41 protein-coding genes and 1 riboswitch (1 of these 42 running past the window's edge) are annotated in these 57,671 nt (G+C 71.3%); of the genes, 29 read left to right on the top strand and 12 right to left on the bottom strand.

The genetic code is table 11. The annotated features are described in order from the left end of the window. From MXD61_RS03825 to MXD61_RS03875, 11 genes are all read left to right on the top strand, one after another. Positions 1–2,477, top strand: partial view of a type I polyketide synthase gene (locus MXD61_RS03825; protein ID WP_248811474.1) — the 3' end only. Its footprint begins 3,145 nt before the window's first position; 2,477 of the gene's 5,622 nt are visible here — the last part of the coding sequence; the start codon falls outside the window, past its left edge; it ends in the stop codon at positions 2,475–2,477. A gap of 261 nt (positions 2,478–2,738) precedes the next feature. Then, a complete protein-coding gene (locus tag MXD61_RS03830; RefSeq protein WP_248811475.1) occupies positions 2,739–3,647 on the top strand; it encodes an ABC transporter ATP-binding protein in 909 nt (302 codons plus the stop codon). Between the two features lie 76 nt (positions 3,648–3,723). After that, positions 3,724–4,590 (top strand): ABC transporter permease subunit, encoded by an 867-nt coding sequence (locus MXD61_RS03835; protein WP_248811476.1) that lies wholly within the window; start codon positions 3,724–3,726, stop codon positions 4,588–4,590. A 97-nt stretch (positions 4,591–4,687) separates the two neighbouring features. After that, the gene (locus tag MXD61_RS03840; RefSeq protein WP_248811477.1) at positions 4,688–6,139 is read left to right on the top strand and encodes a sensor histidine kinase; all 1,452 of its coding nucleotides are present in this window, start codon (positions 4,688–4,690) and stop codon (positions 6,137–6,139) included. Positions 6,140–6,223: 84 nt separating this feature from the next. Further along, on the top strand, positions 6,224–7,015 hold the full coding sequence (locus MXD61_RS03845; protein ID WP_308222673.1) for a response regulator transcription factor: 792 nt from the start codon (positions 6,224–6,226) through the stop codon (positions 7,013–7,015). A 157-nt stretch (positions 7,016–7,172) separates the two neighbouring features. Continuing rightward, positions 7,173–8,180 (top strand): hypothetical protein, encoded by a 1,008-nt coding sequence (locus MXD61_RS03850; RefSeq protein WP_248811478.1) that lies wholly within the window; start codon positions 7,173–7,175, stop codon positions 8,178–8,180. Between the two features lie 8 nt (positions 8,181–8,188). Then, positions 8,189–8,920 carry a hypothetical protein gene (locus MXD61_RS03855; RefSeq protein WP_248811479.1) on the top strand — a complete coding sequence of 244 codons (732 nt, stop codon included), beginning with the start codon at positions 8,189–8,191 and terminating at the stop codon, positions 8,918–8,920. A gap of 5 nt (positions 8,921–8,925) precedes the next feature. Further along, entirely contained in the window at positions 8,926–9,867 is a 942-nt protein-coding gene (locus MXD61_RS03860; protein ID WP_248811530.1) for an inositol monophosphatase family protein, read from the top strand. After that, positions 9,864–15,815, top strand: a complete 5,952-nt coding sequence (locus MXD61_RS03865; RefSeq protein ID WP_248811480.1) for a TIR domain-containing protein — start codon at positions 9,864–9,866, stop codon at positions 15,813–15,815. The genes MXD61_RS03860 and MXD61_RS03865 overlap by 4 nt, the downstream gene beginning before the upstream one ends. 185 nt (positions 15,816–16,000) lie before the next feature. After that, positions 16,001–17,164, top strand: coding sequence for an SLC13 family permease (locus MXD61_RS03870; RefSeq protein ID WP_248811481.1), 1,164 nt, complete (start codon positions 16,001–16,003; stop codon positions 17,162–17,164). 14 nt (positions 17,165–17,178) lie between these two features. Further along, on the top strand, positions 17,179–17,958 hold the full coding sequence (locus MXD61_RS03875) for a 2'-5' RNA ligase family protein (protein ID WP_248811482.1): 780 nt from the start codon (positions 17,179–17,181) through the stop codon (positions 17,956–17,958). Positions 17,959–18,037: 79 nt separating this feature from the next. Here the strand turns inward: MXD61_RS03875 and MXD61_RS03880 are convergent, their stop codons facing one another. Next, positions 18,038–19,240 (bottom strand): EAL domain-containing protein, encoded by a 1,203-nt coding sequence (locus tag MXD61_RS03880; protein WP_248811483.1) that lies wholly within the window; start codon positions 19,238–19,240, stop codon positions 18,038–18,040. Positions 19,241–19,442: 202 nt separating this feature from the next. Here MXD61_RS03880 and MXD61_RS03885 point away from each other — a divergent pair, with 202 nt between their 5' ends. Next, on the top strand, positions 19,443–20,267 hold the full coding sequence (locus MXD61_RS03885; protein WP_248811531.1) for an SDR family oxidoreductase: 825 nt from the start codon (positions 19,443–19,445) through the stop codon (positions 20,265–20,267). A gap of 41 nt (positions 20,268–20,308) precedes the next feature. On the opposite strand, the gene MXD61_RS03890 is transcribed toward MXD61_RS03885, so the two are convergent. Continuing rightward, positions 20,309–21,166 (bottom strand): class I SAM-dependent methyltransferase, encoded by an 858-nt coding sequence (locus MXD61_RS03890; RefSeq protein ID WP_248811484.1) that lies wholly within the window; start codon positions 21,164–21,166, stop codon positions 20,309–20,311. Between the two features lie 477 nt (positions 21,167–21,643). On the opposite strand from MXD61_RS03890, the gene MXD61_RS03895 reads away from it, so the two are divergent. Further along, positions 21,644–22,201 carry a hypothetical protein gene (locus MXD61_RS03895; RefSeq protein ID WP_248811485.1) on the top strand — a complete coding sequence of 186 codons (558 nt, stop codon included), beginning with the start codon at positions 21,644–21,646 and terminating at the stop codon, positions 22,199–22,201. 177 nt (positions 22,202–22,378) lie between these two features. Here the strand turns inward: MXD61_RS03895 and MXD61_RS03900 are convergent, their stop codons facing one another. The 3 genes from MXD61_RS03900 to MXD61_RS03910 form a co-directional block, all read right to left on the bottom strand. Further along, the gene (locus MXD61_RS03900; protein WP_163549684.1) at positions 22,379–22,525 is read right to left on the bottom strand and encodes a DUF1059 domain-containing protein; all 147 of its coding nucleotides are present in this window, start codon (positions 22,523–22,525) and stop codon (positions 22,379–22,381) included. A 201-nt stretch (positions 22,526–22,726) separates the two neighbouring features. After that, positions 22,727–23,233, bottom strand: a complete 507-nt coding sequence (locus tag MXD61_RS03905; RefSeq protein WP_248811486.1) for an SsgA family sporulation/cell division regulator — start codon at positions 23,231–23,233, stop codon at positions 22,727–22,729. 83 nt (positions 23,234–23,316) lie between these two features. Next, a complete protein-coding gene (locus MXD61_RS03910; RefSeq protein WP_374628398.1) occupies positions 23,317–24,816 on the bottom strand; it encodes a serine hydrolase domain-containing protein in 1,500 nt (499 codons plus the stop codon). A gap of 936 nt (positions 24,817–25,752) precedes the next feature. Between MXD61_RS03910 and MXD61_RS03915 the strand changes: the two genes are divergently transcribed. From MXD61_RS03915 to MXD61_RS03935, 5 genes are all read left to right on the top strand, one after another. Then, a complete protein-coding gene (locus MXD61_RS03915) occupies positions 25,753–26,217 on the top strand; it encodes a hemerythrin domain-containing protein (RefSeq protein ID WP_248811488.1) in 465 nt (154 codons plus the stop codon). A 260-nt stretch (positions 26,218–26,477) separates the two neighbouring features. Further along, positions 26,478–27,062 (top strand): isopentenyl-diphosphate Delta-isomerase, encoded by a 585-nt coding sequence (gene idi / locus MXD61_RS03920; RefSeq protein WP_248811489.1) that lies wholly within the window; start codon positions 26,478–26,480, stop codon positions 27,060–27,062. 1,695 nt (positions 27,063–28,757) lie between these two features. After that, positions 28,758–30,161: a family 2B encapsulin nanocompartment shell protein gene (locus tag MXD61_RS03925; protein ID WP_248811490.1), complete on the top strand. Its 1,404-nt coding sequence runs from the start codon at positions 28,758–28,760 to the stop codon at positions 30,159–30,161. 100 nt (positions 30,162–30,261) lie between these two features. Further along, positions 30,262–32,496 (top strand): family 2 encapsulin nanocompartment cargo protein terpene cyclase, encoded by a 2,235-nt coding sequence (locus tag MXD61_RS03930; protein WP_248811491.1) that lies wholly within the window; start codon positions 30,262–30,264, stop codon positions 32,494–32,496. Between the two features lie 240 nt (positions 32,497–32,736). Beyond that, positions 32,737–34,956, top strand: coding sequence for a serine/threonine-protein kinase (locus MXD61_RS03935; RefSeq protein WP_248811492.1), 2,220 nt, complete (start codon positions 32,737–32,739; stop codon positions 34,954–34,956). Between the two features lie 57 nt (positions 34,957–35,013). Here the strand turns inward: MXD61_RS03935 and MXD61_RS03940 are convergent, their stop codons facing one another. Then, positions 35,014–36,885, bottom strand: a complete 1,872-nt coding sequence (locus MXD61_RS03940) for an ABC transporter ATP-binding protein (RefSeq protein ID WP_248811493.1) — start codon at positions 36,883–36,885, stop codon at positions 35,014–35,016. A gap of 489 nt (positions 36,886–37,374) precedes the next feature. Here MXD61_RS03940 and MXD61_RS03945 point away from each other — a divergent pair, with 489 nt between their 5' ends. The 3 genes from MXD61_RS03945 (at position 37,375) to MXD61_RS03955 (ending at position 42,028) form a co-directional block, all read left to right on the top strand. Next, complete coding sequence (locus MXD61_RS03945) at positions 37,375–38,742, top strand: lipase (protein ID WP_248811494.1); 1,368 nt, start codon at positions 37,375–37,377, stop codon at positions 38,740–38,742. 585 nt (positions 38,743–39,327) lie between these two features. After that, complete coding sequence (locus tag MXD61_RS03950; RefSeq protein WP_248811495.1) at positions 39,328–40,980, top strand: peptide deformylase; 1,653 nt, start codon at positions 39,328–39,330, stop codon at positions 40,978–40,980. Between the two features lie 490 nt (positions 40,981–41,470). After that, positions 41,471–41,645: riboswitch (cyclic di-AMP (ydaO/yuaA leader) on the top strand. Between the two features lie 2 nt (positions 41,646–41,647). After that, positions 41,648–42,028, top strand: a complete 381-nt coding sequence (locus MXD61_RS03955) for a transglycosylase family protein (RefSeq protein ID WP_248811496.1) — start codon at positions 41,648–41,650, stop codon at positions 42,026–42,028. Between the two features lie 177 nt (positions 42,029–42,205). On the opposite strand, the gene rlmB is transcribed toward MXD61_RS03955, so the two are convergent. Continuing rightward, on the bottom strand, positions 42,206–43,267 hold the full coding sequence (gene rlmB, locus MXD61_RS03960; RefSeq protein ID WP_248811497.1) for a 23S rRNA (guanosine(2251)-2'-O)-methyltransferase RlmB: 1,062 nt from the start codon (positions 43,265–43,267) through the stop codon (positions 42,206–42,208). 757 nt (positions 43,268–44,024) lie between these two features. On the opposite strand from rlmB, the gene MXD61_RS03965 reads away from it, so the two are divergent. From MXD61_RS03965 to MXD61_RS03980, 4 genes are all read left to right on the top strand, one after another. Continuing rightward, entirely contained in the window at positions 44,025–45,143 is a 1,119-nt protein-coding gene (locus MXD61_RS03965; protein ID WP_163549065.1) for a PP2C family serine/threonine-protein phosphatase, read from the top strand. After that, positions 45,143–45,484 carry a hypothetical protein gene (locus MXD61_RS03970; RefSeq protein WP_248811498.1) on the top strand — a complete coding sequence of 114 codons (342 nt, stop codon included), beginning with the start codon at positions 45,143–45,145 and terminating at the stop codon, positions 45,482–45,484. Before MXD61_RS03965 ends, MXD61_RS03970 begins: the two co-directional genes overlap by 1 nt. A 75-nt stretch (positions 45,485–45,559) precedes the next feature. Continuing rightward, a complete protein-coding gene (locus MXD61_RS03975) occupies positions 45,560–47,062 on the top strand; it encodes an FHA domain-containing protein (protein ID WP_248811499.1) in 1,503 nt (500 codons plus the stop codon). A 23-nt stretch (positions 47,063–47,085) separates the two neighbouring features. Next, a complete protein-coding gene (locus tag MXD61_RS03980) occupies positions 47,086–47,256 on the top strand; it encodes a hypothetical protein (RefSeq protein ID WP_248811500.1) in 171 nt (56 codons plus the stop codon). A gap of 38 nt (positions 47,257–47,294) precedes the next feature. Here the strand turns inward: MXD61_RS03980 and cysS are convergent, their stop codons facing one another. The 5 genes from cysS to MXD61_RS04005 all read right to left on the bottom strand — a co-directional run bounded on the left by cysS (position 47,295) and on the right by MXD61_RS04005 (position 51,623). Then, the gene (gene cysS, locus MXD61_RS03985; protein ID WP_248811501.1) at positions 47,295–48,758 is read right to left on the bottom strand and encodes a cysteine--tRNA ligase; all 1,464 of its coding nucleotides are present in this window, start codon (positions 48,756–48,758) and stop codon (positions 47,295–47,297) included. A 58-nt stretch (positions 48,759–48,816) separates the two neighbouring features. Continuing rightward, positions 48,817–49,209, bottom strand: a complete 393-nt coding sequence (locus tag MXD61_RS03990; RefSeq protein WP_163549061.1) for a PPOX class F420-dependent oxidoreductase — start codon at positions 49,207–49,209, stop codon at positions 48,817–48,819. Between the two features lie 149 nt (positions 49,210–49,358). Continuing rightward, positions 49,359–49,931 (bottom strand): 2-C-methyl-D-erythritol 2,4-cyclodiphosphate synthase, encoded by a 573-nt coding sequence (gene ispF, locus MXD61_RS03995; RefSeq protein WP_248811502.1) that lies wholly within the window; start codon positions 49,929–49,931, stop codon positions 49,359–49,361. Further along, positions 49,928–50,689: a 2-C-methyl-D-erythritol 4-phosphate cytidylyltransferase gene (gene ispD, locus MXD61_RS04000; protein ID WP_248811503.1), complete on the bottom strand. Its 762-nt coding sequence runs from the start codon at positions 50,687–50,689 to the stop codon at positions 49,928–49,930. Before ispD ends, ispF begins: the two co-directional genes overlap by 4 nt. Before the next feature lie 451 nt (positions 50,690–51,140). Then, positions 51,141–51,623: a CarD family transcriptional regulator gene (locus MXD61_RS04005; RefSeq protein WP_163549059.1), complete on the bottom strand. Its 483-nt coding sequence runs from the start codon at positions 51,621–51,623 to the stop codon at positions 51,141–51,143. A 957-nt stretch (positions 51,624–52,580) separates the two neighbouring features. Here MXD61_RS04005 and MXD61_RS04010 point away from each other — a divergent pair. The 4 genes from MXD61_RS04010 (at position 52,581) to MXD61_RS04025 (ending at position 57,648) form a co-directional block, all read left to right on the top strand. After that, the gene (locus MXD61_RS04010; protein ID WP_248811504.1) at positions 52,581–53,348 is read left to right on the top strand and encodes a hypothetical protein; all 768 of its coding nucleotides are present in this window, start codon (positions 52,581–52,583) and stop codon (positions 53,346–53,348) included. A gap of 396 nt (positions 53,349–53,744) precedes the next feature. Beyond that, positions 53,745–55,367 carry a DNA repair protein RadA gene (gene radA / locus MXD61_RS04015; protein WP_248811505.1) on the top strand — a complete coding sequence of 541 codons (1,623 nt, stop codon included), beginning with the start codon at positions 53,745–53,747 and terminating at the stop codon, positions 55,365–55,367. A gap of 126 nt (positions 55,368–55,493) precedes the next feature. Beyond that, positions 55,494–56,573, top strand: coding sequence for a DNA integrity scanning diadenylate cyclase DisA (gene disA / locus MXD61_RS04020; protein WP_163549067.1), 1,080 nt, complete (start codon positions 55,494–55,496; stop codon positions 56,571–56,573). Positions 56,574–56,697: 124 nt separating this feature from the next. Continuing rightward, a complete protein-coding gene (locus MXD61_RS04025) occupies positions 56,698–57,648 on the top strand; it encodes an A/G-specific adenine glycosylase (RefSeq protein WP_374628406.1) in 951 nt (316 codons plus the stop codon). Positions 57,649–57,671: the final 23 nt, after the last annotated feature.

Below are 57,671 nucleotides of genomic sequence, written 5' to 3' on the forward strand. Positions count from 1 at the left end.
ACGCCCCCATCCCGGACGGTCTGGCTTCCCTGGACAGCCCGGCTTCCCTGGACGCGCAGGCGCCCGCGGGGGACCCGCTGCCCGCGGACCATGTGATCACCCGGCTGGCCGAGCTCGGCGTGGCGGACATGGGTTATGCCTGGGAGATCACCGAGATCCGGCAGGGGGCCGGCGTGCTGCGGGCCACCGTCACCACGGCCGCGACCGACAGCTGGGCGGCCGTGCTCGACGCCGCGCTGTCCACCGCCTCGGTCATCTTCGACGGCCCACCGGTGCTGCGGATGCCGGCGGCCATCGACCACGTCCGGGTGGTCGGCCCGCCGCCGACCACCGCCCACATCACCGTCCACCTGGATCGCGCCGCTCCCGGCGACAGCACCACCAGCGGCCGCGACGACGCCGGGAGCTCCGATGCCCGCAACACCGTGCACGTCACGGTGCACGGTCAGCCGACCACCACCGACCACGACGCCCACGGCGGCGGGTCGTTCGCCGAGCTTCGCGGGCTGCGCTACGGCGAACTCGACGGCGACGGGAGCGACCGTGCCGCCTCCGACCGGTTCGAGACGACCTGGCGGACGATCACCGCCGCACCGTCAGGCGGCGTCGTGGTCCGACCCGGTGAGCCGTCCGACCCGGCGTCCCCCCTGGCCGGACGGACGATCCTGGTCCTCGGCGACCCGCGGGTGGCACGCGAACTGGCCCCGGTGTGCGCGGCCCACGCCGCCGTCGTCGACGACGACCCGCGGGCCCTGGCCACCGCGACCCATGTCCTGTTCGCCCCACCCACCGCCCCACCCACCACCACCACGGCCACCACGGCCACCACGGCCACCACGGCCACCACGGCCACCGGCGACGTCATCACGACCGCGGCGTCACCGAACGGCACCGGGCAGGAGGCGGCGGCGGTGCCGGACGCGGCGGCGCGCGGCGCGCGGGCGTTCACGGAGCTGGTGCGGCGCATCGCCGAACTCCCGGAGCCGCGGCCGCGGCTGTGGTGCCTGACCAGGGGCGTCCGGGACGCCGTGGACGCGGCCGCCCTCGGTCAGGCTCCGTTGTGGGGGCTCGGTCGGATCGCGGCCACCGAGCATCCCGAGTTCTGGGGTGGTGTGGTCGACGTCCCCGCCGGCCCGCTGGCCGCCGACCGGCTCGTCGACCTGTTCGCGGCCCCACCCGCCGAACCCCTTCTCGCCCTCGACGCGTCCGGCGACGTGCGGGTCCCGCGGCTGGTCACGGCGGCGCCGCGCGGCGCGGAGCCGTTCGTCTGCCGGCCCGACGGCACCTACCTGATCACCGGTGGTCTCGGTGTGCTGGGGCTCGTCCTCGCCGAGCATCTGGCCGCCCGGGGCGCCCGGCGGCTGGTCCTGCTCGGCCGGAGCCCGCTACCGTCCCGTGCGACCTGGACGCCCGACGATCCGCGGGTACGCGCGATCGGCCGGTTGGAGGCCGCCGGGGTGAGTGTCCTGACGGTCGCGGCGGACGTCACCGACCGCACCGGCCTGCGGCGGGCGCTCGACCGGCTGCAACTGCCGCCGATCCGCGGGATCGTGCACGCCGCCGGGGTCGTCCACGGCGATCTGCTGCGTCGCCTCGACGACCGGCACCTCCAGGAGGTGCTCGCCCCGAAGGTGGCCGGCGCGTGGGTGCTGCACGAGCTGTTCCCCCCAGGCAGCCTCGACTTCCTCGTGCTGTTCTCCTCCGCCGGCCCGCTGCTCGGCCTGCCCGGCCAGGGCGCCTACGCCGCCGCCAACACCTTCCTGGATGTCCTGGCCGCCCACCGCCGCACCGCCGAGTCCACATCTGAGCCCGAATCCGAATCCGGACCTGCGGCTGCGGCTGGCGTTGGGACCGGGACCGGCGCTGGGGCTGGAGCTGGGGGCGGAGCCGGCGCGTCGGTGAGTCTGGCCTGGACGAGCTGGCGGGGTCTGGGCATGGCCACCGCGGGTGACACCACCGACCTGGAACTCGCCGCCCGCGGCACCACGTCCATCTCGCCGGACGAGGCGCTGCGCGCGTTCGATCAGACGGTCGGCTCGCCGTCCGCCGCCCCGATGGTCGCCGTCCTCGGGGTGGCGCGCGGGCACACCGGACCACGTCCGGCGCTGCTCGCCGAGGTCGCACCAGCCGAGACGACGGCGCCCCGCGACGTCCCCGACTGGGTCGGCCTGCGCGGCCACGAGCTGACCGACCATCTGCTCGGCATCGTCGGTGGCCGGGTCGCGGCCGTCCTGGGCACCGACGTCAGTGCCCTCGACCCGCACCAGCCACTCACCGAGGCGGGCGTCGACTCGCTGCTGTCGGCGTCCATCCGGATCGCCCTCGAACGCGAGCTCGGCCTCGCCCTGCCCGCGACCCTGCTGTGGAACCACCGCACCGTCCTCGCCCTCACCGCCTACCTGACAACGCTGCTCTCGGACGCGGCGGACACCGAGGTCACGCTGCTGGATCAGGGTGAACTGGTCGCGGGAGCATGATCGCAGCGACCGCGTTGCCCGACCGTCGGTAACCACCACTCGGTCCGGGTCGCCGGGGAGCTTCGTCGGGACGGCGCGACGGAGCTCCCCGGCCGGTGGCCGGATGTGCGACATCCATCCGACCTGGGGCGTACTCCTGAAGGTGGACGGGCCGCCGCGAACCCCGGCGAAGATCAGCCTCGCGGCGGACGGCAGCGGCCCCGAAGATCCCTAACGTTCTCGGTGTCAGCCAACGGCACCTGAGACGGGACCTGAACTCACATGATCGAGGCACGCGGACTGGAGAAGCGGTACGGCGACAAGGTCGCCGTCCACGACCTGAGTTTCACCGCCCGGCCGGGCGTGGTCACCGGCTTCCTCGGCCCGAACGGCGCCGGCAAGTCGACCACGATGCGCATGATCCTCGGCCTGGACCGCCCCACCCGCGGTGAGGTGCTCGTCAACGGCCGCCGCTACCGGGACGCGGCCGCCCCGATGCACGAGGTCGGGGTGATGCTCGAGGCCCGCGCCATCCACACCGGACGCAGCGCCGCCAAGCACCTGCTCGCCCTCGCCCGCACCCACGGCATCGGACGCCGCCGGGTCGACGAGGTGATCGACCTGGTGGGTCTGCGTGAGGTCGCCCGCAAGCGGGCCGGCGGGTTCTCCCTCGGGATGGGCCAGCGGCTGGGCATCGCGTCCGCCCTGCTCGGCGATCCGGCCACGCTCATCCTCGACGAACCGGTCAACGGCCTGGACCCCGACGGCATCCGTTGGATCCGCGACCTGCTGCGCGACCTCGCCGCGCAGGGACGCACCGTCTTCCTGTCGTCCCACCTGATGAGCGAGATGGCGATGACCGCCACCCACCTGGTCGTTGTCGGACGCGGCCGCCTGATCACCGAGACCACCGTGGCCGAGGTCATCGCCAGCGCGTCCCCGCCCGCCGTGCACGTGCGGACCCCCGAGACCTCGGCGCTACGCAGCGTGCTCGGCGGTATCGATGTCACCGTCACCGCCACCTCGGCGGACACCCTTGAGGTGACCGGCCGCACCAGCGAGCAGATCGGCTCCCTCGCCCGCACCGCCGGCATCGTCCTGCACGAACTCACCCCCCGCCAGGTCTCCCTCGAGGACGCCTTCATGGCCCTCACCCGCGACGCCGTCGAATACGCCACCGCCGCCACATGACCGGCCTCGCCACGTGACCGGCCTCGCCACATGACCAGCCTCGCCCACCTCGGCATCCTCGAATCGGAGCACCCGAATGAGCACGCAGACGATCACCGCGGGCACCCCGCACGCCACGTCGCCCTCGTCCCCGTCCTCGCCCTCGTCCCGGCACGCCCGGCCGCATCAGCGCGTCACCCAGCTGCGGGTGCTGCGCTCCGAGTGGACCAAGCTCACCTCGCTGCGTTCGACCGCGTGGACCCTGGCCGCGGCCCTCGTGGTGACCATCCTGCTCGGCGTCGTGCTCGCCAAGGCGACGGCCAGTAACTGGGACCACTACACCGTCGAGGACAAGCGCACCTTCGACGCCACCGCGACCAGCCTCAGCGGCATGTACCTCGCCCAGCTCGCCCTCGGCGTCCTCGGCGTCCTGATGATCTCCGGCGAGTACGCCACCGGGATGATCCGCGCCACCCTGGGGGTGGTACCCCGCCGGCTGCCGGTGCTGTGGGCCAAGGTCGCGGTCTTCGCGGCGGTGAGCTTCACCCTGATGGTGGTCGCCAACCTGATCGCCTTCACCGCGGGCCAGGCCATGCTCGCGCCGCGGCACATCGACGTCGCGCTGTCCGATCCCGGCGTGGTGCGCGCCGTGCTGGGCACCGCGTTCTTCGTCTCGGCGATCGGCGTGCTCGGTCTGACACTGGGCACCCTGCTGCGCAGCACTCCCGCCGCCATCGGCGTGCTGTTCGGCGTGCTGCTCGTGCTCCCCCAGATCGTCGGCGCGCTGCCGCACAACCTCGCCCGGATCAGCGACTACCTTCCGTCCACCTCCGGCGACGCGCTGATGCAGGTCGTCCCCTCGTCCAGCCTGCCCTCCCCCACCCACGGGGTGCTCGTCCTGATCGCCTACCTCGTCGTCACCCTCACCGCCGCCGCCTTCGTCCTTGTCCGCCGGGACGTCTGAGCGCCGGCTCACACGGCACCCCGCGGCGCCGTACCGACGCCGTCCCACCCACATGGCGGTATCGCTTCCCCGGCCAGGAAAGGTCACGATGGCGACCATGACGACGCTCCCGGACACGGCCCCACCGGCCCAGCGGGACCAGCTGGCGGTCATGGACCGGACGGCGCCCGAACCGGCGGAGCCGGGGGTCGTGCTCGGACGGATGCGCCACGGGAGGGCCGGACGCTTCCTGCGGGGCCACCCGACGCTGGTGGACGCGGCCCTCGCCGCCTTCCTCGGCCTGTTCGCCTGGGCGGCGCTGCTCAACACCCTGGCCTGGACGTCGGGTAGCCGGCAGACCGCGACGATCGTGCTCGCCGTGCTGGGCGTGGCACCGCTGATCTGGCGGCGCCGGTATCCGGTCACGGTGTTCGCCGTCTGCGTGGCGGCGGGTCTGCTGCAGCTGCTGGTCGGACATGTGGTCGACCCGGACTTCGGGGTGCCGATCGCGTTCTACACGGTGGCCAGGCTGGGGACGCGCCGGCAGCGTCTGGTCGCGACGATCGTGGTCAGCATCGGTGTCGTGCTCGCCGGGATCGGATGGCGGGAACGCAACCACGCGCCGTTCCTCGCGAACGTGGTGGTGCTGGGGCTCGTCGCCGTCACCGCCGGGGTGCTCGGCCGCAACGCGGGCACCCGGCAGGCCTACCTCGCCACCCTCACCGACCGGGCCGACCGCCTGGAGCGGGAACGTGACCAGCAGGCCCAGATCGCCGCCGCCGCCGAGCGTGCCCGCATCGCCCGCGAGATGCACGACATCGTCGCCCACAACCTGTCCGTGATGATCGCCCTGGCCGACGGCGCCCAGTTCGCCCTGACCGCCGGCACCACAGCCCCCACCGGCACCACAGCCCCCACCGGCACCACAGCCCCCACCGACACCACGACATCCATCGGCACCGGGGCGCCGACCGGGCCGGAAGGGCCGGCGCTGCAGGCGATCGCCCAGGTCTCGCGGACCGGGCGGGAGGCGCTGGCGGAGATGCGCCGGCTGCTCGGCGTCCTGCGCACCGACGGCACCGTCGACGGCACCGCCCCGCAACCCGGCCTCGGCGATCTCGACGCGCTGATCGAACAGGTCCGCGGGGCCGGCCTGCCGGTACGCCTCACCGTCCGCGGCAAGGCGCTCGACCTGCCGGCCGGAGTGCAGCTCACGCTGTACCGCCTGGTCCAGGAGGCGCTGACCAACACCCTGAAACACGCGGGCCCGGGCGCCACCGCCACCGTGGAGCTGGCCTACGACCGGCGCGGCATCTCCGTCGACATCCGCGACACCGGTCAGGGCGGCCCCACGCCCCCCGCAGCGCCAGCCCCCTCACCTTCGGCGCCATCGGTGTCAGGCCCTGCCCCCGGCAGTGGGCAGGGCCTGGTGGGCATGGAGGAACGCGCCGCTGTCTACGGCGGTACCGTGCAGGCCGGTCCGCGGGCGGACGGTGGCTGGCAGGTCCGGGCCCGAATCAACCTCAGCGGGCTGCGGACGGCGGACGGTCGGGCTGCGGACAGTGGGTGATGCCGATGCCATCGGCGGTGGGAGTGTTCAGGAGTGAACGCCGCTGCCCCCTCGCCCTCGCCGGCCTCGGAACCGGGCTCGTCGATACCGGCGACCTCGGTGCTGCTGGTCGATGACCAGTCGCTGTTGCGGATGGGCTTTCGGATGGTGCTCGACTCGCAGCCGGACATCAGCGTGGTCGGCGAGGCCGCGGACGGGGCACAGGCGGTCGAACTCGCCGCACGCCTGCAGCCGGACGTGGTCCTCATGGACGTGCGGATGCCGACGATGAACGGTATCGAGGCGACCAGCGCGATCGTCGCGGCCGGCGGTGCGTCGCGGGTGCTGATCCTCACGACGTTCGACCTGGACGAGTACGCCTTCGCCGGACTGCGGGCCGGGGCCAGCGGCTTCCTGCTCAAGGACGTCCCCCCGGCCGACCTGCTCTCGGCGATCCGGGCGGTCGCCACCGGGGACGCGGTCGTCGCCCCCAGCGTCACCCGGCGTCTCCTCGACGCCTTCGCCCACCGCCTCCCCGCCCCCACCCCAGACCCCGCTGCGCCGCCCGAGACCGCGGCCAGCTCGAAAACCGGGCAGGTCGGGGGGCCACCGGTCGATCCCGGGGCCGGGTCAGCCGCCGACACGTACCGCGGTCGGGCGGCCCACCGGCGGCTGGAGCGGCTCACCGAGCGGGAACGCGACGTGTTGCACGAGGTCTCCGCCGGGCTGTCCAACGCCGAGATCGCGGCCCGTCTGGTGCTCTCGGAGGCAACGGTCAAGACCCACGTCGGGCGAATCCTGGCCAAGCTGGAGCTGCGTGACCGGGTCCAGGCGGTCGTGTTCGCCTATGAGATCGGCCTGGTCCGCCCATCCGACCAGCCACCGGCTCCGCACTGACCGGCTCCTGCCCGACCGGTGCGCTGACGCACCCGACACGGAGTGGTCCCCACTCCCTGGACCACTGATATTCCTATAGCAAAAATGCTCCGAAGCAGAACCAGAAACCGGAAACCGACGGTATTCCTTACCCGGACACAGTGCTAATATCCACTCCATGGCACGCCTCGGGGGCTGGCTCGCGCGACATGCGGAGAGCGTCATCTCGCTTTCCATCGCGCTTGTCGTTGCCCTGCTCAGCCTGGTTGACGTACTCGACGCCGAGCACGTCAACAACGTGATTCTTCTGGTTCTCGCCCTGCTGGCGGGTGGGATTATGCGCGACCGTACCCACCGGGAGTCGGTCGAGCGCGCGCTGATCGAGACCCAGGAGCGACTCGAGGGAGTCCTCGTTCCCCTTGCCGTGCAGGTGGACCGACTCGATGACATGGCAGGAACGGTGGAGCTGGCCCGCATATCCATGAACGAGTCGAGACTGGCCCGGGCTATTTCCGGCGTGGAGGTCACCGAAGCCCTCGCCGAGGCCCGGGCGGACACCCAGGAGTGGATGTTCAAGGGCGGCACCGGCACCTACATCAGGGCTGTCACGCTGCCCGAGTGCGTGGGAGCCGCCCGGCGGGCGCGACGCGGACTGAAGATGACCGTCGAAATCATCGACCCGACCGACCAGAACGTCTGTGAGCGTTATGCCCGCTTTCGCCACGACATGTCACCTGGCCCGGACGGAACCGGCGAGGGATGGACAACCAGGCGCGCCCACAAGGAGGCCTACGCGATGATCCTCGCCGCGGCCTGGTTCGAGCAGCGGTTCAACCTGCTCGACATCGATGTGCGCCTGTCATCGGTGATGACCACGTTCCGCTGGGACCTGTCCTCACACAGCCTGATCATCACCCAGGATGACACAGCCCAGATCAGCACACTCATCCGACGCGGCGGGCGGCAGTACGACAGCTGGAAGACCGAACTGCTCAAGAGCCTGGACCAGGCCCGGCGGGTGCCGATGGAGCTCGTCGACCAGGCGCCGCTCAGCTCCCAGCCCAGTACAGACGAGGCGCGGGCGCTGTTCGACTGTCTCGCCGTGCCCCTGCCCGAGTACTTCTCCGACGACGAGGTCATGGATATCATCCGACGGGCGCTCAACCCACGTAATCCCTATGCGTGAGGGCAGTCGTGGAGGCCGGAAGCACGCCCGCGACGACGTCCGCCGAGGATGTTCGCATCTCGATCACCACAACGGTCGAGAACTACCTCTCCGATCCCGCGCGGCCGGCCGCCGGCTACAGCTCCCTGCCCGCGCTGCGCCATCCACTCGGATTCACCTGTCAACCGCTGCTTCGCGGGCCGGTCGGCGTCTGCGTGCACCTCTGGTCGACTGGGATGGCCGCTTCCCAGCCGACCACCTCTCCGTTTCACTGCCACAGCTGGGATCTGTACAGCCTGGTCCTGGACGGTACGGTGCAGAACCATCATCTTGATCTCGCCGCGGTGGAGACGGGCCCGACATACCGGGTATTCGAGATACACAGTACGAACGACATCGACCAGATCAGGCCCACCTCGGACCTGGTGTCCGTGCGGACGCGTCGGACGTGGGTCAACAGAACTCGCGACATCTATCATCTGCGAGCTGGCGTCTTCCATCACACCGTCGTTCCCGAAGGCGAGGCATGCACGTTGACCGTCGGCTTGGGCCGCTCCCGGGGAACGGACCTTTCCCTGGGACCACCCGGCCTGGGGTCCCAGCAGTGCCGACGCCGCTACTGCGAGCCGGAGGAGAGCAACCGGCTGGCCCGGCAGGCGTCCCGGCATCTGCGGAGGGCCGCGGGCGAGGGCCTGGTAAACCAGCTTTCAACGATCGCCGCCGACGCATTCCTCACCATCATTTCCGAGGAGGAGATGTGAACGACATGGGCCGTCCGCCAGCGCACGCTCCGGGCGGCGCCGGACCGGATCTGCAGCATGCCCGCGCGGTCGCGGTCGAGGCTGCCGAGGTCGCCGGCGCGATGCTGCGCGAACGCACCAACGGTGATCTCGAGATAACGACCAAGGGTTTCGTCGGCGACCTGGCGAGCGTGCTCGACCAGGAGGCGGAACGCATCATCCGCGGGCGGCTGCGCGCGCAGTTCCCCGACCATTGCATCCGCGGCGAGGAGCTCGGCACCTCCGGGCCGGCCAGTCGCTGGGAGTGGGTGGTGGACCCGCTCGACGGCACCAACAACGTCGCGATCGGGATGCCGACCTACGTGGTGGGGATCGCGCTGTGCGTCGACGGCGATCCGACCATCGGCGTGGTGCACGAGCCGCTCACCGAACGCACCTGGTCGGCGCTGCGCGGCGGCGGGATGCACGGACCGCGGGGTGGTCAGGCCCGTCGGGCCCGTCAGTTCCCACCCGCGTGTCCCCCCGCGGCCACCGCGGGCCGAGAGGCAGCCGGCCACGCGGTCGACCCTGGCCTCACGGTCGCCTGGACGCAGGGTCACCGGGTCGGCCGGCGCAACCGCGCGGCGCGGGCGCTGAAGTACGTACTGGATGGCGTGGCACTCCGCGTGCTGCCGTTGTGGGCACCGCTGGTGTCCTGGTCGATGATCGCCCGCGGGGACATCGACGGGTTCCTCGGCTACCAGGCGGAGGACATCGAGCTTCCGGCCGGTTACCTGCTCGCCGTCGAGTCCGGTGTGACCGTGCTGGACCTCGAGGGTCAGCCCTTCGATGCCCGTGCCGGGGCCTTTCCCCGTTCCTTCGTCGCCGCCCGTCCCGAGCATCTCGACGCCCTGATGGGCATCGTCAGGACCGCTGAGCTCCTGGCCGCCGACCTGCCCGACATCCGCATCCCGGATCCGACCCGATGACCGGAACAGCGCCGTCGTTCTTCATCAGCTACTCGCCGCACGACGTGCGTTGGGCGACCTGGATCGCCTGGCAGCTCGAGGATGCCGGCTACCAGACGGTGGTGCAGGCATGGGACTTCGTCCCCGGCACCAACTTCATGGAGTTCATGGATCGGGGAGTCACCGAGGCGCACATCGTCCTCGCGGTCCTGTCCCGGAACTATCTGACGTCCCGATGGGGAAAGCTGGAGTGGCAGACCGCGATGCGGGGCGATCCCAGCGACCCGAGAAGCCGGCTGATGACCGTCCGCACGGATGACACGCCACTCGACGGGTTCCTCGCCGTCGTCACCTTCGTCAACCTCGTCGAGATCCGCGACCCGGATGAGGCCCGCCGCAGCCTGCTCACCGGCGTACGCGAATCGGTGGCCGGCCGGGCCAAGCCCGCCACCCGCCCGCCCTATCCCCTCGAGCAGCACCGACCGGCGCAGGCAGACCAGGCCGCGCCCACCGGCGGCCAGGCACGGCTGCGTCCCCGTACCCCACCGCCGTTTCCGCCGATGGTGCCCCCCCGCCAGCGCGCCGCCGACGCGGTGACCATTCTGCAGCTGCCCGGTCCCCGCTTCGGCCGGTCCGTTTCACCACAGTCCCGTCGCGGCGACGGCACCAACGACGAGCTCGATGCCGAGGTGGCCCGGCTTCGGGACCGTGTCTGGGGGCAGCTGGCGGCGATCGACCGGGCCGACGGGCCGGCCGCGGACCTGCTCGTCATCGCCGGCGACCTCACCGAGACCGGCACCCGCCGCGAGTTCGACGCCGCGCTGACGTTCATCAGCGACCTACGGGCGATGCTCAACCTCGAGCCTCGGCGCATAGCACTGGTGCCGGGGCGCCACGATGTCTGTCGGGCGGCCTGCGCCGCGTACTTCGCGACCTGCGAGGCGGACGACACCGATCCACGCCGACCGTACTGGCCGAAATGGCGTCATTACAGTCGGATGGTCAGCGAGTTCTACCAGGAGCTGGACGGCACAATCTTCGACCCGGCCCAGCCGTGGCATCTGGTAAGCATCCCGGACCTGCGGGTCGTCCTGGCCGGCATCAACACAACGATCGCCCAGAGCCATCGGGACACCGACGACCATGGTCTGGTCGGCGCCGAGCAGGCCGCGTCGTTGGCTCACCGGCTCGCCCTGTTCGAGCAGGACGGCTGGCTGCGCGTCGGGGTGGCACACCACGCACTGGCCGCACCGTCCATCGACCGCACGGATGCGATCCGGGACACCCAGGTGCTGCGGGAGCGCCTCGGCGGCCGGCTGAACCTGCTCATCACCGGTCGCGGCACCCTCGCGCCCGGACGTGCCCCTCTTGTCGTCACCCCACCACCCCCTGATGGCTTCCAGCTCCTGCAACTACGCCCGGATGGCCTGCGTCGCTGGCGCTCCCCCGGTGACGGTGGCGACCCGGCATCCTGGCAGCAGCACTCGTGGGCCCGGGCAGGTGCGACGTTCACCGCGGCCGCGCCGCGCCCGACCGGCGAAAACGGCCTGCCCCCCATCGACCGTCACGACGACTCCGACCCCCAGGATCGCGGCCGCGACGATCCACGGGTGGCGGCCGCACCCGATCCCCACCAGGAACTACTCGACCAGATCGCCGAGGTCTGCCAGGTCACCGACCCGCGGTCCCGGATTCGCCGGGTCGGCGGGGAGGTACCGCACCTGATCGTCACCCGCCAGCGCGACGGGATGACCTCGGTGCTCCGAATCGGTGCGCGGGCGGGTGAGCCGACCCGGGCCGACCTGGACCGTTTCGCCTCCGTCGTGCGGGCCTTGGACCTCGACGGCGGCGCCGAACTGATCTCGTCGGGCACGCCACCGGAGGCGCTGCGGCTCGAGGCTCGCGGCCGGGGTATCCGGCTGCGCAGCTTCCTGGAGTTCCAGGGCCTGCTTGACCTGCGCGCGTTCGTGGCCGGGCAGACCACCGATATCGCCGCCGACAGACGTTACCCACCGTCGTTGTACGTTCCGCAACGCTTCCGCGAACTGGTCGGCGCCGTCCGGACCTTAAGGGAGGGCCTGAGCGACGAGCTGATGCGTCTCGTGGCCGAGGAGGAGGGTCGTTTCGTCCTGGTGCTTGGCGACTTCGGTCGGGGCAAGACCTTCGCACTGCGTGAGATCGCCCGGCGCATTCCGGCGGAGCTGCCGCATCTGATCCCGATCCTGATCGAGCTGCGTGCCCTCGACAAGGCGCACTCGGTCGACGGGCTGGTAGCCGCGCACCTGGCCAACCACGGGCAGAGCCTCGCTGACCTGCGCGCCTTTCACTACATGCTGCGCGAGGGCCGGCTCGTGCTGCTCTTCGACGGCTTCGACGAGCTGGCGAGCCGAGTCACCTACGAACGCGCCACCGAGCATCTCACCGCAATCCTCGAAGCCACAGAGGGCAACGCCAAGGTGATCGTCGCGAGCCGGACCAGTCACTTCCGCAGCGATGAGCAGGTCCTCACCGGGCTCGGCCAGCGTGTCGGCCTGCTACCACGGCGCCGGGTACTGGTCATCGAGGACTTCGGCTCCGCTCAGATCCACAGCTACCTGCGTAATCGCTACGACGACGAGGCCACGGCCACCGAGCGGCTGCAAATGATCAATGGCGTCCGGGACCTGATCGGGCTGAGCCGTAACCCCCGCATGCTGAGCTTCATCGCGGGCCTGCCCGCCGAACGGCTGCGGCGGGTCGCGGCTGCCCACGACACGGTCAGCGCCGCCCAGTTGTACCGGGAGATCCTCGACACCTGGCTGGCCTTCGAGGTGAACCGCACCCAGGGCGTCGCTGGTTCCCCGCCTGGGCTGAGCCTCGAGGACATGTGGACAGCGGTGACCACGCTCGCGCAGCGGCTGTGGACCGCCGACGAGGATCGGCTGCGCCTGGCCGATCTGCGTGAGGTCGGCCGGACACTGGCCGGAATGACCGAGGAACGTCCATCACCCGCCCAGAGCGAGCACGCGATCGGCGCGGGCAGCCTGCTGGTCCGTTCGGAGGACGGGCTGTTCGGCTTCATTCACGCGTCAGTGGCCGAATGGCTGGTCGCCCATCGGATTGCCGACCTGCTACAGACCGAACCGACGCAGGCCACCGCGTTACTCACCCGACGAGTTCTCTCTGCACTCACCGTGGAGTTCCTGTGTGACCTCACCGATCCGCGGGCCCTGCGGGACTGGACGGCAGCGGTCCTCGACAGCCCAGACGCGGCGGAGACGTCCCGGGCGAACGCCGTGAAGATCAACATTCGGATGCGGACCCCGGTCCGCGGGGATCTGCGCGGCGCGGTACTGCGCGGGGAGGACCTGTCCCACCGCGAGATGCGCGATGTCGACCTCACCGGCGCCGACCTGGCCGACGCACGCCTCGTCGGCGCCGACCTGACCGGTGCGGTCCTACGCGACGCCACCCTCGCCGGGGCCTGCCTGGACGGAGCGAAGCTGCGTGACGCGGACCTGTCCGGCGCCGATCTCACCGGTGCCCGCATGCTCGGCGCGGACCTGCGCGACGTCCGCTTCGCCACCAGCCGCTGGCGACGCGCTCTTGTGATCAACTCCGGGGCGTCGGCGGCGCTCGCGGCGGCCGCCCGGGCCGGCGGTGCCGCCGTGATGCCCGGCGGGGTCGTCGAGTTCGGGCTCGCCTCGCCCGCGGTCAGCGTCAACTTCGGTTTCGAGACCGGGCGGATCCCCTCCCCCGTCCGGTTCAGCCCGGACGGCTCGATCATGGTGATAGCCGGCGAGGACGGCGGTGCGCTGGTCTGCGACCCCGACGGTCGGCCGCTGCGCACGCTGCAGGGCCATCGCGGCCGCGTGCACGCGGTCGCCGTGACCGTCAATCACATCGTGACAGCGTCCGTCGACCGTGTCGTGCGGCTGTGGTCCGCGCTGACCGGCGAGCCGGTGGGTGAACTGCACGGCCACCAGGGCTGGATCTGGCCGATGTCGCCCAGCCCGGACGGCCGGCTGCTCGCCACCGGTGACCGGGCCGGTGACCTTCGGATCTGGGAGCTCGCGTCGGGCCGGCTGCGACACACCCTTCCCGGCCACGGCGAACGGGTCTGGACCGCCGCGTTCCACCCCCATCAGCCGCTGCTCGCCACCGGCGACAGCTCCGGCACCGTTCGACTGTGGAACATCGGCGGTGGGGACGAGGGGAGCGCCGAGGTCGAGGCGGACACCGGGCACGGGGCGCTGGTGTGGGCCCGCGGCGGTCATACCGGGAACCTCTTCCGCCTGGTGTTCCATCCCGACGGCACCCAGCTCGCGACCGCCGACGAAGCCGGCGACATCCGGTTGTGGGACACCGCGACCGGAGAGCTGGACCAGGAGCTGACCGGCCACGACTACCCCGTATACACAGTCGACTATCACCCGGACGGCGCCGAGCTCGCCAGCGGCGACACCGGCGGTGTGGTCTGGGTGTGGAGCCTGCCCTCCGGTCAGGGAAGGATCATCGCCCGGCACACCGGTGCCGTCTACCGGGTCGGGTTCAGCCCGGACGGCACCATGCTGAGTTCCGGTGACAGCGACGGCGTGCTGCGCTTGACCAGCACCGCGACCGACACCCGGCTGCACACGCTGGCCGCGCATCGCGGTTCGGTCTGGCCGGCGGTGTTCCATCCGGACAGCCAGCGGCTGGTCAGCGCCAGCAACGACGGGACGGCCCGGATCTGGCAGACCCGCACCGGCACCTGCCTGGCGACGGTGACCGGCCACGGCCGGCGGCTCACCGCCGTCCGGTTCAGCGCTGACGGGCGGCTGCTCGCCGTCTGCGGCAACGACGGCCTCGTCCGCCTGTGGGATCCGCGCACCGGTCGCCGTCTCGGCCAGCTCGGCGGGATCTCCGATCGGATGATCTCTGCCACCTTCAGCCCCGTTGACGGACGCATCGTCGGCAGCAGCAACGCCGGCACGGTGCACGTCTGGAACCTGCAGCCTGTTGTCGCGACGCTACCGAACGGCGTGGCGAACCCGTACGACACCGGCCCGCACGATGTGGATCGGCCGCGCGACCAGGCGCCGGGCGCCGACATCGGCGCGGCCACGATCGGCAGCTACGAACGCGAACTGCGGATCGAGACCGAGCACGTGTGGGCGGAGGCCCTCGACCCGGCCGGCGAGATCCTCGCGACCGCCAACGACGACGACTCGGTGCAGCTGTGGTTCCGTACGACAGGACGGCAACTGCTCGGCATTCCCGATCACAGAGGCCGCGTCCGTTCTCTGGACTTCAGCCCGGACCGACGCCTGATCGCTACCGGTTGCGATGACCGACTGGTGCGGCTGTGGCGGCTCACCGACGACAGCCTCCCCGGTCTGGACGGTGCGCCGTTGATGCTCGAGGGCCATACCGACCGGGTGTACGCGGTCCGGTTCAGCGGGGATGGTCGGCTGCTGGCCAGCGCGAGCAACGACGGAACCGCCCGGATCTGGGAAGTCGCCACCGGTACCTGTCACCATGTGCTGCGCGCAGGTCCGGGCCGATTGTGGACAGCGGCGTTCAGCCCAGACGGCCGGTTTCTCGCCACCGCCGGCGACGACCTGGTAATCCGGTTGTGGGATCCGACCACGGGTAGCCAGATCGCCACGCTTGAGGGCCACACCCGCCGAATCTGGTCGATCGACATCACCCGGGACGGCCACCTGCTGGCCAGCTGCGGTGACGACGGCACCACCCGCCTGTGGGACGTCCGCACCATCACGGGCGGGTCCGGGCCAGGCGAAGGCGGCGAGGTCCGCGGACCGACCCTGACGCTGGTCGGAGTCCCCACGGGTTGGGCCGCCCTCGCCCCCGACGGGCGGTACAAGGTCGCCGGGGACATGGCCGGGCAGATCTGGCAGGTCATCGGCATGTCACGGTTCGAGATCGGCGAGCTGGACGGACACCTGGACGATGTCCGTCGGCTCGCCCCGGACGAGCCGTTCTGACCTCCTGGAACGGACCGCGTCCCCGCGCGCACGTCTCGGTACCGCGGACACCGGGTGCGAGTTCAGACACAGGCCATCAGCACGGGCGCAGGTTGCCCGTCCGAAGCACAGCGGAGACCCGTGGAATCCACGCGGATGCACCGACCGCGCAGCGTTCGTGACTCTAGGGTTGAGGCGTGGCGATAGTGCAGGTCGGTCTGCTGGTGGTCGCCGTCTTCGGGGTGTTTGTACCTCGTGTTCCCAACTGGCTGATACCGTGCCTGGCGGCCGGCGCCCTGCTCGCATCCGGCAGCATCAGCCTCAACGACAGCTGGGACGCGGTCCGGCCGCTGGTCGCACCGCTGGCGTTCCTCCTGCTCGCCGTCCCGCTCGCGCTGATGCTGGACCGGGTCGGTTTCTTCGCCGCGGCCGCGGCTGCCATGGACCGTGGTCGCGACCCACGCCTGGGCCTGTGGATCCTCGCTGCCACGGTGACCACCTTCCTGAACCTCGACGCCTCGGTGGTGCTGCTCACTCCGCTCTACATAAGACTCGCCCGAAGAAATGGGCTTGACGCCAGACTTCTTGCTTTTCAGCCAGTCCTGCTGGCCTGCCTGGCATCCAGTGCGCTGCCCATCTCGAACCTGACCAATCTCATCGCCGCAGACTCCCGAGATCTCGGCATCGCCGACTTCCTGGTACATCTCGGTCCGGCATCCCTGGCGGCGGTCATCGTGGGCTGGTTCGGCTACCGTCGTCTGCCCGCGGCCACGGCCGGCGTACCGCCGGTCCGTGAACCCGTCAACCACCGGGCCCTCTACCAGGGGCTCCCTGTCGTCATCTTTGTCGTACTCGGTTTCACCGTCGGTGACGCACTCGGTGTCAAGGCATGGATCATCGCTCTGATCGCCGACGTCGTACTGCTGGCCATGACTCGCGACCTGCGCGTGGGGGACATTCCCTGGGGTGCGGCCGGGCTTGCCGCCGGCCTCGGCCTGGTTGCCGCGGCCGCCGCGCCGCACCTGGGAATCGACAACATTCTCGGCACGCAGAACTGGCCTGGCCAGCTGCAGACCGCGGGATTTGCTATCGTAGCTGCGGACACCATCAACAATCTGCCCGCCCTGCTCGTCAGCATGCCTGCACTGCACCCTGGTTCGGACCACATCTGGCCGCTGCTCTTCGGAGTGAACTTCGGCCCGGTGTTTGTGCTGCACGGTGCACTTGCCGGTCTACTGTGGCGTGATACTGCGGCCCGTCTGGAGGTGCAGGTCAGTGCCTGGGAATACACCAGGACCGGTGCCCGAGTGGGAATTCCCGCGCTGCTCGTCGGTCTGGCCATCGTCGTGGTGACGGGCGTTCTGTCGTGATGGTTCCACACCGGATGCTCCAGGGTTCGGGGCCCGGCAGCCAGCGCCCAGAGCGCGACCGGCCAGAGCCCGGCACCGTTGGCTGCCAGTCCTCCGGAAGCCAGATCCTCGATGTCGTGTTCCTTCCGCCGCCGTCGCTCGCCGAACGGGTGGTACGGGAGAGCCGGGCGCTGGCCGCACAGATGCGCCACGCGGGTAACCCCTCCCACTTCGTCCTGGCCGGTTCGGCACCGGGCGGCGGCACCGGGGTCTGCGCGCCGCACGTCTCACTGTTCATGCTCACGGCCGACCCGGCGGACCTGCCCGCCGTCCTGCGCGCGCTGCGCGCGGTGGCAGCCGCCAGCGCACCGGTACCCGCAGTCGGCCGGGCCTACACGCACAATCCCCATGGAGCCCCGGAACTCCACTTCGCCGGCTCGCCAGCCTGGACGGCCCTGCAGCGCCGGGTCGTCGCGGCGTTCGAGCCGTTGCGGCGGGGTCGCCAGCGCACCGTCGACCCCGCTGGCGTTCCGCTTGCCACCGTGCTCGCCGATGACAACGCCGCGACATCCGCCCGACGTCGCCAGCTGCTGACCTACGGCTATGACGAGATCACCGACGACCTGGACGACCGGTTCCGCCCGCACATCACCCTTGCCTGGCCCGAACGGGACTCCCCGGCCATACCGCTTGATTCCCTCCAGCCGGCCACGGATGTGCAGGCCACGTTCGACCACCTCGCCGTGCACAGCATGAGCGCCTGGGGCACCTGTACCGTCTCGCACGGCACGGCACGTCTAACCGGTCCGCGATAGCCCGAGGGCGTCCCGCACAACCTGATCCTCAGCTGTGAACGTGACCAGTTCGGCCCGAGCCCCACAGCCCCACAGATGACTACTCGGCGCTGATGGTCGCGAACGCCGTGTCCGGCTGCTGCGTGAGGCCGGTCAGGTCGGCGCGCGGGCTGCCGAGCAGGAAACCCTGGCCGTAGCCGATGGAGGCGCCGATCACGGCCTCGAGATCAGCGGGGGCCTCGATGCCCTCGGCGATCACGTCGCTGCCCAGGCCGTCGGCGATACGTGACATTCCGGCGGCGACGGCGGCGTGGGCGGGGCTGACGGCCATGTCCCGCACGATGAACCGGTCGAGCTTGATGATGTCGGGGCGCAGGCACAACAGGACGCCCAGCCCCGCGTACCCGGTGCCCACGTCGTCCAGGGCGATCCGCACACCGTGCGAACGCAGGCGTTCGACCACGGCGAACAGGTCGTCATCGTCGTCGGCGATGTACTCGCGCTCGGTGAGCTCCAGGATGAGCTGCTCCGGGCGTCCGGTGCGCAGGAAACGGTCGGCGAGCTGGTTGGTGACGACGGAGGGGGACGCGTTCACCGCGAGGCGGATGTCGGGTGGGAGCCGCGGGAGCATCGCGAGCGCCCGGTCGACCGCGGTCAGTTCCAGTTCGGCGCCAAGGCCCACCTGCGCCGCGTCGGCGAACACCTCCTCGGGGACGGCGTACGTGCGGAAGCGGGACAGCGCCTCGACCGCGATCGTCCGGCCGGTCCGCAGGTCGATGATCGGCTGGAAGTGCATGTGGGGCGAGCCTTCCTCCATGACGGCCTGGATGCGGCGCCAGATCCGGCTACGGGACTCCCACATGCGATGCAGATCGGTCACGTAGCCGGTGAGCAGGCCGGCGAGCAGGTTCAGCAGTCGCAGTTCCCGATCGCCCAGCGATGGCTGCGGCTGCCGGCTCAGGCAACCCACCAGGCCGTAGGTCCGGCCGTCCGCGTCCAGGACGGGGGTCGCGGCGTAGGCCCGAACCGCGAGCTCGCGGACGGGGGCCAGCGACACGGTCCGCGGATCGCTCCAGGTGTCGGGGATCAGGTTCGGCAGATCGCCGGCCAGGACGTGGCGAAACAGGCTCTGGTCGCGACGCACGGTGCTGCCGGCCACCAGACCCAGCGGGAGCTCCCGGCCACTGATCACCTGGACGACGAGCAGGTCCCCGTCCAGACGCCCCAGCCAGGCCGCCTCCATGTGCAGCCGGCGGCGCAGCAGCTCCAACAGTTCGACCAGCGCGGTACTCGGCGCACGCACCCTGGCGCGCGGTCCCAGACACGTGACCATTGATGCTCACCCCACAGCTGCGATACCCCGACCGCCGGGGGGCACACCAGGGCGGTCGCGCGCCGCCCGACCGGACCGGTTGCCCATGAATGTCCGGTCTGCCATCGTCACCACGGTCATCGTCACCACGGTCATCGTGACGCCGGTCAACGTGGACGCGGAGGTGAGCCGCATGAGCGGCCAGATACTGGTGATCGTCGGCGCGGGCGGTATGGGTGTGTCGGTGGCCCGCCGTCTCGGCGCCGGCCGGACGATCCTGGTGGCCGACATCAGCGAGCGGACGCTCACCCGGGTCGAGAGGGAACTCTCCGAGGAGGGGCTCACCGTCGTCTCGCAGGTCGTGGACGTGAGCTCGGCGGACTCCGTCCAGGAACTCGCCGATGTCGCCGACCGACTCGGACCGGTGATCAACATCGTGCACACCGCGGGTCTGTCCCCCGTGCAGGCGTCGGCCAGTGCCGTGCTCGCCGTCGACCTGCTCGGCGTCGCCCTGGTGCTGGACGCGTTCGGCCCGGTCATCGCACCCGGCGGCGCCGGCGTGATCATCTCCAGCATGGCGGGGCACCTGGCCGCGTCCCTCACCCCCGAGCAGGAACGCGAGCTCGCGACCACCCCGACCGACCAGCTGCTCGCCCTGCCGCTGCTCACCCCGGACCCGCCGCTCGACCCGGCCTCGGTCTACGGCATCGCCAAGCGGGCGAACCACCTGCGTGTCCAGGCCGCCAGCACCGCCTGGGGTCGGCGCGGAGCCCGGGTGAACAGCATCAGCCCCGGCATCATCGACACCGTCATGGGCCGGGCGGAACTCGCCGGCGAGAACGGCGTCCTCATGCGCATGATGGTGGACGCCTCCGGCACCGGACGGCTCGGCACCCCCAGCGACATCGCCGCCGCGACCGCCTTCCTGCTTGGCCCGGACGCCTCCTTCATCACCGGTGTCGACCTGCTCGTCGACGGCGGCGTCACCGGCGCCCTGCTCACCGGCGCCCTCGGCTGATCGCCCCGGCCGGCTCGGCTCGGGCCGGGGCGACGTCGCGGTCAGACGGTGGCGACGATCAGATCTTCCACGCTGGACGGGCGTAGTGCGTCCGGACGGCCGGTGAAGTAGCGCTCGGCAAGGTCCGCGGCGGACACGTGCCGCGTGGTGGCGAAGCCGCACCCGCGGGCGAGATCCTGGAACTGCGTCGGCGTGAAGAAGCTGAGAAAGGGTGTGCCGGCGGCCTGCGCAGAGGCCCGCGTCCGGGCGTGCCCGGGCCGCTCCTGCGCTTCGATGAGTTCCTCCGGCAGCATGAACGTGGCGACCAGCGTCGAACCAGCCGCGAGGACAGCACTGTGACGCAGTGTCGCCGCCATCGCGCTTGTGGTCAGGTACTGGGAGACCCCGGTGGCGGCCACCACGGCGGGCCTGGTCGGATCAAAACCGGCGGACACCAACCGTGGCCACCAGTCACCGTCAGCCTCGAAATCCACCGGCACCAGCCGCAACCACGGCGGGACGCCGAACCCGCCCGCCACCAGCCGTTGACGTTTCCATTCCTGCGGGCCGGGCTGGTCGACCTCGAACACCCGCAGCCCGGCGGCGAGATCCACCCGGCGTTGGGCGAAGGTGTCCAGCCCCGCGCCGAGAACCACATACTGACCGACTCCGCGCGCGACCTGTTCGGCGAGCAGATCCTCCAGCAGTCGGGCGCGGGCGACCATGGACGCGCGGATGCGCCGGGTCGCCGCCGGGTCCATGTCCGGACGCCCCTGCCAACCGTCGCCGGGCTCGACCAGGGCCAACCCCACCTCGTCAGCCAGCACGTGCGGCGGCGGGTCAAGCTGGACATGCAGGGCCCGCCACAACGCGACCCGCACCGCGGTGCTTTCCGGAGCCAGTACCGGATTATCACCCACGTGATCCGCCCCTGTTCCCTTCAGAAGCCCCGCATCGCGTTTCCACGAATACCGGAAGAATGCCTGAGCCATCTTCTTCAGGAGCCTACCCTGGCCGACGACGTGACCGCCCGAACGTGACAGCGAGCGGACCGACGACAGTCGCATCGTGTCGCCTTTTAGTGCCGAAAACAATGGTCGGGGCGCGTTTTCCCTCCACGGTCGGAGAACCCGACCGAATCCCCCGCCCGAGTGGCCCCGGCCACCCCGACCACCCGCCCGTGGACGCCCGGCATCGCCTGGCCGGCCCGCACCCCCGCGGCCGCCGGAGTGCGGTGGCGTCCAATATCCGACGACGGCCCGCGCGCAGAGCTGATCATCGGTAGGCTTCGCGACGCCTCGGACAGGTGGCCAACGGCCACCGCCTCGTCCCGCCCCGGACCAGCCCTACCGTGGCGCCGCCGAGGTCACGTTCGCCGAGGACAGAAGGGTACAAGCGTGCGTAACGCGCGATGTCTGGCAGCGGTCACGGCCTCCTTGCTGGCCCTGGTGCTGCTGGTTGGCTGCGGGCCGAAGTCCTCGTCGTCGGTCACCGGGAGCTCCGCCACATCGACGTCCTCGGACGCCGAGTTCAACAGCGCGTGTCCGACAAACGGAAACACCAAGGCGTTTGCCAAGACCCGTTTTGCACTGCATTCTGGCCTTGCGCTCGGAGCCTTCCACCGGTACATCTACAAGCCGCTGAAGAACGGCGGTTTCAAGTCCGGTGCCGACAAGCGCAAGCGCACCTTTGCCAAGGCCGCGATCGCCGGGGTCTTCGTCGTCCATGAGATCAAGGTTGCGAACGGTTTCGCGCTGGCGAATCCAAGTCTGTGTCGAGCGACCCAGTCAGTACGCAACACGTTTTCCACTCTCACCGGCCGCCTGCGCGGTGGGACCGCCACCGAGGCGGACGTCAACAGCGCCGAGCAGGCGTTCACCAGCCTGCGGCAGACCGCCACACAGAACGGCTTCGGCTTCAACGAGCGCAACGTGACGGTACCCGGCGCCGGATGACCAGAAGGACGCCCCGCCAGCGAGGCCCCTGACCGGACCGGCCCCACGGCGGCTCCTGCGCCCGGCACGCACGAAGCGGACGCCGGGCGCAGGAGTCGGCCGCACGGGCCCCCGACGAATCGCCGCTGGCACCCTGGCGCCAGCGGCCTGCGCGTCGACGGGCTCGGTACGCCGGCCTCAGTAGGCCAGGAAGAGAATCTGGTCGCGGGTGTACTCGTGACCGGGGTGGTTCTCCGCCAGGTGCGTCTGGGTCTTCTCGACGAGCTCGTCCTCGTCCGCACCTTCGATGAACTCGCCACACGGGCAGTTCAGTCGCACCGCCACTGCTACTCCTTTCCCCGTGGGCCGCATCACCCCGGGCATGGTCGGCCGTGGACGGACCGTCAGCCGTCCCCGTCCATCCAGTGTTGCACGGCGCAACATGGCGCCGCGCGTCATCGGCCACCAGCCCGATGTGGCTGGACCGTCCCGGAGCGTGTGCCCGCGGCCACCAGACCACAGCCGGAAACGCTCATGGACAGCGCGCTAGGCACCCGCGTGACGCGGACCGGCCGGGAACCGGCCCCTGGCCCGCCGACGCAGGGCGGACCCCGGCGGCGCGTCCGGGCCACCGGGCAGAAACCGCAGTTCGGCGGTCCAGTCGATCCGGTTGACCTCGGCATCCGCCGGGACCATGGTGAAGCTGCGCCAGAGGAAGGCGACCACCTCACGGGCGGGCAGTTCGAACTCGGCGATCCCCGACGGGCTGGACAGCCGCAGGGCCAGCGCCGCCTCGCCGGCGGCCACCGCCGGCCGGACCCGGACGTCCCCAAGACCCACCGGCCGTCGGGTGCCCTCGGCGAGCAGCCGACGCGCGAACCGCCAGACGATCTGATCGACCCCTGGCCCGCCGACCGTGAGGGTCACCGCGATCGGGTCCGCCGCGTCGAAGCCAAGCCCGACGAGCACCCACCTGCGGCGCCCACCCGGCCGCACCACCTGCACGTACAGCGCGCGCTGCAACACCCCGCACCGACCCAGACGGCGGAACATGCGCCCTCCCCTGACCCTTCTTACCTGCCTGTCACAGCCCGCCGACCACCACACCCCGCCAATCCGCCGCGTCCCGCCGGCCGTTACTGCCAGCCACGTGGATCGACACCACCGGGAATCCGGTCGGCGGGCGCGTAGGGCCTGCGGGTGAACACGAACGACGCGAGCTCGAGGTTCGTCAGCCGACCGGACGCGTCCCGACCGAGGACAAGAGTCTCACCGGCGAAGTAGCCGTCGAGCCCGGTCCAGGTCCCGGCGGTGGGGCCCGGTCGCAGCCGGGAGGCCCGACCGTAGCGACCCTGCGGCGTGAGCACCAACGTGCCGTCACCACGCAACGTCACTATGTAGGGAGCTGGCCCCCAGTACCAGACACCGGTGATGTCCAACGTGTCGCCGTCGACCAGCGGGCCGGGCAGCCATTCGGTGGGCAGCGACGGCTGCAGCGCGTCGACCGAGTCGATGAGGTCAAGGGTGAGTTCACCGACCGCGACTCCGCTCGTGGCGTTCGACAGGGCCACGGCGGCGGTGCCCCCCGGACGGCTCCACGCCGCGGCGACGAACCCCGGCATCGAGCCACCATGCCCGACGAACACGGTGCTCGTCCCAGCCGGGCCACGCTGGCCGCCCGGGCGGCGGATCAGCTGCAGTCCGAGGCCGGCGCCGAGCTGCCACTCGCCGCTGTCCGCCTCGACCGCCGCCGGTTCCCGCATCTCGGCCAACGTGTCCAGCGACAGCACGGCGTCGCTGTGGCCGCCCAGGACCGCCATCCAGCGGACCAGGTCGGTCACCGTCGACCACAGCTGACCGGCCGGCGCCATCACCCCCGCGTCGTGCGCCGGCTCGGGCAGCAGAACATCCGCATGCGGATGAACGGCGTACCCCAGCGCGTGGGGGGCCATCGGCGCCCCGGTGGTGCGGGTCAGCCCCAGCGGCGCCAGCAGCTCCCGGTCCAGTGCCTGCGCCCAGCTCATCCCACGCAGGCGGGCGACCAGCTCGCCGAGAACGGCGAAACCGACGTTGGAGTAGTGATGGCGCCGCCCGGGACGGAACCGCCGGGGGTCAGGCCCGACGGCCTCGTCGAGGGTGGCGTGCTCACTGCCGGCCACCCGCTCCCACCAGGGCGGCGGCGTCTCGGCGGTGATCCCGCCCAGATGGGCCAGGAGCTGGGCGATCGTGCTGTCGCCGACCGCTGTGCCCGGCACATGTCGGTCGAGGGGATCCGCCAGTGACAACCGACCCTCGTCCCGCAGGCGCAGCACGAGCACCGCGGTGAACGTCTTGGTGATCGACCCGATCCGGTACTGGGTGTCCGGGCCCGGCCGGCCCGCCTCCCCCAACGTCACCCGTCCGCCCCCGTCGGCGGTGCCCGCGCCAGGCGCCGCCCCGCCACCGATGTCGTCGGCGGGAGCCCTGGCCGGGCCGACCGCGCGACCCCGGCCCGCGGACCAGACGGTCTGGCCATCCCGGGCCACGGCCGCCATCAGCGACGGGGCCCGGGCATCCGCCTGTTCGGATGCCACCCGGTGCAGCAACTGTCGTTGCGTCGCGGCAAGCAGCGGTTCAGGTGCGCTCGACATCGGCATCCCCCACCCGGGCCGGTGCGCCCGAACCAGCATCCCGGCCGGCCAACCATCCGACCGCCTCATGCCCCAGCCATCCAGCCATCCGACCATCCCCCGACCAGGCCCGAGGACCACGCGCTACGACCAAGGCCCAGCGACCGGGACCGGAGACCGGGACCGGGGCGTGGTGATGGCAGGCGACCACCGCGCGGCCGGGCGCAGCGGCACCGGAACCTCACCATCGACCCTGGTAGCGCAGACTGGAGCATAGGCCCGCGGACGCCTGGCACGTCCAGGGAACCCGCCCACGGCCACCGGCGCCCTCGGATGAGCGACCTCCCGTTTCCCGGGCTCCGCGATCCGCACACCTCCGGAAAAAGAGCAGATCTCCAGGAAAACAAGGAATCATACGGACGACCTCGGCACGAAAATCCGCCGGATAATCCGTTTCCACTTTTCGGGCGAACCGGCAGGGATGCATCGAGGATTGCGGTCCGCGGCAGCACGGTCGTTTGGACGGCGACCAACGGGACCAAGGTCCATATTGGTCCCGCCCGGGCCGCCGCATGATGGATGCGGTGGCGCGACCCTGTGCGCCGCCGGGCGGAACAGAGGTGACATGACGGCACTGGCGACTTTCCCGATGGCGGGGCCGGAGCCGAAACCCGGGCCACGGCTTCGCGACCCCCGCCGGCGGGTGCCCCACGCCCGCCGGCACTCCTCGCGTCCACCCGGTCCGAACCGACCGGCGCGATTGCCCGCCGTACCCGCACATCCTGGCCTTCGGCCACGACGGCGCGTACGCCACTGTCCGGGCAACTGCGCAGGTCAAAGCCCCACACGTTGCCTTTCGTCGCCGGCCGGCCCGGCGTGCCCCCACTGACTGGCGGCGCGTCCGGCGTAACCGCGGTCGGCGATCCACGCCGGTCTCCCCCCGACCCCGAGGACGGCCCTACTGTGTCTGACTACTGCTGGTGCCTGGCCACCCCGGCCATCGACGACCTGATCCGGGAACACGACGAACTCGTCGAACTGTCCGCGCTGGCCCGCGCGGCCTATCGGTGTGGCGATATCGAGGCGCTGGTCGAGAGCTGCACCGCGATCACGTCTGTTCTCGGACCGCATACCGAGGTCGAGGAACGAGGCCTTTTCCCACCCATGGCTGTCGAGTTCCCCGAGAAGATCGCCATTCTGTGCGGCGAACATCGCCGTATCGAGGCCGTCCTCGCCGGTGCGACCGATGGCACCGCCGGCACCGATCCCGCCTGGCCCGCCCGGGTCATCGAAACGCTGACCCTGCTGCGCCGGCACATCGTCAAGGAACAGGAGGGTCTCTTCCCCGCGGCGCTCTCCGTCCTGTCCAGCGACGACTGGGAACTGCTTGCCGGCATCCGTGACCGCTGCGGCATGCTGACCTCCTGAGCGCCTGAGCACCGCGACCAGCGACCAGCGACCAGCGACCAGCTGGCCCCTGCCGGTCTGCTCGTCCGTCGCGGCGCCCACCCATCGCCCACCTGCGGACTACCTCGTCGGGGTGGGCCTTCGGGGCGGTGGGCCCTGGGCGGTGGGGTTCGACGCAGGATGTGACCAGAGGTGCTCGGGCCCCGGGCCGCGGTCGAACCGGGACACCGGGAGGATAGGGAGACCCCTGCAAGCTGTTTCGGGAAGGCGAGGCCAGACGCGTGAGTCCGCAAGCATCGGTTCCCCTCGTGGACGTCGACGATCAGGTGGTGCTGCTCGACGCCGACCGCCAACCGTGCGGGACGGCGCCACGGCTATCCGTGCATGACCATGACACGCCCCTGCATCTGGCCTTTTCCTCGTACATTTTTGACGAGGACGGGCGGTTGCTCGTCACCCGGCGGGCGTTGGAGAAGCGGACGTGGCCGGGCGTGTGGACCAACAGCTGTTGCGGCCATCCTCGACCGGGCGAACGGATCGAGACCGCCGTCGAGCGGCGGATCGCCCAGGAGCTGGACCTGGTCGTCACGGATCTGCGCTGCGCGCTGCCCGACTTCTCCTACCGGGCGACGGCGGCGGATGGGTTGGTCGAGAACGAGTTCTGTCCCGTCTTCGTGGCGCGGGCCGTGGGCGAGCCGAACCCGGATCCCGGCGAGGTGGTCGAGTGGCGCTGGGTCGAGTGGGATGACTACCGCGTGGCGGCCGAACGAACCCCGTGGGCGCTGAGCCCCTGGTCCGTCGAACAGATGGCCGCGTTCACCAGGGCCACCCACCCGCTGGCCATCGTTGCCCCGGCCAGCCACTGATTCGCTCCCCCGCCGGGCCCGGTAGTCCGAAGCCGAGCGAGGCCACCGGCGATTACTAGTCACTAATGACTAGAGCATGGTCGAATCAGCTAGCCACAGCTAGCCATGAACGACTGGCGATCGCCTACTAAGGGTGACAAGTTCAACGCGTAACGACCCACCCCGGGCGTGGCATTCAATGTGCCGCCCGTGCGCTTCAGCTCACGTGCGGCACACGATGCTCGACCGGATCCGGCGGTAGGCGAGGCTCGGCCCAGCCGCCCGCGGGTCCGTGGCCCCGCCGAGTCCGGCGGGGAACTTCCGCGGGCATCCAGAGCACCGCGTCCGGGCCTCCGGGCACCGCGCCGGAAAGTCCGGCCAGGTTCGCGAACCCGGCCGGATCCGCATTGGCAACATCCCACGGACGTCGAGTAACCGGGTATTTGGTCCCGAATCAGATTTGCGTGCCAGACCGACCTCCCACCGTCGTCGGCAGTTGTCGACGACGGTGGGGTCGGCGCCCCTGACCAGCCGGATCCGCGGCTCACCAGCCACCGCCGGTGGAGCCGTCCTACCAGCCCACGGTCGCCTCCGAGCGGATCGCCGCCGGGCCCCGTCGGCCGATGGCCACTCGCCGGCGCCCGGCAGGCGGGCCGACACGAGTACGCGGCCCATCCCGGCAGGCGTGTTCACGTTATTGGAACGCCGCACACCATCCGCGGTGTGCCGAGCTCCCCCGGCGCACCGCGCTTCGCTCCGGCCGACCCGAAGGTACGGCGGAACACCAGGCGCCCGAATATCCTCGCCGCGGGCCACCGACCGGTCCGAAGCGAGCGGGGTGACCGGGAAACCGACTTCTCCTAGAATCATCTCAGCCCGATCGAAAACCATGCGCTCCTCTTCCACTCCGATACCCGTCCATCCGGGAAGAGCGGCTACCGGGGCCGCGTGCCATCCTTTCCGCCGGCCGCTGCGGCACTAACCGTCGGTAACCTCGAAGATCCCGATGGCGGTGGCCGGGGACCATCCGGTGACCAGTCTTCGATTGGTTCGCCAAAGTGCTTGCCGCCCATGCCGGTTCTGGGGGAGGCTCCCGTTGCACGCCAAGGAGCGCTTCGTCCAGATCATGAGTGCGGCACAAGATGCCAGCCGCGTAACGCCACGGGGGTTCTAGCGGTATGGAACGGTCGACGGTGCGGTGTACGGTGCCCGCGGAGGCAGGATTTTTTTCGGGCCTGATTCTGCCGGGCTGATCCTCTTCCGGTCACACCGAAAACCACTGCTGTCGGCTCCGCCGGATCCGCCGTGGTCGACTTCATTTCCCAGGGAATTTTCGCCGTAGCGCCAGGCGGCGCGGAAATCCGCGCGATTCTGGTGTCATGGTCGGCTCGCCCTGTCCGGCCACGGTCCTGCCATCGGTCGTGGCCGTGTTCGCGGGCCCGGCCCGGACCGTCCTCGCATCCCGGGCCTTCGCGTGTCCCGGTCCGGGTGCGTCCCTGACGTGGTCGCGTCCCTGCCTCGGTCGTCAACCCGGGCTGGGGAACCCGTCCGAGATCGCCTGCGCTCCTCCCCGGGAGCAGACCGCCTGGCGCCTGTCCTGGGCGGACACCCGTCCCGCTGGCGTGCCAGCGCGCCGGGAAACGAGAGCACGACCCCAACTGACCTGTCCCGCACGAGCTCACAGAGCCCTGCAGCACCACAGAGAGGTGGAGCCCCATGACCGAGCCCGTTTCGACCGACTCCGCGGCGCCTGGCGAGGATTTTCAGCTGAGCCTCAGCACGGCGGCCGCGCGTAATCTCGCGACGACCACCAAGTCCGTTCCGCAGTCGCAGGAGATCACCTCCCGTTGGCTGCTGCGCGTGCTGCCCTGGGTCCAGACCGCAGGCGGTGTCTACCGGGTCAACCGGCGGCTGGCCTACGTGCTGGGCGACGGCATCATCACGTTCACCTCGACCGGCTCCGAGGTCCGGGTGATTCCCGGTGAGCTCGCGGAACTGCCCGCGCTGCGCGGCTACGGCGGGGGCGCCCTCGGTGCGCTCGCCGACCGTTTCACCCAGCGGGAGTACGCACCGGGTGACGTCATCGTCGAGGCCGGCACCCCGGCCGACGCGGTGTACCTGATCGCCCACGGCAAGATCGAGCGGTTCGGCCCGGGCGAGTACGGGGACGACCGTTCCCTCGGCGTCACCGCCGACGGCGGCTTCTTCGGCGAGGAGGTGCTCGTCGAGTCCGACCTGAGCTGGGAGTTCACCGCCCGGGCCCTGACCGCCGCCACCGTGCTGGTGCTCACCCGCGACCAGTTCGCCGAGGTGGCCGACCGGGACGCCGAGCTCGGCGAGCACCTGGCGGACTACCGCGCCCGTCCGGTGCCCGCGGCCAACAAGCACGGCGAGGCGGAGATCGCGATCGCGTCCGGGCACACCGGCGAGCCGGACATCCCCAGCACCTTCGTCGACTACGAACTCGCACCGCGCGAGTACGAGCTCAGCGTCGCCCAGACCGTGCTGCGGATTCACTCCCGGGTCGCCGACCTGTACAACGAGCCGCAGAACCAGCTCGAGCAGCAGCTGCGGCTCACCATCGAGTCGCTGCGGGAACGCCAGGAGCACGAGCTCGTCAACAACCGCGACTTCGGTCTGCTGCACAACGCCGACCTGCGCCAGCGCATCCCCACCCGCTCCGGCCCGCCGACCCCGGACGACCTCGACGAGCTGCTCAGCCGTCGGCGCAGCACGCACTTCCTGTTCGCGCACCCCCGCACGATCGCCGCCTTCGGCCGGGAGGCCACCGCCCGCGGGATCTACCCGGCCACCGTGCTGCTGCACGACCAGCACGTGCCGGCCTGGCGGGGCGTTCCGATCCTGCCGTTGAGCAAGATTCCGGTCTCCGCCACGGGCGTCAGCTCCATCATCGCGGTGCGTACCGGTGAGGAGAACCAGGGCGTCATCGGCCTGAACTACACCGGTCTCACCGACGAGTACGAGCCGGGCCTGTCGGTACGTTTCGCCGGCATCAACGACAAGGCGATCATCTCGTATCTCGTGACGACCTACTACTCCGCCGCCGTCCTCGTCCCGGACGCACTCGGAATCCTCGAAGGTGTCGAAGTCGGGCGCTGATCCCAGCAATCGGTGCCGCCGCCGCAGGAAGCTCGATCCCTGCGGCGGCGGCGCCTTCCCGGCATTTCCCAACGGCACAGAAGGGTTTTCCCGGAGAGCCATGCAGCCGTTTACCCTGCCCGAGTTCTATGTGCCCTATCCGGCCCGACTGAGTCCGCATCTGGACATCGCGCGGGATCACAGCCGGGTCTGGGCACGGGCCATGGAAATGATCGACCCGCCCGAGGGCGAGCTCGCGATCTGGACCGAACAGGATCTGGACGCCCACGACTACGCCCTGCTGTGTGCCTACACCCACCCCGATGCCACGGCCGAACGACTGAACCTCATCACCGACTGGTATGTGTGGGTGTTCTTCTTCGACGACCACTTCCTCGAACTGTTCAAGCGCACTCACGACATGTCCGGCGCCCGCGCCTACCTCGACCGGCTGCCGGCGTTCATGCCGGTCGACGGCCTGATCACCGAGGAACCGACGAACCCGGTCGAACGCGGCCTCGCCGACCTGTGGACGCGCACCGTGCCGGACCGCTCCCCCGCCTGGCGGGCCCGGTTCGTCGACAGCACCCGCGCGTTGCTCGACGAGTCGCTGTGGGAACTCGCCAACATCAACGCGGACCGCCTGTCGAACCCGATCGAGTACATCGAGATGCGCCGCAAGGTCGGCGGGGCACCCTGGTCGGCGAACCTCGTCGAGCACGCGGCCGACGCCGAGGTCCCGGCCGCCGTGGCGGCGTCCCGACCCTTGCAGGTCCTGCGGGACACCTTCGCCGACGCCGTCCATCTGCGTAACGACCTGTTCTCCTACGAACGGGAGGTGACCGAGGAGGGCGAGCTTTCCAACGGCGTGCTCGTCGTCGAACGTTTCCTCGACCTCGAGACGCAGGAGGCCGCCAACGCCGTCAACGATCTGCTCACCTCACGGCTGCACCAGTTCGAGCACACCGCCCTCACCGAGGTCCCGGCCGTGCTCGACGAGTCCGGTATCGACGCCGCGGGTCGGCTCGCGACCTTCGCGTACGTCAAGGGCCTGCAGGACTGGCAGTCCGGCGGCCACGAATGGCACCTGCGGTCAAGCCGCTACATGAACCAGGACGCCAACCCGGACCTGCTCGCGAACGGCCTGCCCCAGACGCCCCCCGGGCTGCCCGGGCTGCCCGGGCTGGGCACCTCGGCGGCGCAGATCGTCCCGTCCCTGCTCGCGACGACGCCGCAGCGGCTGCGTCGGCACGCGAACGTCCCGTTCCGGGTGGTCGGCCCGACCCGGTTGCCGACGTTCTCAATGCCGTTCGGGACGGGGCAGAGCCCGCACCTGGACGCCTCCCGACGGGAGATCGTGCGCTGGGCGGCCGCGATCGGCATGCTCGATCCGATCCCCGGCATCTGGGACGAGCACAAGCTGATCGCCTTCGACTTCGCGCTGTGTTCGGCCGGCATCCACCCGGACGCCTCCGCGGCCGAGCTGGATCTCACCACCGGCTGGCTGACCTGGGGCACCTACGGGGACGACCTCTACCCGGTGATCTTCGGACGGACCGGGGACCTGGCCGGCGCGAAGCTCTACAACGAGCGGCTGCGGGCGTTCATGCCACTGGACGGTCCGCCCACCGCCGTCCCGATGGACGCGCTGGAACGCGGCCTCGCCGACCTGTGGGCGCGCACCGCCGGCCCGATGCGACCAGGCGAGCGGGCGACGTTCCGCCGAGCGGTCGAAGTGATGATCGACAGCTGGCTGTGGGAGCTCGCGAACCAGGCCAACAACCGCATCCCCGACCCGGTCGACTACATCGAGATGCGCCGGGCGACCTTCGGGTCGGATCTGACGATGGCGCTGTGCCGGATCGCCCAGGGCCCGGCGATACCGCCCGAGGTCTTCCAGGCGCGACCGATGCGCTCCCTGGAGAACGCCGCCGCCGACTACTCCTGCCTGCTCAACGACGTCTTCTCGTACCAGAAGGAGATCCAGTTCGAGGGCGAGATCCACAACTGTGTACTGGTCATCGAGAACTTTCTCGACTGCTCACGGGAACGCGCCGTCCAGATCGTCGCCGACCTGATGAACGCCCGGATCGCACAGTTCCAGCACATCGTCGCCGAGGAACTGCCCACGTTGTACGACCAGCTGGAGCTCGACGAGGACGCCCGGGAAGCGCTGCGCGGCTATGTGCTCGAACTGCAGCACTGGCTGGCCGGAATTCTGCGCTGGCACCAGGGGACCCACCGATATGAGGAGGCCGAGCTGCGCTACCACCCGGCCGTGGGGCGTCGTCCCTTCGGCACCCCGACCGGGATCGGCACTGCGACCACGGACGTCCGCGGCCTCGTCGCCCGTTAGCCCGCACCCCTCGGAACTCCTGGAACCGCCCGTTCGTGGTAGCTACCCCGCGCGTGCACACCCGAGCCAGAACGGAATTGTCCGGGTACAAACGAATGCGTCGGGTGGCGGCACAGCCGCGCCCGGGCACGCCGATGATTCCTTCCTCGTGGCCGAGTGGTTTCGCGCGTCGCCCGGTGCCCGGCACGGTGGCATTCGTGGCAGCTGCCGTGCGAGGGGAGCATCCGAGGGGGACATGACATGTCCTGGAAGTCCTTGCAGGCGGACGATCCGTCCCAAGTAGGCCCATACCGTCTCGTCGGACGCATCGGCACCGGTGGGATGGGCATCGTGTACCTCGGGGTGGACGCCGCCGGCGTCCGCGCCGCGGTCAAGGTGATGCGGGAGGAGTACGCGACCGACGACAGCTCGCGCCACCGCTTCCACCGGGAGGCGGCCGCGGTCGCACGCGTCGACAGTCCCTGCGTCGCCCGACTGCTGGCCGCTGACGTGGACGGCGACGTGCCGTGGCTGGCCACCGAGTACGTCGAGGGACCGACGCTGTTCGCCTCGGTCACCACGGATGGTCCGCTCTCCGGTGACGCCCTGTGGCGCCTCGCTGGTGGGCTCGCCGAGGCGCTCAGTGCCATCCACGCCGCCGGGGTCGTGCACCGCGATCTCAAACCGGGCAACGTGATGCTGGCCGAGGACGGTCCGAAGCTCATCGACTTCGGGATCGTCGCCGGCCCGCCCGGCACGATGACCGGCTCCGGCGTCGTGCTGGGCAGCATCGGCTATCTCGCCCCCGAACTGCTGACCACCACACGCCGGGCCCGGCCGGCCGCGGACGTGTTCTCGTGGGGCCTGACGGTCGCCTTCGCGGCCACCGGCCGGCCGCCGTTCGGGACCGGCCCGCTCGACACCCTGCTCTACCGCACCGTCTACAGCGAACCGGAACTCGGCGGCCTACCCGGACCGCTGCGCGGCGTGGTCGCGGCGACGCTGCGCAAGAAGCCCGAGCGCCGGCCGGATTCCCGGCGGCTGCGCACCCAGGTCGCCGCCGCCGCGGCCGCCGCCGGAAGCGGCGTCCTCCTCCCGTCGATGGGCGCCCCCGCCCTGGGAACCCCGGAGCAGGGGGTCGACAGCAGCGCCGTCATCCCCCGTCTGGACGAGACCAGCAGCCTCGACACCGCCGCGACCGCGGACCCGGGGGGCCGCGAGGCCGCCACCGTGGCCAGACGCGGCCGGCATGCCAGGAACCGAGCCGAGGCGGACCAGCTGGCCGCGCGCCGCCTGCGCCGCGGCGCGCTCGTCCCCAGCATGGCCGCGACCGGGGTCGCGGCGGCCGTGACCGCCCTGATCGTGTTCGGCACCGCCGGCCTCCAGGCGCCGGTCTCCACCCCCGACAACGGCACGGGCCCAGCCGGGTCCACCGAACCACGGCCCGCCGCGCTGGCGCCGCCCCTGCTGGGCTGGCCGGGTATCGCCGGGGACGGTTCCGGCCCCACCGCACCGTTCGGTGCCAGCGCCGGCTCATCCGGTTCCGGCGCCGGCTCGGGTTCCGGCGGCGGCTCGGGTTCCAGCGACGGCTCGGGCCCCGGCTCGTCCGGTTCCGGTTCCGGCGGCGGTTCGGGTTCCGGCTCTGACTCCGGCTCGACCGGTGGCCTGGCGGTCCGCTCCACCACCCAGGGCCTACCGGCCCGCGCGGGTACCAACCCCGGCCTGACCGGCGGCCCCACCGACTGGAGCCGCATCCTCGGCCTCACCTCGGGCGTGGACGCGGCGGGTGCCGGTCGCTCCGAACGGCCCACCTCGGCCGCCGACTGGATCGCGTTCGGCGGCGACCTCGCCCGGGCGTTCGGCGGCGCCACCGGGGACGAACCGGGCGACACCACCGACACGACCACCGTTGACCTCCGGGCGGTCCGACTGGCCAGCGCCACGAGCGGCTCCACCAGCTCCGGCCCCGCCCAGCCCACCGGCTCGGACGAGGTGGCCGGCGAGGTGGCCGGCGAGGTGGCCGCGGGTGGTACGGCGGGCTCTCCGACCCGCTCCGGCACCGGGAGCTCATCCGGTGGCGGCACAAGCGCGACCACCAGCGCCTCCCCGGCGCAGATCGTGGCCGCCCGCGCGCTGCTCGCCCGGATCATGGCCGCCCGCACCGCCGCGGGACACACCGCGACCGGGCATCCGATCACCACCCGGTCCGGCACCGGCACCGGACAGTCGGTCGCCGAGAGCATCGCGACCGATCCGTTCTGCCTGGGATGGGCGGGCATCACCCTGCAACAGCTGTGGTCGATCATCACCGCGGCGCTGTCGAGCCTCGCCGCCAGCGGCGAGGCGACCATCGACATCAATGTCGACCCTGATATCGCGGCGCTGCTGGCCGATATCGGTATCACCGTGGACGTGGATGTTCCCGGACCGCTGACCGTCCATTCCGTCCGGCTTCCCGGTTCCACCAGCACCACCGACTGACCGGGCGGCCCCACGGCGGACCGTCGTGGTCGGCTGGCCGTCGGTGGGAACCGGCGGTCAGTCGACCGGGAGCATCCCGCCGCTCTGGCGTTCCCAGAGCGCCTGGTAACGCCCACCCGCCGCGAGCAGCTCCGTATGCGTCCCCTGTTCGACGATCTCGCCGTCGGCAAGAACGATGATGCGGTCCATGTTGCGCAGAGTGGAAAGCCGGTGGGCGACCGCTATCACGGTCTTACCGGCCCAGAGCTGTTCAAGAGCATGTTGGACGAGCACCTCGCTTTCGCTGTCCAGCGCGCTGGTCGCCTCGTCCAGAATCAGAATCGGCTTGTCGTCGAGGAAGGCCCGGGCGATCGCGATTCGCTGCCGCTGACCGGTGGAAAGCCGGATACCACGCTCGCCCACCAGGGTGTCGTACCCCTGCGGGGCCTGGGTGATGAAACCATGCGCGTGGGCCCGGGTCGCAGCCGTCTGGACCTCCTGCTCGGGTACCGCGACGGATGCCCCGTACGTGATGTTGTCGCGGATGGACCGGTGGAACAAGGCGGTGTCCTGCGGCACATAGGAGATCGCCGCGGCGAGCCGGTCGTTCGACACCGGACGCCCACTGACAAGCACCGTGCCGGCCGGCAGTGGATAGTAGCCGAGCAGCAGTTTCACCAGGGTCGTCTTTCCGCTCCCGCTACGGCCGACCACCCCGATCTTCTCACCGGCCGCGATCGCCAGGGTGATGTCGGACAGCACTGACCGGGTCGGACTGTCCGGATAGGCGAACGCCAGACCGCGCAGTTCCACCTGACCGCCGACCACCGACGAACCGGCGTCGACCTGGCGGCCGGATGCGGGCGACTCCGGACCGACCGCGATCGCCGCCTGGACCGGATCGGCGCCGAACAGGTAGTGGTAGGCCTCCTCGACCCGAGCCAGCCGCAGGTTGAGCTGCGCGATCTCCCACACCATCATCCAGATGAAGTCCGAGAACATCACCAGCACGGACAGGAACGTCGCGAACTCCGCCAGGCTGAGCTGCCCGCTGCGGTAGAGGTACAGGTTGAGCAGGATCGACAGCGGCCACACCAGGTAGCGCACGATCACCGCCATCGAGGCCCAGAACACGATGTCCCACAGCGACGATCGGCGGGCCGCGTCGATGACCCGCCGGCGCCGCCGGTGGACCTCGGCGTACTCGGCCCGCTCCTGGTGAAACGACTTCACGCTGACGAAGTTCGCGATGATGTCGATCACATGACCGTCGAGCTCGGAGGTCTCGTCGGCGAGCTCCTTCTCGGCACGAAACGCGCGCCGAGCCGTGCGCCGGCCGACCACCAGCATCAGCAGCACCGCGCCCAGGAAGGTCAGGCCGGACCAGACGTTGACGGCGAACATGATGAAAACCGTCGCGGGAATACGGACTACCAGTTCGACGTAGGTGAAGCACGCGGCGTCAAGGGTGTCACGGAACTCGCGGCCTATCGTGGCCACGAAACTACTGATCTTTCCGGTGAACTTCCCGACGAAGTAGGGGTAGGGCTGCCCGATAACCCGACCGAAAAGAACGTCCTCGCACTCGTAGCCGCGGTGCACGAGCAGCCGCCGGTACAGCACCTCACCGCCGCGCCAGAAGAGATCGTGTATCAGGTTGACGCCGATGAGCAGCAGCGCGTACCAGTACACGACACCGGCCGAGACGCCCTCGCGGGCCGCGGCCTGGACGAGCCGGCCGACGAGGACCGGCAGAACGGAGATCGCCAGACTCGACGCCACGAAACTCGCCATGACCGCGAGCAGCGCACCCCGGAAAGTAGCCACAAAACCCAGCAGGAAAAACAGGCCGGCATGCGGGCCGAGCGCGCCGGCATCCATCTGGGAACCGGCTCGCGAAACGGCACCCCGCGGCTGCTGCCGGGGAATCTCCTCCCCCGTCGGACGCATGCGATCCATGGTGGCAGGCACCACCATGGATCGCATCTGGTTTTTCGCCGGCTTCCGCGCCGCTGCGGGTGCCTGCCCGCGAGGGTGCTGCCACTGTGCCGGTGACCACGGCTGCCGTGATGACGATCCGGGTGATGGGCGGCCCAGCCGAGACGGACAGGTGGCGGCGTCCGGGTCAACGCCGGAGGCGTGCATCGACGTGACGGGCGTTACCACCAGGAGGCGACAGCCGGTGTCCGTCCCATCAATCACCCAACAGCGTCGCCGTGCGTCGCGAAGGGCACGCGGGACGACGCCGGGAAACGATATCTTCTGTCGTTCCCCGCGGTGTCCGGGATCTTTTGACTGGTTCGCCAGCGCCGGTCGCCGCGCCCACCCGACAGCCGTACCCGTATGACAGCCGTACCCGCAAGACATCCGCACCCGCAAGACATCCGCACCGGTCGCAGCGCACGAAGCCGCCGGACCTCCCGCAGGAAGGGGCGCGGCATGCCTCGTCGCCGCCGGATCTGCCTGATCCTCGCCGTGCTGGCGACGGCTGCCGCCTGCTCCGGGAGCGCCAGCCAGCGCGCGTCCGGGGCCGACCCCGACACCTTCGCCCGGGAGATCGCGCGTCCGGCGGCGCCACCCGACGCCGCCCGACTGCCGATCCTCTTCGTACCGGGAAACCTCGGTTCCGGCGACCAGTTCGGGGTCCAGGCGCAGCGTTTCACCAGCAACGGGTACCCGGCGGACCGGATCGCGGCCTTCGACTACGACGCGTCGGACCCGGAGCCACCCGCGGAGCGGATCTTCACCGGGCTCGACACCGAGATCGCCCGGTTGCTCACCCTGAGCGGCCGCAAGGCCGTCGACCTGGTGGGCCAGGCCGAGGGCGCCGACCTCGCCATGCGCTATCTGGCCAGCACGCCCGCGCGGGCCGCCCGGGTCTCGCACCTGGTCAGCGTGGCCGGACCGCAGCCCGCCGGGCCGCCCCGCGGGGTGCGCACGCTGGCGGTGTGGGGCATCGGCGACCCGACCCGGCGGATCGCCGGCGCCCAGAACGCGCGCTTTCCCACCGATGACCGCGGCGAACTGCTCGCCTCCACCGGCACCTTCAAGCAGATGTACCAGTTCCTCACCGGTGAGCAGCCCTTCACCACCGAGGTGACCGACCAGGCCGGGCCGATCGAACTCGGCGGTCGGGTCGTGCTGTATCCGGCGAACGCCGGTGGCGGCCCGGCCCGCCTCGAGCTCTACCGGGTCGACCCGCGGACCGGCCGCCGGCTCGCCTCGGGCCTGCAGAGCTTCGTCAACCTGCCGCCGGACGGCACCTTCGGCCCACTGCGGGCGGACGGCACCGCCAGCTACGAGTTCGCCGTCATCCACCCCGGTGAACCGGTGCAGCACTTCTACTACCAGCCGTTTCGGCGCAGTGACCGGCTGATTCGCCTGCTCACGAGCAAACCCGCAGAGGAGATCGGCGGTGGGATGACGGCCAGTCCCCGCCAGACCAACCTCGTGGTCAGCCGGGGCCAGGAGTGGCAGGGTGACCAGGGCCGCACCAGCGACCAGCTCACCGTCGACGGCCACGGTGTGCTGAACCCGGCGAACACGCCCCGGTCGAAACTCACCCTGCGCGTGTTCCTGTTCGACCAGGGCACCGACGGTGTCACCGATCTCGCCGCGCCCCTGCCGTTCTACTTCGCGGTCGGTTTCGTCACCGGTGCGGATCTGTTCATCCCGGCGGGCGCCCGGTCGGTGGCGGTGACGATGACGCCGCGTGGTGTCGCGGCGGGCCGCACCACCGTGCAGGTGCCCGCCTGGCCCTCGAGCACCGACCGGATCAGCGTCCGGTTCCGCGACGACACCTTCTGAGCCCTTTTCCGCCCCCGCCGATCCGGGCGGACTCCCCGGATCGGCGGCGGCAGGATGGTGGCCCTGCTTGGGCAGGGCAGGGCCACCAGTCAGCGGCCGCTCGGGCGACGGGTCAGGCCCGAACGGACAGGTGCGGCGCCGGCCTTGCTGGCCGCCACAGCCGGCCGCGGTCTCCCTCCCTCCCAATCGGGCGACCGCGGCCAGCCGTGGCGGCCTGGCGCCGGCCCCGCCCGGCGGAGGTCGCGGCTCGACGCGGGGCGGGGCCGGCCTGCGTCCAGAGTCGTCCGATCGGCGGCGGCCGGAAACGTCAGTCAGGCATGCTCTTCTCATATGGCCCCGCCGGGACACCACCGCCGGCCATCCGGTGGGTGCTCCGGCCACCTCTGCTGGGGGAACCGGCATGACCCAGGGAGATGTCACCCTCCCAGGCGTCACCCACGCGGCAAGGTCGGACAACGCGGGATCACCCAAAGACGGTGTGCGGGTGGCATAGCGTCGTTATCCTGATGTGTCAGTCGGGGCCACGCATCGGGCGATGTGCCCGCCCGCAGGCGAGGGGTGTGCGGCCACCCGGAGGGCCGGCTGATGTCCTACGAGTCCGGCCCCTACCGCGTCTCCTCGGACCTGCTGGCTCGCGCCGACTTCCAGGCCGCCTGCGCGGCCCGGGACTTTCGCACCGCCTTCCGGCTGATGAAGAAGTACGACGGCGCGAGCCAGAACCGGATCGCCTCACCGGTCGAGGGCCTCAGCCAGAGCCGGGTCAGCCGGATCATGCAGGGCGAGGACCATATCGCGCGGCTGTCGCTGATCGAACGCGTCTCCGACGCGCTGCGGATTCCCGGGGCCTTCTTCCAGCTGGCCGCCCGCCCCTGGGAGACCGGCGCCAGCGTGCGGCCCGTCGCCGGTGCGCCGCCGGCCCGCCAGTCCGATCCACTTCGCTCCGGCGGGCCAGGTGGGTCGGGCGGTCCGGGTGGCCTGGGCGCAGCGGGTGGCCCGGGTGGTGCGGGGCAGGGCCCGAGCGGCGGGCTGCTCGTCGAGCAGGACACCGCCCGGCTGCGTTACGACGATGGCGTCTACCTCGCCCATCAGCGGCGCCGGATCACCAATATCGGCGACGAGCCCGTGACCCGCTACCTCATGCGCATCTCCGTCGATCGCTTTCCCGGTGACCAGGAACGGGCCGCACGTCTCTACCGCAGCGATCCGCTGCGGTGGGAGGAACTGCGGCTGCGCGCCCACTGCGGGCAGGAGGAGATGGCCTGGCAGGTCAAAACCGACTGGGATGCCCTCAAAGAGGTCTGGCTGTTGTTCGAGAACAGCAGTGGACGATTTCCGCTCTATCCGGGTGAATCAGCCTGGATCGAGTACTCCTACCAGGTCGGTGAGCAGAAGTGGGGCCCGTGGTTCCAACGGGCCGTCCGGGTACCGACGAGCAGCCTGTCGGTCGTCCTGGACTTCCCCGCCCAGGTCGACCCGGTGGTCTGGGGAATGGAGACCTCGATGACCGCGGACGCGTTCGCGTTCCGGACCGCGATCGCCCGGGCGGACGAAGGCGACCGGCGGATCTTCACCTGGTCGACCAGCAATCCGCCGCTGCACGCCCGGTATCGGCTGGAATGGAACTTCCGGGCTGTCTCCGACGGTCGGAATCCGGATACCGGCGAGCAGCGTGAGACCACCGGTCCACGGCCCAGTGAACAGATGGCGGCGGCGGGCATCGTCCAGGTCGATGATCCGGCGCTGGCGCAGCCGGCCCGTTCCTTTGATCTGCCGGCCGAGGCCGAGGACGCCCGGCGCGTGGTCGCCGAGCTGTCCTCGGCGATGGAGCGGGTCTCCGCCCTGCACACCTTCGGTAAGGGCATGGGGATCGCCGCACCACAGATCGGCATCAACCGGGCCGCCGCGATCGTGCGCTCCGCCGACGCGGACATCCTCACCCTGCTCAATCCGCGGGTCATCGAGTCCTCGCCGCAGACCGACGAGCAGTACGAGGGCTGTCTGAGCTTCTTCGACGTCCGCGGGCTCGTCCCCCGGCCCCTGGAGCTGCACGTGGAGCACACCGACATCTCCGGACGCCGGCGCATCACCGTCTACCGGCAGGGCCTCGCCCGCCTGGTCGGCCACGAGATCGACCATCTGGTCGGCCGGCTCTACACCGAACGGATGCGGCCCGGCAGCACCCCGATCCCCGTGGAGCAGTACCGCGGCACCGGCTCGGCCTGGACCTACACCCCCTGATCCACCACTACACGTGACCGTCGGGCCGGTCGGGCCGGCCGGCGGTCGGCCGAACGGACACCGGCCGTGGCCGCACGCCCAAGTCCGAAAAAAGCGATACCGCCCACTATGGCGGACGTACCCGTAAACAACGTACAGTTCATGAAGCCCCACCCGATACGGAAATTATTCCGGGCACGCGAGCGCCTTCACGAACGGGCGACCCCGAATGCCACCAGGGTGTCACGGAAAGCAGTTCACGGCACGCAGGGAGACCGGGCACCGGGCAGACCGTGTTATTCTTTCGCCAGCGTGGCGGAACAAATTCAAAATCGGTGTTCCAATGCCCCGGCAGAGCCGACTAGAATCGAGCGCATGCGCCCGCGCGATAATCGGCGGAAAAGATCGAAGCGATAATCCGGAAGGTATTGTGGCCATCTTCACGGACCCTTGATTTACCCCGGTCACGCCCAGCTATGTTCGTAGCCATGTCGTCGACTGACGGCAGACGCCGGGTGGCACGCCGAATCCTGCCCCCGCCCGGTAGGAACCAAACCTGTGGCAGGAACGGGGGAACCACTTCCGGGCGTCGAAGGCAGACGTCCTTGGGGTGAAGCCGCCACTGGTGGCCGGGCATTCCCAGCCCGAACCCGACAGCTCACCTCGCAGGCGTGGGGAAGGACAATCTATGTCCAACGCTCGTACGCTCGGTCGGGGCCTCAACCGGATCAAGCTTGGCACTCGTGCCGCCGTTCTCGCCGCCACTCTTACCGCCTCCGTGGGCGGTGGGCTGGCGCTCTCCCAGCCGGCCAGCGCCGCCCCGAACGCGGATCATTTCCTGCGCGCCGTCATTCCCTGCGAGTCCGGTGGCAATCCCCACGTGGTCAACTCCATCGGCGCGGGCGGCCTGTTCCAGTTCCTGCCCAGCACCTGGCACGGTCTCGGTGGCCGGGGCCTGCCGCAGCACGCCAGTGTCGGCGAGCAGTGGCAGATGGCCCGCAAGCTCTACGCGCAGGCCGGCACCAGCCCGTGGTACGCCTCGAAGCCCTGCTGGGGTCACCGGATCTGAGGCCCCGACACCGCGCCGACATCCGCTCTCGGCCGGTTCTGATCCGCACATGATCGATCGGATCGTGCTCGACAGATCGTGAGCCGACCGGCGCGAGGCGACGCGACCCAGCGCGCGGCACATCAGGCCCCGCCCCTCCTCTCGGGGGCGGGGCCTGATCCGTGCGCGGTGCGGGGCTCAGGCGCCGCGTCGGCGGCGGGCGATCTCCGCGAGGGCCACCGCGGCCGCGACACCGGCGTTCAGCGACTCGACCGCGCCGACCATCGGGATCCGCACCGTCACATCGCAGCGCTGCTCCACCAGCCGGGACAGGCCCCGGCCCTCGGAGCCGACCACCAGGACCAGCGGATCGGTGGCCATGGCGAGCTCGTCCAGGCTCAGCGCGGCGTCGGCGGCCAGCCCCACCAGGAACAGGCCCGCCTCGGCGTAGGCGGTCAGGGTGCGGGTCAGGTTGGTGGCTCGGGCGACGGGCAGCCGCGCCGCGGCCCCGGCCGACGTCTTCCAGGCGGACGCGGTCATCCCGGCGGCGCGCCGCTCGGGCAGCAGGACACCGTCCGCGCCGAAGGCCGCCGCCGAGCGCACGACCGCACCGAGGTTGCGCGGGTCTGTCACCCCGTCCAACGCGACCACCAGGCCAGCCGCGGTGGAGCCGGAACGCGCCGATCCGCCCGCACCGGGCCGGACCCGATCGAGCAGGTCATCGGGATGGGCATAGCGGTAGGGCGGCACCGCGAGCACCAGCCCCTGATGCGGGGCGGTGCCACACAACCGGTCAAGATCGGGCCGGGCGGAGTCGACGACGGAGATGCCGCGGCGCGTCGCCAGCCGGCGGGCCTCGTCGAGACGCTCGTCGAAATCCAGGCCCGCGGCGACGAACAGCGTCGTGGCCGGAACCCCGGCGCGCAGCGCCTCCACGACGGCGTTGCGACCGACCACGAGTTCGTCGTCCTCACCGCCGCGCCGCCCGCGCGCACCCGTGCCCCGCGGGCCCTCGCCGTCGCGTGGGGCGGGCCGATCACGATCGGTCGCCGCCTTCGCCGCCGAGGCGGCCCGGCGCTGGGCCGGGTGGCCGGGCCGCAGGTGCGCGGGCGGGGTCGCGCCCCGCCCCTCCAACGCCCGCCGGCCCTGCCCGCCGCTGCCACCCGCCGCTCCCTTGCGGTGCGAACCGGCCTTACCGGCCCGCCCACCCTGCCCGCCACGGGCGATCCCGCCGCCGCCGCGACGCCCACCGCCGGCCATTCAGCACCACCCCGGGGTGAACGCACCGAACGAGGACATTCCCGAATGTGAGCCGCTTGCGGACGAGTGCGATCCGCTCCTGGGCGATCCGGCGACGGACGATCCGGTCTCGGGTGATCCGGATACGGGTGATCCCGACACGGATGCCCCGCGCGGACGTGAGACGACCATGTGCCCACGGTATCTGGCGTGACGCACGGTATCCGGTGCCCGGCGGAGAATCCCGCGACACGGACCGGCCCGACCTCGCCGGGCCGTCCTCACCGGACGCCGGGCCCGGCCGGCGACACCGGCTGTGGGCCGTTGCCGGGGACCCCCAGCCGGGGGGCAGGCCGGATCCGGGCCAGCGACCTACCCGGAGATTGCCGTTCTCGACGACATCGCGCCCTATCCTGATGCGGCGGTCCCCGCCGGGGGTCGTCGACATCAGACCCTTACGCTCATCCAAGCTCGCGCGCCGACGAAGGAGAACACGCCGGACAGTGGCCTGCCGGTAGCGGTCTCGGTCATCGACGCACCTCGGTGAACCTGGGAAGATACGTCCCCATGATTGCGTGATGACCGGCGTGATCCGACCGACCAGCCCGCAGCGTGCGAACGGCCCCCGACAATGGCCGTATCGCCGGAGCAGCACGCGGGCATCGTCGGTACCGCGGGCCACCGTGGCGAGTTCTGACGACCGGACCAGCAGGGGCAGGAGGCACCAGCACATGGCTCTGCGCACACCGCCCGTATTCGGGCGTCACCTCCCGGCGGCGTGACGGTGGACCTGAACCCGCACGACGACGCCCCGACGGTGGCCTACCAGTTCGCCGGTGCCGGCGCCTTCGACCCGGAGGACGACCTGCGCCGCTGCCCGGTCTGCGCCGCGCCCGTCTACGCCGACGACCGCTACTGCGAGGTCTGCGGGCACGCGTTGGAGGGGCCCGACCCGGCCCATGGCGATGCCGACCACGCCGAGGTCGACCTCGGTGAACTGGCCGGCGTCTGCGACCGTGGCGTGCGCCATTCCACGAACGAGGACGCGATGGGCCTCGCCGTGGTCTACGGCACACTGATCGCGGTGGTCTGCGACGGGGTCTCGACGACCCCCGGCTCCGGTCAGGCCTCCGCGGCGGCGGCGGCCACCGCGATGGCCGTCCTGGCCGACGCGGTACGCGCGCACGGGCCGGGGCATCCGGTCCACCACGACTCGCTGCCGCCCAGGGCTTCGGGCGGCCGAGCCGACGACATGCTCGACATCCTCGAGCCGGACTACCCGACCTACGACGAGCCACGCACCGCCCCGCGGGCGGTCGTCGGCGGCTTCTCCCCCGAGGACGCCGAAGCCGTCCTGCACACCGCGGTCCACGCGGCTCAGGACACGATCGCTCAGCTCAGCGCGGCCGAGGGCCGGATGGCGCCGTCCTGCACGTTCGCCGCGGCCATCGTCACCCCGCCGACTCCCGACGGGCCGGGGATGGTCACCGTCGGCTGGGTCGGGGACAGCCGGGTCTACCTGCTCGGCCCGCGTTGGTGTGAGCGGCTCACCTCGGACGACACCTGGGCCGCCGAGGCCGCCCGGGCCGGTCTCATCCCAGCCAGCGAGGCCGAGACGCACCGGCGGGCGCACACCCTGACCCGCTGGCTCGGCGGTGACGTGGAGGACGTCGCACCGCACACCGAGGTCTTCCCGATCGAGACGCCGGCCACCGTGCTGGTCTGCTCGGACGGGCTGTGGAACTACGCCTCACGTCCCGACGTCATGGCCTCGCTGGTCAATCAGCTGCCCGCGCACAGCACCGCGATCGAGGTCGGCCGGCACCTCATCGACTTCGCCATCGACGCCGGCGGTCACGACAACATCACCGCGGTCGTCGCCCGGGTGGATCACTGATGGCCGCCCCGTCGCGGGGGCGCCGAACGCGGCGGGGTCCGGTCCGCACCGGAGGCCGGTCGACCGCCCGGTTCGACCACTGCGACACTGTTCCTCGGCCCGTACGGCCGAGGTTGCCCCGGTCGCCCGGGGAGGCCGAGCCGCCGGCAAACGGGGGCACGCACCACCTCCTACGGAAGGCGGTTCACAACGACGAAGACACAACGGGTACGGTTCGGTGCAAGAAGAACGTTGAGAAGATCGATGAGATGATCATCGATGGAGTGGTCATCGATGGAGTGGTCATCGATGAGGTGTTCCTGGACCCACGGTCGACGAGGACCCTCCGGGTGAACCGGTGATCAGGTGATGGCGCTGGGCTTGCGCGGGCGCCTGTCTCACTACCCGACTACTGCGATCGGTGCGGAATTGGGATCATGACTGGTCAGGAGAGGTACGAATACCGTCCGGACGACGGCGGTCGGTCTCCCTACGGAGTCGACGAGCCGGGCGGGGGCCGTCGGCGCGGCTCGGCGGTGCCGGACGGTCCCGACTCCGCGGGGGACGGGGGCTACGACCCGCTGGGCATCCGACGTTCACCAGCCGATCTGGCCGGTGTGGCGGACCCGCCCCGCGGCGGCGACCCCTATGGCGGCGGCTACGACCGGAACGGCTACACCGACCAGCCTCGCGGCGGCCGGGGCTACCAGGCCGACGCCTACGACGCGCCCGGCGGCTATGACCGTGACCCGTACGCCCGGCAGCGGGACGACCGGTCCAGCCCCGACGACCGTTCCGGCGCGGACGGCCGTTCCGGCGCGGACGGCCGTGGCGGACGTGACGGCTACGACCGCGGTGGCTACCCCGGTCAGGCCGACCGTGGCTACGCCGAGCCGGCCGACCCGTACGGCCGCGGCGCCGACCCGCGCGCCGATCGCGGCGGCTACGCCGACCCGGCCGACCCCTATGGCCGCGGTGGCTATCCGCCGGGCCGGGAGACACCCGAGGAACGCGCGGCCGGTGGCTACGGCGACCGTGGCGGCTACGGCCGCGGCGGCGACGACCGCGGTGAGCCTGGCGGTGGCTATCCGCCGCCGGCTCGCGACGATCGTGGCTACGGCGAACCGGCGGGGCGCGGCGGCTATGGCGAACCGGCCGATCCGTACGGTCGGGGCGTCGATCCACGGGCCGATCCACGGGCCGATCCACGTGGTGGTCGCGGCTACGGGGATGAACTCGACCCCGACGCCCACCGCCGTGCCCGGCGCGACGACGGCTACGGCTACCCGGCCGACCCGCTCGCCGCGGAGCAGCCGGGAGCCGGCGCCGACCGCGGCTTCCAGCAGGCACGTGGCGGCGATCCGCGGCGCACCACCGACCCGCGCTACGCCCGTCAGGGTGGCGGCGATCCCCGTGGCGGCGATCCCGAGCTGTCCGACCCCCGGGGAGCCGGTCGACGTGACCCGAGGGACGTGCGTGACCCCCGGGACGCGGAGGACCCCCGGGCCGCCGCCGGCTGGGAGGACGAACGTCCCGGTGCGGCCGCGAGCGTGGGCGTCTGGGAGGCGATCGTCGAGGCCGAACGGGAGTACTACGACAGCGGTGACGACCACCGTGTGCCGTTCCCGACCTTCTACCCGCGTCGGGTCTTCGCCCTGGCCGGGGCGAAGATGCTGATCGGTCGGCGCAGCGAGTCCCGCGGCATCCACCCGGACATCGACCTGTCCGGTGCGCCGGAGGACCCAGGTATCTCCCGCAGCCACGCGCTGTTCGAGCAGCTGCCCGACGGCGGCTACGCCGTGCGCGACCCCGGTTCGACCAACGGCACCCGACTCAACGACGAGCCGGACCCGATCGAACCCGGCCACACGGTTCCGCTACGCGATGGTGACCGGGTCTACCTCGGCGCCTGGACGCGCATCACCCTGCGCGCCCGTTAGGCCCCGTCCGCCCTGGCCACGCGGTGCCCGACCCGACCACCTCCGGTCGGCTGGGCACCGCGTGGCAGAGGTGCTGGCACGAGTACGTCCGCTGGCACGAGTACGTCCGCTGGCACGAGTACGTCCGCTGGCACGAGTACGTCCGCTGGCAGCAGTACACGCCGCTGACGCCCAGGGCTGATGCCGGCCGATGACGCCCCCGTGGCGGCGCCCAGCGTGTTCGCCCCGCCGGTCAGGCGAGATGCCAGCGCTGACCTTCCGGCGTGTCCTCGACGATGAGACCGGCGGCGGCAAGCCGAGCGCGGATCGAATCGGCCTCGGCGTAGTCCCGCCGAGCCCGGGCCGCCGAGCGCAGATCCAACACGATCTGCATGACCCCGTCAAGGGCCGGGCGTAGTTCGGCGCCGGCCGTCGGCCACTGATCGTGCGGGTCGAGACCGAACACGGCGAGCATCCGGCGGGTCACCTGCACCCAGGTGGCCAGTGCCCGGCTGTGTGCCTTCGACAGCACCTGGTTGCCCTGGGCCACCGCACCGAACAGGGCGGCCAGCGCCCGACCGACGGCCAGATCATCGTCGAGGGCGGCCGTGAAGTCCGCCCAGGCCCCGGCCGCACCAGCACCGTGCGAGCCCCCGCCGCCGGTCGCGGAGCGCGGCCGGTCATCGGCTGCCAACGCCGCCGCCTCGCCCGGACCACCCAGGATGTCCAGCGCGTTGCGGACGAACGTCTCCACCCGGTCATGGGCGGCCGTCGACTCGGCGAGCGCCTCCGGGCTGTACTCCAGCGTCGAGCGGTAGTGCGCCGACAGCAGGTGGTAACGCAGCACCTGCGGCCGCACCACCTCCAGCGCGTCGGCGACCAGCACCGAGTTGCCCAGCGACTTCGACATCTTGGTGCCACCGGTGGTGAGCAGACCCACATGCATCCAGTAGCGGGCCATCTCGCCCGGCTGACCGGCCCCCGCCGCGGCGCACAGCGTCTGGGCGCGTTCGTTCTCATGGTGCGGGAAGACCAGGTCAAGCCCGCCACCGTGGATGTCGAACGTCGACCCGAGGTACTTGCCGGCCATCGCCGAGCACTCCAGGTGCCAGCCGGGGCGGCCGTCCCCCCAGGGGGAGGACCAGAACGGCTCGCCCGGCCGGGCGGCCTTCCACAGCGCGAAGTCCCGCGGGTCGGCCTTGCCCGGCTCCGCCTCGGCGGAGGGCAGCATCGACTCCGGCCGCTGGTGGGACAGCGCCCCGTAGTCAGCGAAGCGCCCCACCCGGAACCACACCGAGCCCGCGCCCGGGTAGGCGTAGCCGGCGTCCACCAGTGACTCGACGAGCGCGATCATCTCGGGCAGATGGCCGGTCGCCCGCGGCTGGATGGTCGGCGGCGCGATGCCCACCGTCCGGTACGCCTCGTCGAAGGCGCGGGTCTGCCGGGTGGCGAGCTCCCAGACGGACGTGCCGTCCCGCCCGGCATTGACGATGATCTTGTCGTCGATGTCGGTGACGTTCTGCACGAGCGTCACGCCCTGACCGGACTGCTCCAGCCAGCGACGCAGAAGATCGAACGGCAGCGCCGTGCGCAGGTGCCCGACATGCGGCGCCGACTGCACGGTGGGCCCACACACGTAGACGCCCACGTGGCCGGGGCGTAGCGGCTCAAACGGCCGCACACGCCGCGTACGTGTGTCGTAGAGGTGGAGACCCATCTGTCAAGGGTACGGCGCGAGCCGGCCAGCTGGGCGGTCAGGCCATGCCGGGACGGTGTCAGCCGACTGTCAGTACTCGATCCGCCACGACCCGGATGACCACGCGGATCTCCTCCGGGTCGTCCCAGCGGTAGATGTCGCCGGTGTACTTCAGCGACAGCCGGTCGATCAGCTCCCGGCCGCCCTCCTCCGCCAGCGTCGCGGTACCGCGCACCTCGACATAGCTGTACGGATCGATCTGGTCGAGGAACATCAGGCTCACCCGCGGGTCGCGGGCGATGTCGCGCTCCTTCGCGCGCCCACGGGCGGTGGAAAGCAGCAGGTCATCCTCGTCACGATCTACCCAGAGCACAGTCATCCGGGGCGAGCCGTCGGCCTGAACCGTGGCCAGGACGACGTAGGTTCGTGCGTCGGCCAACGCCCGGACCGGCTCGGGAAGTCGGTCTGCCATGAGACTCCTCGGGAGCGGCCAGTGACAACTCAGCCTTTCACTCCGTTCTGCACACGTTACCGTCCGATGCCAGATCGGCATACCCCATCCGCCCACCCAGGCTGACGGACGGGCGGGCGGGTGGACGGGTGGGTGGGTGGACGAAGGGATCAGGCGCGGACGACGAGTGCGGTGGCGATCGCGGCGAGACCCTCACCGCGCCCGGTGAGCCCCAGACCGTCGGTGGTGGTGGCCGACAGGCTCACCGACGCGCCCAGCGCCGCCTCCATCGCCGCCTGTGCCTCCAGCCGACGCGCGGCCATCCGCGGCCGGTTGCCGATGACCTGCACCGACACGTTCCCGATCACCCAGCCGGCCTCGGCCAGCAGCCGGGCGGTCTCCCCCAGCAGCACCGCGCCGGACGCCCCGGCGTACTCCGGCCGATCGGTGCCGAACACCTTGCCGAGATCACCCAGTCCGGATGCCGTCAGCAGGGCGTCGCAGGACGCGTGCGCCGCGACGTCACCGTCCGAGTGCCCGGCGAGCCCGGTCTCCCCGGGCCAGCGCAGGCAGGCGACCCAGCATGCTCGTCCCGCCTCGAAGGGGTGGACGTCCACCCCGACGCCGACCCGGGGCAGCACCGTCGTCGTGACCGTGCCCGGCGCCGGTGCCGGACGGCCGCCCTCGATGCCGCCTCCGGCTCCAGCCCCGGAGCCGGAGGCGGGAGATGCGTCGGCGCTCATCCAGGCCTCCGCGCGTCGGTGGTCCCGCAGACCTCGGTCTCGCCCCGGCCGTCCGCCGCCGTGGCCGCACGGGCCAGCAGCGCCTCGGCCAGGATCAGGTCGGCGGGCTGGGTCACCTTGAACGCCTCGTGCGCGCCGGGCACCGTCGTCACCGGCACCCCGAGCGCCTCGACCAGACCGGCGTCGTCGGTCACCGGAACGTCGCGCAGGGCGTAGGCCGCGGCCAGCACGTCACGTCGGAATCCCTGGGGGGTCTGCACCGCCCGCAGACCGTCTCTCGGCGGGGTACGGATCACCCGCCCGTCCGGCCCGACCTCCTTGATGGTGTCCGCGACGGCGAGCACCGGGATGACCGCCGGATGGCCGGCGATCACCGCCGCGGCCACCGCGTCCACCAGCGCGGGCGGGGTCAGCGGCCGGGCCGCGTCATGGACCAGGACCACCGAGATGTCCTCATCGATCGCGCTCAGCGCGCGACGGACCGAATCGACCCGTTCGGCGCCGCCGGCGATGACCCGCACGTCCCGTCCGAGTAGTTGTGCGACCACTTCGACCAGGGTCGGTGGGGCCGCGACAACGATCTGGGTCACCAGCTCCGAACGGCGCAGTGCCTCGACCGAGCGCACCAGCATGGGCCGGCCGCCCAGCGACCGCAGTGCCTTGGGGGTGCCCCCGCCAAGACGTTCCCCGCGCCCGGCCGCCGGCACGATCGCCGCGACCCGAGCTCCCCTGCCGCGCGGTTGGGGACTCTCGCCCATCACCAGAACCTCCCGTGTGCCGTCCACCCACGAGAGCATCGCCCATCGCCGCGACCGGATGCGAACCGGGCGACCGCGGGGCGCGGTACACACGTGACTGGACGGTCCTCAACCGCTCACCGCCGTACCACTGGTAGCGCCGACAGCCATCGCCAGCGATACCAGTGGTACCGCCTGTGCGGTGGTGTCGGCTGTGCGGCGACGCGGCCCGGCCAGCGAGCCGACTGTGCGGCGTCGCGACCTGGCCAGCGGGTGTGCCGTCGACGCGAGGGGCTGCTGTAGCGGCCTCGCGTGCCACGCCCGGCGACGAACCCGGCCAGACCGGGCATTTCTGCACCCGACCCACCGGATCCGACAGCCGGAAGATGAGATTATCTGGCGATACCCGGGCCGATCAGTACTGACTGACCGGAGCCGGACCGCACCAGGCCTGCATCGGCAGATTCGCCGATCAGCCGGCAAGAACCTCGTCGAGAACCGCCTCGGCCTTGTCCTCGTTGGTGCCTTCGGCGAGCGCGAGCTCACTCACCAGAATTTGCCGGGCCTTGCTCAACATCCGCTTCTCGCCTGCGGAAAGGCCGCGTTCACGGTCACGCCGCCACAGGTCGCGAACGACCTCGGCGACCTTGTTCACGTCACCCGAAGCCAGCTTTTCGAGATTCGCCTTGTAACGCCGGGACCAGTTTGTGGGCTCCTCGGTGTGCGGTGCACGGAGCACCTCGAACACCCGTTCCAGCCCGTCCTGCCCGACGACGTCGCGCACCCCGACCATGCCGACATTGTCGGCAGGAACCCGGACCGTCAGATCGCCCTGAGCGACCTTCAGTACGAGATAGAGTCTTTCCTCGCCCTTGATGACGCGGGTTTCAATCGCGTCAATCAGAGCAGCACCATGATGCGGGTAAACAACGGTCTCGCCGACTTGGAACGCCATGTGTCACGTGCCCCTTCCGCCTCTACCAGCGTAACACGCACGCATCGCCGCAGGTCAGACGCGCGCGGCCAGGGCAACGTCAGCAAGACCATCCGTCGCGGCCACGACCTCGTCTTCCAGCAACGTTCGCCGCGACGACCTCAGCCGACCTCGGATCCGCGCCGGCTCCACACCAGACCCACATCCACGGACGCACCCATCCACATCCCCACAGCCAACTGCTCTACCAGGTAAAACGGGACGTAGCTCGGGCGCGCTCACCGCGCGTGGCGGTCAGGCGGACCGTAGCGCGCACAACCGTCGACCACCCGTCGACACGACGAGAGCCCTCTGGTTCGCCAACAGCCACGATGTCGTCAAGCGCGTCCACCCGACCGAACCGGAGTCGGATCCGGCGCACGAGCTCCCGTGACCGAGCCGCACCGTCGTCGCCGCGCCGTCCGGGAGAGCCATCCGGGTCCCGCGGGGTCACCCGGAGTCTCCTCAAGTCACACAAAGTCGCCTCAAGTCCGCTCAGGAACGCCTTGAGACGCCCTGGGACGCCCCGGAGCACCCCGGATCGCCCAGGTGAGGCGGGGGTGACCGGGTGAGACTGGCCACGTCGCCGACCGGCCCATGATGGCCGGTCGGGCCGGTCAGGGCAGTGCTCCGAACCATGCTGACCCCGGGCCGGCACCCGAACCGGGCCGGACCGGGTCGCAACCCCTGCGCGGCCTGGGCACGTCCGGGTTCGAGGTGGCTAGTGTTAGCCCCGCACCCGGGCCCCAACCGGTCGACGGCCGATCACCCATGGCGATCAGGCCGGCGGCGGCTGGGCCCTCGTGCCCCGGGGCGACCCGGCTGTCCGGTTCCGACGGGCCGGCACCGACGCCGTCCTCGGGTCGGCCGTCCCGCGACGGCCGTCGACCAGCACCGGCGTCGCCAGGCGTCGGTCTTTGCATGAGGAGCCACCGAGCTGTGAGCCGCCGTCCGGGTGCCCGTATCTCGTCAGTCATCGCCGCCGACGGCGCGCCGGCCCCACGCGCCAGCGCCGACGCCGCCGGGCGCGGCACGTTCCGTGGCCGGATGGCCTCCCGTCGGGTGGGGGTCGCGCTGTTCGCCTCGGTCCTCGGCGCGGCCAGCCTGACCAGTTGTGCCGCCGGCACCGACGCGCTGACCAACTACGCGCGTACGACCACCAACAGCACATCCGGCGCTGTCGGCGGCATCTCGCTGCGCAACGTCTACCTCGCCGGCCCCGCCGACCAGGGCGGTTCCGCACCGATCGTCTCGGCGTTCTTCAACGCGAGCGACGCCTCCGACACCCTCGTCTCGGTCTCGTCTCCGGCCGCCGGCTCCGGCCGGGTGTCCACACCGGCCGAGATCCCGGCCGGCGGTGGCCGGGTCTTCATCGCGGACGGCTCCGCGCCGAGCCTCGCCGGCTTCACCCGCAACCTGCTGATCGGCTCCCAGCTGCCGATCACCTTCACCTTCGCCAAGGCCGGCAGCATCACCCTGGACGTCCCGGTCGAGCCCGCCGCGCCGGGCGCCGGCACCGAGGGCGAGTCCGCGGCCGGCGGCGAAACCACCGCCACCCCGACGTCGCCCACCTCGGCCGAGTCCGCCGCCCCGGGTGCCCCCGCCGGTTCCGCCGCACCGTCCGCGGCCGCAGGTGGATCGTCCTCCTCGACCGGCGACGACAGCGGCCAGACCACCACCCCGGCCCCCACCCGTACGGCCGGCTGACCGACCCGTTCAGCTGGTCGACGCTCGACCGGCCGCCGATCCGTTCGGCCGGTCGAGCTCCCATGGACGACGTGATCTGGCCGTGATCTGGCCGTGATCTGACGGCGCCGGAATCCGTGGCGCCCAGCGCCACATACCGACAGTCGCTCTTTTCGGCACAGATCAGACATCGGCACAGATCAGACAGTCGAAAGACGCCGGGGCCCGCATCCTTCACCGCGCCTCGGCACGACAGCGCCAGTCCGAGAGTCCGCCGCCGCCCGATCATCGGGCGCGATCGGGTCAGGGTGCGGAGGTGGACGCCACACCGGGCGGACGACCGAGGGGTCGTCGGCGAGCTGGGCGTGGCGTGGCGTGGGCGTCGAACTGTCGGACCCGGCGGCTAACGTGGCGACCATGACTTCCAGTCGGGCCTCCGGTGTGTCTCGCCCGTCGGCACGGGCGGCCTCAGGTGGGTTCCGGTGCAGCGGCTGCGGGGCGGAGTCCGTGCGCTGGGCTGGCCGATGCGTCCGTTGCCACGAGTGGGGGACGTTGGAGGCCCAGACACCGGCGCCTCGGCGAGGGTCGGCCCTCGGCGGTGGGCGGGGTGGCGGGCTCGGCAGTGCGGCCGCGGCCGCCAGCGAGGTGACGGCTCCGGCTCAGTCGGTGATCGATGTCGATGTCACGGCGGCCCAGCGTCGGCCGACGGGGGTTGACGAGCTTGACCGGGTGCTTGGCGGGGGGCTGGTCCCTGGCGCGGTGATCCTGCTGGCCGGCGAGCCCGGGATCGGCAAGTCGACGCTGCTGCTGGAGGTGGCGGCGCGCAGCGCGGCGGGTGGGTCCCGGGCGTTGATCGTCACCGGGGAGGAGTCGGCCGCCCAGGTGCGGCTTCGGGCGGGGCGCACGGGCGCCCTGCACGAGGATCTCTGGATCGCCGCGGAGACCGATCTCGGCGCGCTGTTGCGCCACGTCGAGCAGGTCTGCCCCGCGCTGCTGGTGGTCGACTCGGTGCAGACGATCTCGGCCGCGGGAGTCGAGGGGGCGGCGGGTGGGGTCACCCAGGTGCGTGAGGTGGCGGCCGTACTGATCCGCACCGCGAAGGCGCTCGGCCTCGCGACGGTGCTCGTCGGGCACGTCACCAAGGACGGCACCGTCGCCGGGCCGCGCCTGCTCGAACATCTGGTGGACGTCGTCCTGCACTTCGAGGGTGAGCGCCATTCGATGCTGCGTCTCGTGCGTGCCGGCAAGAACCGGTATGGCCCGGCCGACGAGATCGGCTGCTTCGAGATGGACGACGCCGGTATCCACGGCATCGCCGACCCCAGCGGCCTGTTTCTGTCCCGCTCCGGCACCGGGGGCGTCGGCGCCGCGGTGCCGGGGACCTGCGTGACGGTGACGATGGAGGGGCGTCGTCCCCTCGTCGCCGAGGTCCAGGCGCTGGTGGCCGACTCGGCCGCGCAGGTTCCCCGGCGGGCCGTGTCCGGGCTTGATCCGGCCCGGGTGGCGATGATCCTCGCCGTCGTCGAGCGCCGGGGCGGCATCCGTCTCGGTCGCAGTGACGTCTACACCGCCACCGTCGGTGGGGTGCGTCTGGCCGAGCCCGCGGCCGATCTCGCGACGGCGCTGGCGGTCGTGAGCGCCATGCGGGATCGGCCGCTACCCGCCGATCTGATCACCATCGGTGAGGTCGGGCTCGCCGGTGAGGTCCGCGCGGTGGGTGGAGTCCCCCGTAGGCTCGCGGCCGCGGCCCGACTGGGCTTTCGCCGGGCGCTGGTGCCCACCGGCTCCCTGGCGTCCGGCTCCGGCGCCGGGCTCGTCACCGGCGGCGAGGGCCACGACCCGGGCGGGGCTCAGGGGCGGGCCGGCGCGACCAGGGGTGACAGCGCCCAGGCCAGGGCGCTGCGGGCGGTCGGCGAGGGCGACCGGGCCCCGCGGGCGAACCACACGGGGGCTACCACTACGGAGAAGACCTTCGAGGGCATGACCGTCACCGAGGTGCCTGATCTGGTCGCCGCGATTACGCATATGTACAAAACATAAGAATCACGGATGTCGATTTCGTGGTCTTTCGTTACCTTATGATTGCGGACCTCCCGCGGCGATCGCCCCGATAGCATCACGGCAGAGGCGGAGACAGTGGGGGAACCGAGGAGCTGAGTGAGCCTGATGGCACGACCACCCGGAGACGACATCTTCCGGGCGACACTGGCCGCGGTCGCCCCCGGAACCCCCTTCCGCGACGGCTTGGAGCGCATCCTGCGCGGCCACACCGGCGCCCTGATCGTGCTCGGTCACGACAAGGTCGTCGAAGGCCTGTGCACCGGTGGATTCGAGCTCGACGTCGAGTTCTCGGCCACCCGGCTGCGGGAACTGGCAAAGATGGACGGCGCGATCGTGCTGTCGTCCGACCTGCAGCGCATCGTGCGGGCCGCGGTCCACCTCGTGCCGGACCCGACGGTCCCCACCGAGGAGTCGGGCACGAGACACCGCACGGCCGAGCGGGTCGCCAAGCAGACCGGGTACCCGATCATCTCCGTCAGCCAGTCCATGCACATCATCGCCCTGTATGTCGCCGGGCGGCGCTACGCGCTGGACGGTTCGGCCGCGATCCTGTCCCGGGCGAACCAGGCCCTGGCCACCCTCGAACGCTACAAACTGCGCCTCGACGAGGTGGCCGGCACCCTTTCCGCGCTCGAGATCGAGGATCTCGTCACCGTTCGCGATGCCATCTCGGTCAGCCAGCGCCTGGAGATGGTCCGCCGTATCGCCGACGAGATCGAGGGCTACGTCGTCGAACTCGGCACCGACGGCCGGTTGCTGTCCCTTCAGCTCGAAGAGCTGATGGCAGGCGTCGAGACCGAACGGGAGCTCACCGTTCGCGACTACCTGCCCGCCGGCTCCCGCGCCGGGTCGGCCACCCAGGTACTCAACGAACTGTCGGCGATGTCCCCCACCGACCTGCTCGACCTCACCGTGCTCGCCCGGGTGATCGGTTTCTCCGGCGGCGCGGACATCCTCGACCGCCAGATCAGCCCGCGCGGCTACCGGATGCTGGCGAAGGTCCCGCGGCTGCCCCGGCTCGTCGTCGACCGCCTCGTCGACCACTTCGGCACCCTGCAGAAGCTGCTCGCCGCTGGCGTCGACGACCTGCAGACCGTCGACGGCATCGGTGAGGCACGCGCCCGAGCGGTACGCGAAGGCCTGTCCCGCCTCGCCGAGTCCAGCATTCTCGAACGCTACGTCTAGGGACCCGCGCCCCACGACCCGATCCGTCCCCTCCCATGGCCGACCCGATCCCCGACCGGCCCGACCCCGACCGAGCGGGTATGGCCCGATGCTGCCGGGATGGCCCGATGGGCGGGATGGCACGATGGCCGGGATGACCACGACCAGCGGTTCCCCGGGACCCGTCGCAGCCGTGACCCCCCTCGCATCCGGGCCACCCGTCGCATCGACGGCGTTCGGCGAGCTGGTGCTCGACTGGTTCGTCGGGGCCGCGCGTGACCTGCCCTGGCGTCGGCCGGGCACGACACCCTGGGCGGTGCTGGTCAGCGAGGTGATGCTGCAGCAGACGCCGGTCAACCGGGTCCTGCCCGTCTGGGAGGCCTGGCTCGCGCGCTGGCCGACGCCCGCGGCCCTTGCCGCCGAGCCGTCCGGCGAGGCCGTGCGGGCCTGGGGGCGGCTCGGCTACCCACGGCGGGCGCTGCGGCTGCATCAGAGCGCCACGGCGGTCGTGGAGCGCCATGGCGGCGAGATCCCAGCCGACCTCGACGCCCTGCTCGCCCTGCCGGGCATCGGTACCTACACGGCCCGGGCGGTCGCGGCCTTCGCCTTCCGGCAGCGGCAACCTGTCGTCGACGTCAACGTCCGCCGGGTGTACGCCCGGGCGGTCGAGGGGCGCGCCGACCCGCCGGCCACCGTCAGCCGCGCCGATCTGGCCGGCGTCGCCGACCTGCTCCCCGCCGATCCCGAGACCGCCGCCCGGACCAGTGCGGCGCTGATGGAACTCGGCGCGCTGCTCTGCGTGGCCCGCGCTCCGCGCTGCGCGGCCTGCCCGCTGCTGGAGCGGTGCGCGTGGGTGCGAGCGGGCAGCCCGCCGGGTTCGGGCCCGGCCCGGCGGCCACAGGGCTACGCCGGCACCGACCGGCAGGTCCGCGGCCGGCTGCTCGCCGTCCTGCGGGACGCCGACCATCCCATCCACCAGGAACTGCTCGACCAGGTCTGGGACGAGCCGGTCCAGCGTGGCCGGGCGCTGGCCGGGCTCCTCGGTGACGGTCTGGTCGTCCAGGTAGCCCCGGGTGTCTACGCCCTCCCAGGCTGACCCGCCCTCCCAGGCTGGACGGT

The sequence above is a fragment of the Frankia sp. AgPm24 genome (assembly GCF_023243055.1).
Classification (GTDB): domain Bacteria; phylum Actinomycetota; class Actinomycetes; order Frankiales; family Frankiaceae; genus Frankia; species Frankia umida.

Excerpts from the sequence above, each read along its gene's own strand:
- MXD61_RS03940 (WP_248811493.1), bottom strand. The coding sequence starts at position 36,885 with ATGCGTCCGACGGGGGAGGAGATTCCCCGGCAGCAGCCGCGGGGTGCC.
- MXD61_RS03875 (WP_248811482.1), top strand. The coding sequence starts at position 17,179 with ATGCTCCAGGGTTCGGGGCCCGGCAGCCAGCGCCCAGAGCGCGACCGG.
- MXD61_RS03840 (WP_248811477.1), top strand. The coding sequence starts at position 4,688 with ATGACGACGCTCCCGGACACGGCCCCACCGGCCCAGCGGGACCAGCTG.
- MXD61_RS03955 (WP_248811496.1), top strand. The coding sequence starts at position 41,648 with ATGTCCAACGCTCGTACGCTCGGTCGGGGCCTCAACCGGATCAAGCTT.
- MXD61_RS03835 (WP_248811476.1), top strand. The coding sequence starts at position 3,724 with ATGAGCACGCAGACGATCACCGCGGGCACCCCGCACGCCACGTCGCCC.
- MXD61_RS03910 (WP_374628398.1), bottom strand. The coding sequence starts at position 24,816 with ATGCCGATGTCGAGCGCACCTGAACCGCTGCTTGCCGCGACGCAACGA.
- disA (WP_163549067.1), top strand. The coding sequence starts at position 55,494 with ATGGCACGACCACCCGGAGACGACATCTTCCGGGCGACACTGGCCGCG.
- MXD61_RS03935 (WP_248811492.1), top strand. The coding sequence starts at position 32,737 with ATGTCCTGGAAGTCCTTGCAGGCGGACGATCCGTCCCAAGTAGGCCCA.
- MXD61_RS03860 (WP_248811530.1), top strand. The coding sequence starts at position 8,926 with ATGGGCCGTCCGCCAGCGCACGCTCCGGGCGGCGCCGGACCGGATCTG.
- MXD61_RS03830 (WP_248811475.1), top strand. The coding sequence starts at position 2,739 with ATGATCGAGGCACGCGGACTGGAGAAGCGGTACGGCGACAAGGTCGCC.
- MXD61_RS03930 (WP_248811491.1), top strand. The coding sequence starts at position 30,262 with ATGCAGCCGTTTACCCTGCCCGAGTTCTATGTGCCCTATCCGGCCCGA.
- MXD61_RS03950 (WP_248811495.1), top strand. The coding sequence starts at position 39,328 with ATGTCCTACGAGTCCGGCCCCTACCGCGTCTCCTCGGACCTGCTGGCT.
- MXD61_RS04005 (WP_163549059.1), bottom strand. The coding sequence starts at position 51,623 with ATGGCGTTCCAAGTCGGCGAGACCGTTGTTTACCCGCATCATGGTGCT.
- MXD61_RS03945 (WP_248811494.1), top strand. The coding sequence starts at position 37,375 with ATGCCTCGTCGCCGCCGGATCTGCCTGATCCTCGCCGTGCTGGCGACG.
- MXD61_RS03885 (WP_248811531.1), top strand. The coding sequence starts at position 19,443 with ATGAGCGGCCAGATACTGGTGATCGTCGGCGCGGGCGGTATGGGTGTG.
- rlmB (WP_248811497.1), bottom strand. The coding sequence starts at position 43,267 with ATGGCCGGCGGTGGGCGTCGCGGCGGCGGCGGGATCGCCCGTGGCGGG.
- MXD61_RS03970 (WP_248811498.1), top strand. The coding sequence starts at position 45,143 with ATGGCCGCCCCGTCGCGGGGGCGCCGAACGCGGCGGGGTCCGGTCCGC.
- MXD61_RS03990 (WP_163549061.1), bottom strand. The coding sequence starts at position 49,209 with ATGGCAGACCGACTTCCCGAGCCGGTCCGGGCGTTGGCCGACGCACGA.
- MXD61_RS03925 (WP_248811490.1), top strand. The coding sequence starts at position 28,758 with ATGACCGAGCCCGTTTCGACCGACTCCGCGGCGCCTGGCGAGGATTTT.
- MXD61_RS03905 (WP_248811486.1), bottom strand. The coding sequence starts at position 23,233 with ATGTTCCGCCGTCTGGGTCGGTGCGGGGTGTTGCAGCGCGCGCTGTAC.
- MXD61_RS04025 (WP_374628406.1), top strand. The coding sequence starts at position 56,698 with ATGGCCGGGATGACCACGACCAGCGGTTCCCCGGGACCCGTCGCAGCC.
- MXD61_RS03850 (WP_248811478.1), top strand. The coding sequence starts at position 7,173 with ATGGCACGCCTCGGGGGCTGGCTCGCGCGACATGCGGAGAGCGTCATC.
- ispF (WP_248811502.1), bottom strand. The coding sequence starts at position 49,931 with ATGAGCGCCGACGCATCTCCCGCCTCCGGCTCCGGGGCTGGAGCCGGA.
- cysS (WP_248811501.1), bottom strand. The coding sequence starts at position 48,758 with ATGGGTCTCCACCTCTACGACACACGTACGCGGCGTGTGCGGCCGTTT.
- ispD (WP_248811503.1), bottom strand. The coding sequence starts at position 50,689 with ATGGGCGAGAGTCCCCAACCGCGCGGCAGGGGAGCTCGGGTCGCGGCG.
- radA (WP_248811505.1), top strand. The coding sequence starts at position 53,745 with ATGACTTCCAGTCGGGCCTCCGGTGTGTCTCGCCCGTCGGCACGGGCG.
- MXD61_RS03975 (WP_248811499.1), top strand. The coding sequence starts at position 45,560 with ATGACTGGTCAGGAGAGGTACGAATACCGTCCGGACGACGGCGGTCGG.
- MXD61_RS03865 (WP_248811480.1), top strand. The coding sequence starts at position 9,864 with ATGACCGGAACAGCGCCGTCGTTCTTCATCAGCTACTCGCCGCACGAC.